Here is a 56,314-nt window from a genome sequence, read left to right as displayed (position 1 = left end):
GCGTCTCTCGTGTCCACATCGTTAATCTGAATCACGAACCAGAGACCAAGGAAACTAAATTCTCAAACGGACTCTTAGAACTTGCGTGCGTTCCATCAACTTATCCTCCTGAGCCTGTCGTAACGGGCGCAGTCGGCGACCGGCTCATTGGCGAAGCGCATCCAGGATTTGCAAGATCGCAGCGGGCAGAACCCATGCGCGGAACCGAGGACCGTTGCGCAGAGAAGTTGCCTGGCGGGTCTCTTCTCAACATAATGGAGCGATTGGCAGCCAGCCATAAACGCCTTCCAACTCGGCTTCGCGAAATAGGGAAATACACTATCCGAGAACGGAGTTGATGGCTGCTGCAATAGCAGCATCGCTAACGGGCTTGCGCACGATGGTTATGTCACAAAGCTTTTCGGGAATGAGCACCCTGTCGCTATAACCTGTGGTGAACAGAAAAGGAATCTTCAGTCTGAGAAGTAATTCGGCGATATTCTCCGAAGTACGGTCCCCCAGATTAAAATCAAGGATCACTAGATTGGGTTTCGATCTTTCAATAATCTCAAATGCCTCTGGAGCGTTAGAGGCAAGATTAATATCTTCCGCACCAAATCTCCGCAACGTGTTTTCCATATCAAGAGCGATCAGGCTCTGGTCTTCGACAACCAAAATCTTCATTCCGTTCATATGAACTTTCTCAACAACTCCTTTTTGAAGATCTGGCGTAATTAACTCATCGGTCAATTTCGTCACATATAAAGATGGAACAGAAAACTGTGCCCGAAGTCCATCCCGGTGGTATTCGATCTTGGCTTTTCCGCGGAGGTCGTACTCAAAAGAATTTCGAATTAGCTTGCTACCGAATCCGGTCTGTGAGGGCCAAGTAACGGATGGCCCTTCGGTCTCGCTCCAGAAAATTTCGCAGTCGCCGGAGGCTTGCTGTTTCCACCTGATAGTCAGGCGTCCTTGTGGAATTGAAAGCGCGCCATACTTCGCCGCATTTGTTATCATCTCGTGAAAGACCATGGCGATAACGCTGAATGCGCGTTGATCGAGATGAACCGGTGGACCTTCCAGAGTTATGCGACCAGGGGCATCACCATAAAGGTTGACCTCGGTTTTGAGCAAATCTGCTAGCGAACCGCCGTTTTTGCCATCCAAAGACAGGTCGTGTGCCGATGCGAGCGCACGTAATCGTCCTTCAAGCGTTTGAGCGTAATCAGCAACATTTGTCGCGTTAGCTCCCGTCTGAAGCGCGATTGACTTCACCAGAGAAAGAATATTTTTCACACGATGATTGAGTTCGGCGTTTAACACCTGGCGTCGCTGTTCGGTTTTCGCTCTTTCCTGTTCAGACAACTCATTTTGCCGAAGTATAACGTCACGCAAATAGGTGCCAATCGACTGAGCCACCGAAAGGTCTGTTGCTGTCCAGGGCGTTGAACGCCCGCGAACTTCTTCCCGCCAGGTATCAAAGCTGCCTCTCGGCGTTAATCTGGGGCCGAAAGGCGTTTCAACTGTGGTTTTTACCGGCTCGCCCGCCCATTCGATAGTGTGCGCCTCTTCATTGCGGAACAAAACAAGATAATCATTGAACGCCATCGAAAGTGGTATTGCCAGCACGCCTGCAACGCTTCCGGCATAATCGGCCAAGTGGGCCCTGATTTCCTGGCTTGCCCAAAGCTCGCGTGGTGATTGACGGCCTGCGATTTCGAGTACTTGGCGAGCTTGATGTTCGTTGAGTACCTCGCCACTTTGAAGCCACTGCCCATTCATCCATAATGCAGCTCCGTTGCCGCCAACCAATTCGGAAAACCGGCTGAGTTGTTCCCCCAGACTATCGCGAATTTCGTCACTGATGCTTAATTGGGATACGATCGCGTCGAGCTTTTCTCGTGCGTCCGCGGTGAGTTGCAATGTTTTGCGTCTTTCACAATCGGCAATATGTAACGAAAAATACTGCCCGAACAGTTCAGCGCCTATGCGTAGGGGAAGAGGGGTGACTTTAGGGCTGTCGTGATGACAAGATATCAGGCCCCATAATGCTCCATCAACGACAATCGAAATCGACAACGAAGCGGAGACACCCATATTCTGCAGGTACTGGCAATGGATCGGGGAAACACTACGCAACTGTGCAAAGGACATGTCGACAGGGGGTTCGTCTGCCGCCAGTGAGGGACAAAGTGCGATCGGCTGATAGGACGTGTCGGAAATCATCCTTATTGTATTGATAAGATAAAGACGCCGGGCTTGAACCGGTATATCCGACGCCGGAAAATGTTGTCCCATAAAGCTGCCAAGCATGGGAGACTTTGCCTCTGCGATGACGCGACCGGCTCCATTATGGAGAAATCGATAAACCATCACGCGGTCGTAACCCAGCATTGCTCTTACAAGGCGCACGCCCGTTGCTGCAGCTTTGTCTACCGTTTCCTCGCGACCAATGCGATGAATGACGCTGCGTGTGAGATCAAGCGCCTGACGGGCACTTTGCCCACGATCCGCGCAGGGCTCTATTTCGACGAATGTTCTTCCCTTGTGTGTATGGATCACAGCGTCAAAGAGCAGGGATTTGCCTGGAAAGCGCAGGCCAAGTACGACAGATGACAAGCCCGGCTCTCTCGCTTTTGCGGCTGCATTACGGAAATCATGGGCATTTTTCTCGCCAACAATCAAAGAAATGGCGATGCCAGGGATCAAATCCCCTCTATAGCCCGTTATGCATGGAATATTGGCAGAAGCAAAAAGGAGATTTTGGCCAGACTGATCCATAACCAGCATTGCACCGTGCGGTTGGATCGAACCTGGAATGTGGATTGGTTCGCGGTCACAATTAGTGAGATTGACAGGTTCGGACACATCCATTGCGGCAGAACTTTCCCGGACTTAACCGTTCGTGAGCGCACCTTTTCCAGGATTGCTAAATTATCTGAGAGCTGAAAACGGCAAGACGTTGTGACCGCTGACAAACGAAAACATCCATTGAGATTGTATTATTAATGATGGAGCACACAAACAAACACGTCTTTTCAATGGGTTACGTTAATTACGTCTAAAAGTAACATAGACCGAAAGGATCGTCCGTCCACTATTGGACACAACGGTCGCGAAAAGAGGAACTCGACTGTATGAATTTAACATCGACCCACGAGATGTCGGGCAATTTGCTTCTGATGATGCTCAATGAGGAGGACCGACAAAAGCTGCTGCCGCATACGGTCTTCTACGAACTTGAAGCGGAGGCTGTTTTGCAGAAGGCGGGAGATGACGTTGTTCACACATGGTTTCCGTGCGGGGCAGCGCTCGCGAGTTTTCAGCGCTGGGTCGATGAAGACAATAGCGCCGTCGAAATCGCGCTGATCGGAAGGGAAGGGGCTGTGGGGGGGATTGTGTCGAACGGAAGTCTGCCCGCCTATGCCACTGCCATCGTTCGTAACTCGGGAAGTTTTGTCAGGATCAAAACGGCCGCACTCGAACAGTTGAAGCTGGATTCCATTTCGCTTCGGCACTGGTTTTCCCGCTATTCTGATTGCCTGATGGCTCAGGTATTTCAAACGGCTGCGTGTAACGCGACCCATACCATAACCCAGCGAACTGCCAAATGGCTGCTAGCAGCAGCAGAACGAACCGGCACAGATCAATTTGAGATGACGCACGATCAGTTGTCAGAAATGCTGGGAGTTGGCAGGACTTTTGTAACGCGCATTATTGGTCAATTGCGTAACGAGGGCATTATTGCCACCAGACGCGGATTGTTCATCATAAATGATAAAAGCGCTTTGAAGCGCAAATCCTGCAGATGTACGCAGGAAATCGAGGAGCATTACGACGCCGTAATGCACGGAATTTATTCATGACGTTTTCCTCGTTCACTGCTTGAACTGCTCACCATCTAGAAAGCCTATCTGGCAATGTCGGCAAAACGATATTACGTAGTCTTTACGAGCCTAACGAACGATGGAAATTTTTTCTAATGACCCAACACACTGTCCCGCAACGCCGTTGGGATTTGAAAGCCGCTACCGCGCCCCACCACGACAGAATTGACAGACTTGGTTCGTTATATGGCATGTTCGATTCATTGAATGCCTACAGGAAATATCTAAAGGCCACCTGGCACAGCAGATTGATTCTGGAAACATTGCTGGATGAAAGTGAACTGAAAAGAATATTCTCAGACTGGGATAAACATAAAATCCAATGTGACCTTCAACAGGATTACGCGGACCTGTCCGACGGGGAAGAACTGAAGAGACCGGAATTGAAGTTCCCCGTTGGAACGCCTGTTGATTTGCCTGCCGCGATTGGCACGCTATACGTGCTCGAAGGTTCCGCATTGGGGGCGACATTTCTCATCCAAAAGGCTCGATTGCTTGGTCTTGGCGACGAGTTTGGTGCGCGTCATTTAGCAAAACAGGTCGGAAATCTAGCTGGATGGAAGAAGACCGTTTCTTTGCTGGAATCCGTACCGCTCGACAAAGAGGATGAAAAGCGGTGCATTGAGGCGGCGATTTACAGCTTTCGTACGTTTGAGATCAATTACGAGAAAGCATTTGGTGAGCCATAAGATCGCGGGTAAAATAAGAGCTTGTTCAGCTGTTATGAATTCACTTAGCTGATGCATGATTTATTGCTAAAAAATCAGAGTTCGAGAGTGCTGCTTGCGATGACGCCCTACATTTGAAATCTGGTGTGATCCAGATTAAATCTGTTTGCGTATAATGCTGATGAACACAAAAGTTTCATTCCTCTCGCAACAGTGGCACATGGAAGCTCAGCATAATTTACAGGTTCTGGCTTCGCTACTTCTGAGCGGATGGGGTTTAATACGGATGAATGGACAGACCGCACCTGAAGACCAGCCCTCAATGGAGGAATTGATGCTGGCGGTCAGTTCCCGACGCGATGTGGACGCTTTCGAGGTGATTTTCAAGCATTTCGCACCCCGGGTGAAGGCTTATATGGCCAAACTGTCTGCTGATGCGCAAACAGCGGAAGAATTAATGCAAGAGACTATGATTGCGGTCTGGAACAAGGCAGATCAGTTCGATGTTGCCAAAGGAGCCTTGTCCACCTGGATTTTCACCATTGCACGAAACCAACGCATCGATGCAGTGCGACGCGCCCGGCGCCCGGAGTTCGACCCAACCGATCCGGCCTTTGTGCCCGATGAGGAACAGCCCGCTGACCTGAGGATTGCCGAGCGGCAATCCGCCAGCCAGTTGCGCGCTGCAATGGCCGACTTGCCGAAGGAGCAATCCGCCTTGCTTGAACTCGCTTATTTCGAGGAACGCACGCATAGCGCCATCGCAAAGAAGCTGAACCTCCCGCTTGGTACGGTTAAATCCCGCCTGCGGCTGGCATTCAACAAATTGCGCGCAGCGCTCGATAATTCGGGAGCGCATTGATGGATATCAAGCATCATTTGAGCGACGAACTCCTTTCAGGCTATGCTGCGGGCACGTTGGCCGAGGGTTGGAGCATCGCAGTCGCCACTCATCTTGCGCTCTGCCCGGCCTGCCGTTCAAGGCTCAAGCAGTTTGAACAGATTGGCGGTCAGCTTCTTGACGCGGTTGAGCCGCAGAAACTCGAAGCATCCACATGGGATAGTTTCAAAGACAGGTTGCAGAAGACACCGCAATCAAGGGAACCTTCGGCACCGCGCTTCGAGATAAAGCAGCCTGCCGTGATACCGGAACCACTGCGATCCTACGTCGGTGGCGATTTGCCGGACCTGAAATGGAAATCTCTTGGCCGGGGTGCCTATCAGGTGTCAATTGAAACTCGGGACAGCGAAACGCAGGTTCGACTTTTGCGAATTCCCGCAGGAAAGCCGGTGCCAGAACATGGGCATGGCGGTCGCGAACTGACATTGGTGTTGAGCGGCAGTTTCCATGATGGAACCGGGCTCTTTGCGCGCGGTGACATTGAGGAAGCGGATGCTGATCTCGTGCATCAGCCGATTGCCTCATCGGATGGCGACTGCATCTGTCTTGCGGTGACTGACGCACCGCTCAAGTTCCAGAGTTGGCTTATGCGGCTTGTGCAGCCATTGATTGGTATCTAAAGAAAAGGCGGCATGATTGCCGCCTATTTGATTAGTTCAACACGACAATTGCCGTGTTCAAAGCTGTCGCCAGCGATAGCCATATGAGGTAAGGCACGAATAGCAGTGCCGAGATGCGATCCGGTTGCCATGCGCGAATGATAAACAAAAGCACACAAAGCCAGACGCCGATGATCACGACAAGCCCCAGCACGGTCATGTGAGCGCCGAAGAAAATAGGCGTCCAGACGAAGTTCAATACCATCTGGCCAAACCACGGTCCGCGCCGCCGCCAACCACGATCGTTTATCCATGTGCGCCAGCCTGCAGTGGCAATGAAGATATAAAGTATCGTCCAGATGGGGCCAAAGGCAGCGTTAGGCGGGGTAAACCAAGGTTTTTGAAGCGCTGCATACCATTCGCCCGGCGGAAAACCGATACCGATTGCCATTCCTACAACAATGATGACGAGGACGAAGGCGGCCAGGAGACCCCATTTTTGCATATTCTTACTCCAACCTAGCCGCTGATCCGCGACGTAACCCAATAGCCAACATAGGCTGACGTGGTAGACAGGACAGTGCCCCAGACCATGTCTGCGATTGTCAGGGTCCATGACCAGTTTTTCAAAGTGGCCTGATTGGTCAGATCATAAGTCGCATAAGCGACAAATCCGAGAAGCGCCCCGTGAACGAGTGTGACTGTACCACTACCGGCCAGAAGTCCGGGCTTGACCGCGAAGAAAACCAGTCCAAACACGAAAATCACATAGAAAACGACAGCTGGTGCGAGACGAAAACCCGGCGCAAGCATGTCACCCATGACAGGGCGGTAAAACACGTTCGCCATATTGGACAACCAAAAGGAGTCGATTGCCAGAAATGCAACCGCTGTCACCACATAGGCTATGAGATAATCTTTCATCGATAGCTCGCTCTCTTACTTGATGCGGGTCCAGCCCACATTGCGACACAGGAGACCAGCCAGAACGCAGCCATTGGTCGTCATAGTGTCGCCGTCAACTTTCACGCTAATCTTGTAGGTCAGCTTGCGTTGCGGATCGAAAGCCGTACCTGAATATTGCCCGTCCGCAGTTTCGTTGATGCTCATCACCAGCCGGTCGCCGGTTTTCTCTTTTGGTGTTCCGGGCTTGATCCAGGTGTTGGTCGCGCAGATATCCTTGCCGCATCCCGCAACTCTCACCCGCGCGTTGCCATCTCCGCGCGCCCAGTTACCGTTGATCTCATCCGGCTGCGCCGAGAAGGGAAACAATACCATCATCATGCCGACCGTCAGTATCCATTTCATCGACGCTTCCTTCGTTAGTAGGTGTGGAGTCTAAGCGTGTTCAATCGTGTAGAGTCCAACATTGATTGCACCTTCCTCGAACCCACCTTCGCAATAGCAAAGGTAGTATTCCCAAAGCCGCCGGAATTTATCGTCAAATCCAAGCTTCTCGATTTCAGGCCAGTTGGCGATAAAGCGCTGACGCCATTCGGCAAGCGTAAGCGCATAGGAACGGCCGAAATGCTCGGTTTCCTTTAAAACCAGACCGGCCTTTGCAAGGTCGCGTTCAAGCACTTTATCCGACGGCAGAAAGCCTCCCGGAAAGATGAATTTCTGGATGAAATCGGCCTTGCGACGATAGTTTTCGTAGCGTGTTTCTTCTATCGAAATGACTTGCAGGACGGCTCGACCGCCGGGCTTGAGACAACGCTTCAGGGTTGCGAAATATTCCGGCCAATAGGCTTCGCCAACGGCTTCAAACATTTCGATTGATACAATGCGATCGAACTGGCCCTGAACATCGCGGTAATCCTGCAAGCGAAGGTCAACGGCTTCGCTGAGCCCTACGTTTTCAACTGCGGCTTTTGCCCAGGTGAGCTGCGACGGCGACAGGGTTATTCCTGTCACATGGGCATTACGACAGTTTGCGAGATAGCCAGCTAAGGCACCCCAGCCACAACCGATCTCCAGAATTCTTTCGCCGCCCTCAAGCGCCAGTTTTTCAGAAATATACTGCAACTTCTGCTCCTGGGCACTTTCAAGGCTATGTGTCGTCTCAGTCCAGATCGCTGATGAATACAGCATCGAAGGGTCGAGCCACCGGGCATAGAAATCATTGCCGAGATCGTAGTGGGCTTCGATGTTGCGCCGGCTGCCGCGACGCGTGTTTGCATTGAGCAGATGGCCGATACGGTTCAGCGCTCGCGTCCAACCAGATCCGCGTAATGTGGATATAAGCGTATCGCGATTGCGCGCCGCAAAACGGATGACCGATGTGAGATGGGGCGATGTCCATTCGCCTTCGATATAGGCTTGGGCAAAGCCGATATCCCCGCCCGTCAGCAGGCGACGCAGGCTGTTCCATTTAACAATTGCAATTTTGGCTTCCGGTCCGGGCAATCGACCGTTAACGGCAATGACCTCACCGTCGGGCAGCGAAAGCACCAATCGCCCATGCTGAACCTGCTTCAGCAGGCGTTTCAACACGATAGCCGAGGGGCTGAAAGCCGGTCGTTCAGTCCGGGTTGATGCCGATAGTTGATGATATTCGTCGAGCTGGCTCATGCGGCCTTGTTCCTCTGCTGGGCGGTCTCGTTACGAACAGATGTGATGGAAATCTCAGGCGCTGCGGGTCGTTTGCGTAAACCGATGCCCTTCAACCATATTTTCAGCGCTTCCCAGTGAATGCCGCCAATCACTTTCAAGGTGAGAAACGGAATCGAAAAAAACGCACGCAACAAGGTGGCGTCGCTTAGCTCAACCCGGCGTGCCAGATGGCGGGCCGTCAAAAGCAGGCCTTCATCATCAAAACTGTTGATGCGGATGGAAAGCTGGTCTGCGGGAGGCGTGACTTCAAACTCATATCGCAGCTTCATATCCATGAAGGGCGAGACGTAAAAAGCCTTGTCGCAGCTTTGTACGATGCGTCCGTTATCGCAGTTCTGGACCGGGATCATATAGCCGTGGCGCTGGCGGAAAGTGTTATCAACCTCCCAGAGGATCGCCACAAGCTCACCGCCACAATTATAGCAGAAGAAAACACTGAGCGGGTTAAAAGCCCAGCCCGCAATACGCGGCATTGTGAGCAGGCGGATCGCACCACCATCAGGTACTATTCCGGCTGCCTCCATGGCGCGTTCCACCTGCTTGCGCAGCGGCTGGGCGGATCCGTCGCCTCTGTCTTTCCTGTAGAAAGAAAACAGATTGAAACGGTCAAGCGAAAACAGCTTCAGTTTGCAATCAAGCGCTTCCAGCTCATCAAGGTCGAGCAGGAGCGAGTAGATTTTATAGGCCAGCTTATGAACCTTCGGTCGTAAACGCGCATGGGTCACATGGCCGGGAAACAGTGCGGACTGGAAGCTCTCGGTCATGCCAGCGCCCTTTCCCATATAGGGAAACTCTGGCGAACGATGCGCCCGCTTTCGTTCTCCACCTGCCATGGGCGGCGCAGGCCACCCAGATCTTCTGCCACGGCAAGGCCTGCCTGGAGGCCGTCCTCATGAAAGCCGGAGCCGAAATGCGCGCCGCAAAACCATGTCCTGCGCTGCCCCTGCAAGGACCAGATTTCTTTCTGCGCACGATCTGTTGCCATGTCGAAAATCGGGTGTTCATAGATATCGCGACGGATCACCAGTTCCTCGCGTGGTGCACGACAAGGATTCAGCGTCACAAAAGTTTCGGGCGCTTGGCCCAGCGGTTGCAGACGGTTCATCCAGTAAGTAATGGATGGCTGCGCCTGGCCAGTGGCTGCATTGGTTAGGTAATTCCAGCTCGACCACGCCGCACGGCGTTTGGGCATCAGCGAAATATCGTTGTGCAGCACCGCTTCATTTCGCGAATATTGAAACGCGCCGAGAATGCGGCTTTCATCCGCGCCCGGATCGGCCAACATTCGCAAAGCCTGATCCGCATGCGTGGCAATCACTACATCGTCGAACACATGGGAAATGCCGTTTCCGTCGATCAACTCGACGGAATGTTCGGCGCGTTGCACGGATTTGATCGGTGTTGAGAGCCTGATCCGGTCTGCATAGGGCTTTGTGATCCGCCTTACATATTCCCGACTACCGCCAATTACCGTACGCCAGATTGGCCTGTCACGAAGAGCTAGAAGGCCGTGATTGCAACAGAAGCGGACGAAGCTTGCAGCCGGATATTGCCCCACTTCCATGGCAGGGGTGGACCAGATCGCTGCCGCCATCGGATAAAGATGATCTTCACGAAAAGCCCGGCCATAACCATTGCGTGCAAGATAATTATCAAGCGAAATATCGCCCATGATCCTCAGGTCTTTGGGCGCATCGCGATAAAATCGTAAGAGATCGCGGATCATCGACCAGAAGCGTGGACTGACCAGATTGGAGAACTGGGCAAAGAGGCCTAGGCCGGTACCGCCGGAATATTCGTAAGCGCCATTTCCGATTGAAACAGCAAACGACATGTTCGACGCGGCTGTTGGAACGTCAAGCGCGCGAAACAGGGCAGTCAGATTGGGATAGGTCACTTCATTATAGACAATGAACCCGGTATCGACGGCCACAGGACCATGACTGCTCTCAAATTCGACGGTGTTGCTATGACCGCCAATGCGGTCCGATGATTCAAACAAAGTCACATCATGCCGTTGCGACAGTAGCCATGCAGCAGATAATCCAGAAATCCCGCTGCCGATGATCGCTACGCTGAGACGTTTGGAGCTACCCGGACGGTTCGTGATATCCATAGTCCCTCTCTTCACCGCGCATTGAGCTGCGTATGTGCTACATTTTCGTCGTTTTACGTTTTGAGAAGAAGTTTGGTTCAATCCGCGACGAAACTTTTTTATTTTTTTGAGCCGCTTAAGAAACCAAGCAGACAAACAGAACGTATTGCATGAGGAAAAGCGAACTCCCAATAAAGGTCCGCCATGCAACCCGGTCTGCTCTTAGTTGTTGCCATCAGCCTGTCTGCCATCATGGCATTTGCCTGGGCGCTTGAACGAAAGACCGGCAAAAGCGGCTGGATCGATGCCATCTGGTCGTTTTCAGTGGGGGTGGGCTCAGTCATAGCCATTATTCTTGCAGATGCGACATGGCAACGGCGCTTAGCTATAATGATCCTCATTCTGGTGTGGTCGCTGCGTCTTGGCTTTCATATCGCCAAGCGTAGCATGCGCCATGGCGAAGACCCGCGTTATGCAAAGCTGCTAAAAGAATGGGGCGAAAACGCTTCCGTTCGCTTATATTGGTTTTTGCAGATACAGGCTCTCGCAGCCTTCATTTTGGTTCTGGCTGTCTATCTCGCTGTGGTTGGTCGCCCCGGTTTTCCATATGTCTGGGATATGGTCGGGGTTGCAATCATCGCCATAGCGTTGATTGGTGAAGCGCTGTCTGATGCGCAGCTTGCGCAGTTTCGCATGACTCCAGAAGCCAAAACAGAAATTTGCGAAACCGGTCTTTGGGCTTATTCCAGACATCCCAACTATTTCTTTGAATGGCTGTTCTGGTGCGCGTGGCCGTTGATGGCAATTACCGGATCGCCATGGAGTTGGCTGTCGCTGCTTGCTCCGATCCAGATGTATTGGCTGCTGGTGCATGTGTCCGGCATCCCTGCGCTTGAAGAACACATGCTGAGATCGCGGGGTGAAAAATTCCGTGCTCTGCAAGGCCGGGTCAACGCGTTTTTCCCTGGTCCCCGAAAAACCCCGGGAAGATTACAGCGTTCGTCATGAATATGGTGAGATTTTTGCGTCTGAAAACATGTCCTGCAACCGTTTAACGAAGGATCAATGAATGACTGCCAAAGCGCTTGTATGGTTGCGCAACGATCTGCGCCTTGCTGACAATCCTGCCCTTCATGCCGCATTCAAGTTGGGTGGCGCGATCACGGCCCTTTTTGTGCATGAGTCCAATCCGCAATTGCGTGTCCCGGGCGCTGCCGTCCGTTGGTGGCTGGAACAGAGCCTGGACTTGCTGGCAAGAAGTCTCAATGAACGAAATATAGAGTTGATTGTTGCCGACGGCGAAGCGCTCAATATCATCGAACAATTAATTGAGGAAAACAGCTTTGATACCGTTTTCTGGAACCGTCGTTATGCTCCTCAAGAGCGAGAAGTCGATGCAATCATCAAGTCCAGCTTAAAGGACAAAGGACTGCGCGTGGAGTCTTTTGCAGGCAATCTGCTGGTGGAACCCTGGGAGATCAAATCCGGCAACGGCGGATCTTATCAAGTTTTTACACCATATGCCAAATCACTGCGCCAGCATGGTGTGAGCAGACCACTACCCTCGCCAGACCGAAGAGTCGAGACGACGACCGTCAAACACACGCCCAACCAGAAAAACTACAAAGAGGCTGTCTGGTCCAGAAAGATGAGCGGTCTTTGGAAGATCGGCGAAGCGGCTGCCATTGACCAACTTTATCATTTCTTTGATACAACTATTCGCGATTATGCCGGAGATCGTGATCGTCCGGACGTTGAAGGTACATCAAAACTATCGCCCCATCTCCGTTTTGGCGAAATCAGTCCACGACAAGCATGGCATGCTACACTGTCACTCATGGATCATGATCAAAGCACTCACGCTGGCGGTGAAAAATTTCTTTCTGAGCTGATCTGGCGCGATTTCCATTATCATCAGCTCTATTATCGTCCTGATATTGCCGAAAACGACATGCGCGACACATTGGCTGATATCCGCTGGCTCAACAATCCGGAGGCGATTGATGCCTGGAAGACAGGCAAGACCGGTATCCCACTGATTGACGCCGGTATGCGTCAGCTTTGGGCGACAGGCTGGATGCACAACCGTGTAAGAATGCTGGTGGCATCGGTTTTAAGCAAGAATATGCAGATCGACTGGCGTGAGGGCGAGAAATGGTTCTGGGATACGTTGGTGGACGCGGATATAGCCAGCAACCCGGGGAGTTGGCAGTGGGTCGCTGGCTGTGGTATGGATGCGGCACCTTACTTCCGTGTGTTCAATCCGGTTTTGCAGGGCGACAAATTTGACATGCATGGCGTCTACGTACGCAAATGGGTTCCAGAGATCGCCGCAATCCCGGATCGCTGGATCCACAAGCCATTTGCGGCGCCAGAGCAGATTTTGCGAGAAGCTGGGGTTGTTTTGGGGCAAACCTACCCGCTTCCCGCATTTGGTCTGCCCCCTTCAAAGTGATCCTTCATAAAGTATGGCTTATGAGCCTCAGAAGGACATTGAAATGGTAGCAAAAAGACACAAGGCAGAAGAGATCGTCACGAAGCTTCGTCAGGTTGACGTGCTGAATGCGCAGGGAAAATCGATGGCGGAAGCAATCCGGTCGATAGGTGTGACGGAAGTTACATACTACCGTTGGCGGAGCAATATGGCGGTTTGAAGGGCGACCAGGTAAAGCGCCTGAAGGAGCTGGAAGCGGAGAATGCCCGGCTCCGGCGCGCTGTTTCCGATCTCACCTTGGACAAGACGATTTTAGCTGAGGCCGCCAAGGGAAACTTCTGAGCCCCGCCCGTCGCCGCGCTTGCGTGGACCATGTGATCGATGACCTGAAGGTGTCCGAGAGACGGGCGTGCCGAGTCTTGGGTCAGCATCGTTCCACGCAGCGCAAGATCGCAAAGACTCCGGATGATGAAGCAGCGTTGACTGCGGACATCACGGCGCTCGCCCTCCAGTATGGTCGCTATGGCTATCGCCGCATCACGGCGATGCTGCGCCAGGCTGGATGGATCGTGAACGTCAAGCGGGTTGAGCGCATCTGGCGACGGGAGGGGCTAAAAGTGCCTCACAAGCAACCGAAGCGCGGTCGGCTGTGGTTGAACGACAGCTCGTGCATCCGGCTTCGACCGGAATACCACAACCATGTCTGGTCCTACGACTTCGTCGAGGATCGCACGCACAACGGCAGGAAAATCCGCATGCTCAACGTGATCGACGAGTTCACGCGAGAATGTATCGCCATCAGGGTCGAGAGAAAGCTGAAGGCCGTCGATGTCATCGACGTGCTTTCCGACCTCTTCATCCTACGCGGTGTCCCCACCCATATTCGTTCCGACAATGGCCCGGAGTTCATCGCCAACGCACTCCGAGAGCGGATCGCAGCAGTCGGGGCCAAAACCGCCTACATCATGCCGGGCAGTCCGTGGGAAAACGGCTATTGCGAAAGCTTCAACTCGAAGCTCCGTGACGAACTGCTCAACGGCGAAATCTTCTATACACTCAAGGGGGCGAAGATCATCATCGAAAACTGGAGACAGCATTATAATACCGTGAGGCCTCACTCATCGCTGAGCTATAGGCCACCGGCACCCGAAGCAACGGTCTGGTCTCGCCGAAATGGACCGGCGTCAACACCAATAGTGGCCAGAACGCCAAGTATGCACTAACATTCCAAACGGATCACCCCATCGGGGCAGACCAGCAGCTACTGCGCGAGTTTATTGTCCCAATTCCTATCAGAGGTTCCACTCAGGTCTTCTGATCACCCAGGCAAGACGAGGGGTTTTATCTCATATCCGTTTGCTTCATTTCGCTTGATGTGGCTGAAGGCCGGAGCCGGAAAGTGATAGGGCGCGATGACCCAGTTGTTCAGCGCACAGGTTTCCAGAAGTTTGATCCGCGTTTGGACCGACTCCTCCGGATTTATGCAAAAATTCGATGCCGGAGCATTATTAGGCAACTGGATAGGGTGATGTATCGCATCTGCTGTGAAGACAATAGTTTCATCGCCGCTGCCCAAGATCAGACCGATCATTCCGGAAGTGTGTCCAGGCAATGCAATTGTTTGAAGACCGGCAACGATTTCGCCTGGTTGCACCGCCAAATAGCCGGGGCCGTCGATGATTGGCATAACACTATCTTGCCAGGCGCCATGGAGTAGATTCGACGAATTGGACGTTGCTTGGGCTTTAGCCAACATTGCTTCAAGCTCTCGTGCCGACGTAACATAAGTCGCCGAAGGAAACGTTGGGCTCCAGCCCCCCCTAGAGTCTGCAATGGTGTTCCAGCCGACATGGTCGGCGTGTAAATGGGTATTGATGACGAAATTAATATGATCGGCATCTAAACCAAGTCCTTCCAGAATGGCAAGAAACGGACCATTCAACCTATCCCATGCGGGTCGATCGGGGCGGTACTTACCATTTCCGATCCCAGTATCTATTAAAACATTTCCAGCACGGGATTGGACAAGATAGATATTGAAACTAAGTGATAATGTATCGGCAAGTCCGTTATCGGCGCTATTGATCGGAGATGTCGGATAGGGCTCGTTCCGGGTGAATTGCATCTCACCAATAAGCTTATCGCGCCTCCATTGAACGGGACCGAGATCCGGAATGCAAGTTACAAGCGTCTCGTCCTCAAGTGCCAGTTGTTCAAGGCTGATACCCAAACTGGCAATCCAGATGTGATTGTGCTTCATAATGCGGGCTCAAGTTTACATTCATCGGCAAACACATCTCCGGACATCTCAGCGATCTTATCTTTCGTCACCAAACTGTACCCACCCTTCCCATCATTTTCGACGCGCATAGCATACCAATCCTGAACCGGATGCTGATTTTTGCCAAACGCAAAGTTGCCTCGAACGGATGAGAAATCGGCCTTCAACATTGCAGAACGAAACTTTTGGGGGTCCTTAAAATCACCGCCGGTATGTGCCAGTGCCGCTCCGATAGCCCGCGCTGTATCATAGCCTTGCGCTGCATACATTGTTGGGGTCCGGCCGTAATCGCCCTGAAATGTGGCAACGAACTGCTTATTGGCGTCGTTGTTCAGATCGACATTCCAGGAACCCGAGACATTGAGGCCCTCTGTAATTCCTCCAAGAGAACGCAGGATGGCATGATCCATGGATGGCTCAGCAACCACCATTGGTATCTCATTTAACAGGCCTGACTGCTGGTATTGACGAAGAAACGCAATCCCCAAAGCACCGGGGTGAAACTGGAATACTACGTCAGGTTTTGCAGACCTTATGCGCGCCATTTCCGCTGCATAGTCGATCTGGTCCAGACTTGTGTAGACCTCTTCTATAATTTCTCCCTCGAAAGTACGGCGAAAGCCCTCGACCGCGTCCTTACCTGCCTGGAAATTCGGCGCAAGCACCATAGCTCGCTTAAAGCCGAGAGCCTTTGCATTGCGCCCCGCGCTGCCCTGCATACTGTCGGTGAGCCATGACATGACGAAATAGTTCGCATTGCAGTTAACACCGGCAAATTCAGTGGGCCCGGCATTAGGGCTTATCACGATCTTACCGGCGTCGATTACCTCGGGAATGATAGCCGAGGCCACATTCGAAAAAATCATACCGGTTATGATATCGGCTTGCTCGTCATATAGGAACCGGTCCGCCAACTGGCGGCCTGTCGATGGCTTCAGTCCATCGTCGGCGATAACAACATCGACCTTTTGGCCACCCAGAAGACCATTGCCCTGTTTAACCGCGAGATTGAAGCCGTCGCGCACGTCTTCGCCGAGATAGCCTGCAGCGCCGGTCAGGGTGGTAATAAAACCTATTTTCACGGCGTCGGCCGCATGCGCGTGAGTGCCCCCAAGAGTAGACGATACCAGAAAGGCGCCCGCGATATGTTGCAATTTAGAAAGTCGCATCCATTCAGTTCCTCATTTGCCCATAATCGTAAGAGCATGCGGCGAGTTAGCCGCATATCGAAGTAGCAACCGGCAAGAACACCAACATCATTCGATAGTGCTGCATTCCATCATATGTCGAACCATTATCCACTGTCATAGGAGAGATGCCGGACTGGCGGTCCCGCAATGGTCTAGAGACTATTGACCAAACGATGCGAGACGTTCTTCACGACCGTATAGTGATGCAATCCTTCTGCTCCGCCCTCGCGGCCAAGCCCACTATCCTTGATACCACCGAACGGTGTCTCAGCGACAGATGCTTCGAGCGTATTGATCGAGACGTTCCCAGCTTCCAGACCCGACATAAGACGGTCCACATTTTCCGCGGAGTTCGCAAAGCCATATGCGGCAAGACCGAAGGGCAGCGAGTTCGCCTTTTCAATAGCCACATCAAGGGACGGCACTGGATTGATCAAGGCCAGCGGACCGAAAGGCTCCTCGGACATCGCACGGGCATCGCTGGGCAATTCCGCCAGTGCCGTCGGCGGGAAGAAATAACCGTTGTTCTTCAGACGGCGACCGCCGAAAAGCAATTTTGCACCCTTGGCTTCGGCATCGCTGACCAACTCTTCCAGCGCCATAATGCGACGATCATTGGCAACAGGCCCCATCTGCACCCCTTCCTCCAGTCCGTTACCGACACGGATTGACTGCGCCGTTTCAATAAAAGCTGCAGTAAAACGCTCATAATGGGTTTCATGAACGAAGAAGCGTGTTGGGGAAGTACATACTTGGCCTGAATTGCGGTACTTTCGGCGTGCTGATGCGATGCCCGCCAGAACTGGATCGGCATCCTCGCAAACGATGACCGGGGCGTGGCCGCCGAGTTCCATAAGAGCGGGCTTCATATGACGTGCGGCGATTTCTGTCAAATGTTTGCCGACAGCTGTTGATCCGGTGAATGCGATGGCCCGAATTTCGGGGCTGGGGATGAGGAATTGCGAAATATCCGCCGGAACGCCGAAAACCAGATTCAACACACCTGCTGGCAGTCCCGCATCTTCAAATGCGCGCGCAATATGCGTAACTGCAGTCGGCGTTTCTTCGGATGCCTTCAGAATAATGGAGCAACCGGCAGCCAGAGCGCCCGCAATCTTGCGTGCAGGTTGGCTCATTGGAAAATTCCATGGTGCGAAAGCAGCGACTGGGCCGATTGGCTCATGCACAACAATATAGCGAATACCGGGCGCGCTTGGTATGACACGGCCATAGAAACGAATGCACTCCCCCGCATCCCATTCGAAAAATTCGCAGCCCCGGATGACCTCAAGCCGGGCTTCAGCTATAGGCTTTCCGTTTTCGAGCGTGATCGCGCGTGCGATCTCTTCCTGCCGCTCGCGCATAAGCGCCGACGCCTTCATGATGATCGCAGCGCGGGCCGCCGGCGCAGTGTTGCGCCAGACCTGATATCCGTCCCAGGCTGCCTGAAGTGCCGCCTCCAGGTCCCCCCGTTCCGCCACCGCAACCTGGCCGATCTCGGTCTCGTCTGCAGGGTTGATAATTGGAAGCGTATTGGCGCACTTGCGCCATTCGCCGCCTATGAAAAGCTGTACGTCGGATTTTTGCATCAGAAAGCCTCTGCAATCTACTAGTTGGGCCAAGCCCAGATTATCGTTACGGATAGAATGAGGGGGTTTAATTCATGTGACAATTCATATTGAAACTATATATCCATGAGTTCTATCACATGAGTTTGTATGAGTGTCGGCGAATTTTTCACGCACCAAACTGCCAGCCGCGCAGAGCCGCGCGACCGCAAAACTTCTTCTAGAAGCCAGTCAACCGATGTTGCGAATCCCGGCGAGCAGGGCCTGCGACATCTCGGTTTCTGGCGAGCACCAGTCCATCAGAATATTGTAATGGTTTCGGTTCGCGACCTCGATTGCCTTCACCCTTCCGCCAGCCACAGCCCAGCAATCGGCATAAGCGCGTGACTGGCGTTTGAAGCCGTCCGCTTCATGCTCTGACCATGCTACGGTTATCGGACACCCACCCACAGGAATGCTCCGGATGGGACTAAGTTGATCGACATCAATAGGACTAAGATTCAGCCACTCCTGCGGGAAAGTTGCAGCCACAGGGGCAAGCTCGAAAAGCCCGCTGACCGGCATGGCAAACTTGACTACATCCTTTGGCAAACCGAATTTGCCCTGCCATCCCTCAGAAAGGAGCGCGCCCGCAAGGTGACCGCCGGCAGAGCTTCCCCCGACCGTTATCCGGTTCGGATCAAGACCATAGTCCCGACCGTGACGCCAAACGAAGGCCAGAGCAGAGCGTACCTCCCGCGTAATTTCGGCAAGAGATACTTCGGGTGCCAGACGATAGTCGACGACGACCGTGGCAATGCCTTCGCGCGCAAGCATTCCAGCCATCATGGCGGAATCTTCCTTGGACAGCGCCCGCCAATAGCCACCGTGAATGAATATAAAAACCGGATTTAGTCCGCCGCTTGACGAAGGGCCAAAAATATCGATCCGTTGCCCGCTTTCTTCGTCGTAAACCACGTCGAAATGCTGCCCCCAATGAACTCGCGGCTCAACACTTGCCTGACGGTAGCGTTTCATTTCGGCGGCAAAGGTTTCCGGCGAAACGGTAGCTTTGGCATTATAATCGCGATCAAGGCGAGCGGGGTCTAAACCCGTTTCTTCAGCCAGATGCCGTATGTAATGTTGGTTCTTGTTCATGTCTTCATTCCAAGGCTGCTTCTCGCTTTGGGAGAGTGTGTTTCTAAATTGCCGTGGTGGCGACCCGGTTCTCGATAAGGCGGACGAGATTTAGCGCCGTCATTTCCGATGATTTCGGATTGGTCGCGAGCGGGCCGTTTTCAAAACGCAGGTGCATCCTGCCGAAATCGCCTTCGGCAATGAGTTCATGCATGTTGAGGCGTGCTGCCGGGTCTGCGACCAATGAGACACGGGTACGATCGAGACCAATCCCGGCAAGCGAGGTAATCACCGCGACATTGGCATTTTGCGGAAAGGCGTCTGCAGCCTTACGGGCCGTATCCGTAAAGAACGTGGTTGCCTCCGTGATTTCATCGAGCGGTATCAGTTGGGCGGCTTGTGTCCCCGCCCAGGCTTTTGCAGGTTTGATGATGCGATGTTCGACGCTTGCAATGGTAAGACGGCTTGCTGCCGAAAGCGCGTCGATCCCCCCAAGCGCGCCGGGTGGAATAATCAGTTTCGCACCGCGGATCGCCGCGATGTCTTTCAATCTTTGAAAGATCGCATCATCCACGAACGCCGATGTCGATGAAACCGCGAAATCCATTCCCGCGGAAAGAGCCGCTTCACCCCATGGCAGGACGCTTGGGCGCCCCGCAACTTCCACTACTAGGCTTGCACCGGTGGCTGCGAGTTCGGCGGGATCTTCGATCAGTATGGCGCCGACAGGCAGCCCGTCACGAGTGACCGACCGGTCGCGCACCGCGACTGCACTGATTTTGACGGGACTTTTTCGCTCGGCGAGGAGTTCCGCAACCCGTTTGCCGATAGCGCCCCATCCAATCAGGACGATTGACTCAGATACCGACATAAGCATGCACCTGATCTTGGTCCCGTTCGAGATCGGCGCTCGTTCCACACCAGACTGTTCGGCCTTTTTCGACAATATAATGGCGATCCGCCAGCCGTTTCAAAACGGCGATATTCTTGTCTATCAGCAGGATCGATTGGCCCATTTCGCGCAATTGCATGATGCAATGCCAGATTTCCGTGCGGATGACGGGGGCAAGTCCTTCCGTCGCTTCATCAAGGATCAGAAGATGCGGATTTGTCATCAGCGCACGCCCGATTGCCAGCATTTGCTGCTCGCCGCCCGACAGTGTGCCGGCCGTCTGGTCCGCCCGCTCCTGCATACGTGGGAAAAGCGCATATATCTTGCTGAGATCCCACGGAGACTGCCGCTTGCATCGGTTTGAAGCGGTTGCAACCAGATTTTCCCGCACCGTCAATGTCGGAAAAATCTGTCGTCCCTCCGGCACAAGGCCGACGCCAAGACGCGCCACCTTTTCTGGGCTGTAGCTGGTCGTGTCTCGCCCTGCAATCTGGACTTTCCCCCCTTTGGGGGCGAGGAGACCCATCAACGTGCGTATCGTGGTCGTCTTGCCCATGCCGTTACGGCCCATGAGGGTTACAAGTTCTCCTTCGTTTACTTCGAGCGAAACGTCGAACAATACCTGTGAGTGGCCGTAAGCGGCCTGCAATCCATCGATTTTTAGCACAGTTCCTCCTCTCCACCGAGATAGGCTTCCCGCACAGCTTCGCTCGCCCGTATGTCTTCCACCGTGCCCGTTAGGATGACGCGGCCATAGACCAGAACAGATATGCGGTCGGCCAGCGCGAACACCGCCTCCATGTCGTGCTCGACAAGCAGCATCGAAACCGTTCCCCGCAATCCCTGCAGAAGCTCGATCATTTCCTGGCTTTCGACATGGCCGAGACCGGCCATCGGTTCGTCGAGAAGCAAAAGTTTCGGCTTACCGGCGAGCGCCATGAGCAGTTCCAGCTGCTTGCGCCCGCCACTTGAAAGATCGCCTGCTAGTTTTTCCGGGTGATTGGCCAGTCGGCTTTGGGCGAGAATTACATCAACCTCATGCCAGATGGCGCTGCGGCCTTTCAGACTGTCGAGAATCCTGAAATTATGTCCCTCGCGCGCCTGCACCGCCATGGCGATGTTCTGGCGCACACTCATTTCATTCAGAAGTGTCGATATCTGGAATGTGCGTCCCAACCCGCGACCGACACGTATCGCGGCGGGCAAGGTAGTAATGTCCTCTCCCATCAGGCTGATCGTCCCTGATGTGGCCGTAAGCTCACCGCAAAGCTGGTTGATAAGTGTCGACTTTCCTGCGCCGTTCGGGCCGATCAGGGCATGGATATGCCCTTCCGTGACGTCGAGCGTGACATGATCCGTCGCGACCAGCCCTGCAAAACGCTTCACCAGATTACGGACTTGTAAGATCGCAGTCATGCGGTCACCTCCACTTTGCGGTCCTTGCGAGACAGACGGCAAAGCGCACGCCAACCACCGACAATGCCGCCTTTGGTTCCCAAGACAAGGACAAGCAGAATGATGCCCATGGCGAGCTGCCAATGCTCAGTCCAGGAGGCGAGATAATTCTGCAGGATCAGGAATGCGGCTGCACCCCAGATGGGACCGAAGAAAGTGCCGACGCCACCCAGAATGACCATCACCATCAACTCGCCCGATTTAGTCCAATGCAGTGTGTCTGGGCTTGCAAACCGCATGAAGATGGTGAGAAGCGCTCCAGCCAGACCCGCGCCCATTCCGGCAAGAACAAAGCCGTAGAGCTTGTAGCGATAGGTTTCGATACCCATGGCGGTCATGCGTCGCTCGCTCTGCCGAATACCGGACAGCACCGCGCCGTAGGACGAATGCACGACCCGCCAAAGAAAGCCGAAATATAAGATCATCGAGACGAGGATGACATAATACATCGTCGTCTTATCCCGCAGGCTGAAGCCGAAAAGATCGTTTGCCCGGCGGACAATGATCCCGTCTTCGCCACCATAGGTCTTCAGCGAAACGAAGAGGAAGAAGAGCATCTGGGCGAAGGCGAGCGTAATCATGATGAACTGCACGCCCGAAGTACGCAGCGCCAGAGCTCCAATGATCAGTGCCGCAAGTCCCGCTACCAGCATTGCTGCAGGAACAGTGATCAGAAATTGATCAGAACCCGGAATAAAACCGAAGAGCAGCGTGTCTTCTGCATGGTGAAAATAGAGAATCCCGACGACGTAGGAGCCGATCCCGAAGAAGGCGGCGTGACCAAAAGACACCATCCCGCCATAGCCGAGGATGAGATTGAGGCTGGCCGCAGCGATAGCATAGATCATGATCCGGGCGACAAGGCTTGACGCAGCCGGCTGCCCCAATGCGTCGGCGCCGAAAGGAAATAATGCAAGCGCCCCGCAGCCGAGAAGAACGAATAGAAAGCGATATGACATGTTTCAGGCTCCCACCGGAAAGAGGCCTCTCGGGCGGAACAGAAGAACGATAGCCATCAACAGATAGATACCCATGGAGGCGATGCCCACGCCGAGCGCGTCTGCCTCGGCGCCGGCCATGAACTGGCGCAGTATTGAAGGCAGAAATGCACGCAGGCATGTATCTATGATGCCGAGCGAAATACCAGCAATGAAGGCTCCCTTGATCGAGCCGACGCCGCCGATTACGACAACCACAAAAGTGGCAAGCAATATCTGCTCTCCCATGCCGACTTGAACGGCGAGGATCGGCCCGGTCATGAAGCCGGCAAGGCCCGCGAAAGCAGCCCCGAGCGCGAACACCATTGTGTAGAGAAGACGGATATCGACGCCGAGAGCACGCACCATATCGCGATTGGTCGAGCCTGCGCGGACCAGCATGCCAATGCGGGTGCGGTTTATGAGCAGGTAAAGCCCGCCAGCCACCATCAGACCCGTTGCAATGATGAGCAGTCGAAACGGGGGGTAGCTCAGGCCTGAAAACAGCTCGATCGGTTGAGAGAGCGATGCAGGCAACTGCGTGAAAATTGGCTGGCGACCAAAAATCAGCACGGTCAGTTCATTGAAAATCAGAATAAGCGAGAAAGTCGCAAGCACCTGATCCATATGATCGCGTTGATAGAGTTTTCGCATGACGCCGAGCTCGATCACGATACCGGCAAGCGTTGCCGCCAGAACTGCTGCAGGCAGGCCCAGCCAGAAGTTTCCTGTCTGCACAGCCACCCAGGTCCCGATGAAAGCGCCGATCATGTAGAGCGAGCCATGAGCGAGGTTGATAACGCCCATGATCCCAAAGATCAGTGTTAGCCCTGCTGCCAGAAGGAACAACATGACGCCATAGAGAAGGCCATTCAAAAGTTGCTCGAAGATGAGTGTCATTGGAGGAAACGACCTTCATAAAAAATAAAAAGAAGCGTTGCGCGTACTATCGCACGCGCAGGGCGGTGGCTGTCAGAGCTTGCATTCTGCAGAATAGGAATCACCGTAATTTTCGATCAGCTTCTTCTTGATCTTGGTGGTCGGCATACCATCGTCACCCTTCACGATCTCGAGGAGATACCAGTCCTGCAACGGGTGCTGGTTCGGGCCGAAGGAAAAATTGCCGCGCACCGATTGGAAATCCGCTTTCCGCAGCGCTTCACGCACTGCATCGATATCGTCAACGCCACCGGTCTTCTTCAACGCAGAAGCAATCAGGCGAGCCACATCGTAGCCTTGCGTTCCGTAATATGTCAGCGGGCGGTCAGGGTAAGCGGCTTTCCACTTAGCGACGAGTTCCTTGTTTGCGGCATTGTCCATATCCGGGCTCCAGTGGCTGGTAGCCATGAGGCCGACCGAAGCATCGCCCAATGATTTAAGGATCACAGCATCGCTGGATGGCTCGGACAGAACCATTGGAATCTTACCGAGAAGACCAGCCTGCTGATACTGGCGCAGGAATGCGATGCCCATGCCACCCGGATGAGACTGGAAGACCACATCAGGATTGGCGGCACGTATCTGCGCCATTTCGGCTGAATAATCGGTCTGATCGAGTTGGGTGTAGATTTCACCGACAATCTCCCCCTTGAACCGACGTTTGAAGCCGGCCAGCGCATCTTTGCCCGCCTGATAGTTTGGTGCGAGAATAAAAGCGCGCTTGAAGCCTTCCTGTTCCGCTGCGATCCCGGATGCCTCGTGAAGCGAGTCATTTTGCCACGAAACCACGAAATAATTCGCGTCACAGGCCTTGCCCGCCAAGTTGGACGGCGCAGCATTGGCGCTGATATAGAGGTTGTCGTTGTCGACGATATCCGGCACCGCCGCGCCGGCAACATTCGAGAAGATGATGCCGGTAAAGAGCTTGACGCCGTCTTCCGACATGAACCGTTCGGCGATCTGACGCCCGTTGCCGGGCTTGGCCGCATCATCTTCGACCTTCAGTTCAACCGGTACGCCGCCGAGCTTGCCACCTTCTGCATCGATGGCAAGCTTCATGCCATCGCGCACGTCTTGACCGAGATAGCCTCCTGGACCTGACAAGGTCGTTATCACGCCAATCTTGACTGGTTCGGCGGCAGTCGCGCCAGTTGTCAGCCCTGCCAGCAGGCCGATCATCAGGAGTTTCTTTTTCACTTCATTTCCCCTTATGTTTTATGCTTGTGCATGGGCGCCCGGCAATATCGCCGGGCGTGCTCTTGTTAGAGCGCCACCCAACCTTCCGGCGGGTTTTTTCCGGGATGAACGGTTTTGCAATGCGGGCAGGTACGCAGCTTCTCATCGTTGTAGAACGCGGCGTAAAGAGGCGGCAGATCGTCCACGATGGATTCCAGATCAACTTCAGCACGGTGAACGAGGCCGCTGCATTCGAAACAATACCATTCGACGGCATCAAGAGCGCCTTCAGGACGGGCTGGTTCGATAACCAGACCGATAGAGCCTTCTTGTGGGCGCTGCGGCGAATGGCGGATATGCGCAGGCAGAAGGAAGATATCGCCTTCGCGGATCGGCACATCGTAAAACTCACCCGTCGACGTATCATGCAGCTTCAGCAGCATGTCGCCTTTGAGCTGATAGAAGAACTCTTCGACCGGATCGTCGTGGTAATCGGTGCGCTTGTTTGGACCACCGACAACCGTAACCATCAGGTCTGCGTCCTTAAACACCAACTGATTGCCGACAGGTGGCTTCAGCAGGTGCTTGTGTTCATCGATCCATTTCTGAAAATTAAAGGCGCTCAGTTTTGTCATTCTCGTTCCCCTTTTCGGTTCGATCAGGATAGTTTGAGACCGCAGCCATCAAATGCCTGCCGGACTGCCCTTTTCTCGGCATCGGTCAACTCAAGCATCGGCGCACGAACAGGCCCGCCGACCTGGCCAAGCAGCTCTTGCCAGTATTTTTGGTGCGAGGTGGGCTTTTCAGCCGGTCGTGACGACTTGAAGGCGTGCCGGACAGGCTCCAGACTTTGCCAGACGGCGCGTGCCTCATCAGCTTTGCCAGCAAAGGCCAGATCGGTATAATCGCGCATGCGGCGATCAACACTTGTCTGCAGCGTGTAGGGCGGCGAAGAGCAGAGATATAGCTGCCAGCCCAATTCGAGAATATTGTCCAGCCACTCATCTTCCGATGCAGTCGAAACCAGAATGCGGTCGCCCGCCAGTTCGGTGAGCTTGCGATACATGTCGCGCGGGACCGAATATTTGATTGCGACGACGGTTTCGATGTCGGCCAGACGGTTGCAGAGTTCGGGGCTCATCAGATAACCACTATCGGGATGCGACCAGAGCGCAAGGCCGATATCCACCTTTGAGGCGATCGTTTCATAATAGCGCATCAGTGTGTCGTCTTGCGCGCGCAGGAAGTGCAGGACAGGCGCATGGACGACGATATAATCGGCGCCACAGGCCTGTGCATGCTTTGCCAGATCGATGACCACATCCATGTTCTGGTCTGAGCAGGACATGATCGTCTGCGCCTTGTCACCAACTGCCGAGACAGCCAGGTCGAACATGCGTTTGCGTTCGTCAACCGACATGGAGAAAAATTCGCCCTGCTTTCCCGCGACGAAAAGTCCGTCAATGCCGAGATCGTTGACCCAGTGGTCTACATTCTTGCGGAAGCCGCCTTCATCGATCGATCCATCCTCATTGAAAGGCGTGTTTGCCGCAGCCCAGATACCGCGCATCGTAGCGCGCGAGTGGGCTTTGGCGTTCTGACGGTCATACTTCATCGGAAACCTCGCTTCGGGGGCGGGTCAAATCAAAACCCGCGTCTTCCTGATCGAGCCCGACTTTCTTTCATTCGAGAAGTATTGTAAGTAGAATATATTCATAATAAAAAACTCATAAGTGAGTCAATGCGTCCCACTCTCCGCCAAATTGAATGTTTCCAGGCCGTGGTCGAACTGGGCAACTTTTCTCGCGCAGCCGAGCGTGTCAGAACGACCCAGGCTAATCTTTCACATACAATCCGGGATCTAGAGGCCGTGCTGGATGCGCGGCTTTTCGACAGGACGACACGGCGCGTCAGTCTGACGGATGCGGGCCGTGCCTTTGCCGAAGGCGCGCTCGCCGGTCTCGCAGAAATTGATCGCGCCGCCGAAACAGTGCGCGATTTGGGAAAGTTACGGCGGGGCCAGGTCAGTATCGCAGCTCCACCTTTGCTGTGCACAACAGTGCTTCCACGTCTCGTTCGCCGGGTGGCTGATGAATATCCCAATCTCGTTATCAAGATTGACGATGTGGGGCCTGAAACTGTCATAAAACAGGTGCGCAATGGGCGTTGCGATCTTGGCATAGGCACATTTTCTGGTGAAGACTCGGATGTCGAGAGCCAGACTGCGCTTCGGGATCAGTTGATGGTTTTTGTATCTCCAGAACATGATTTTGCTGGATATAAGCAGGTCGGCTGGTCCGAACTCGACAATCAGCCAATCATCACGCTCACCCAGAAGAGCAATATTCGACTTTTGACCGAACTTGGCTTTGAACAGGCAAAACTGGCACTGCGGCCCCATATAGAAGTCAACCAGATTCATACGGTTCTCTCGCTGGTCGAGGTCAATGCCGGTATCGCCGTTCTGCCCGCCTACGCTTTTACTGCTTTGCGCGGTCGTGGCATTGTAGCTCGCCCTTTGACGGATCCGGCTGTTATACGTGAAGTTCGTCTCATCGCTCCCCGAGATCGTGAACAATCTGCGGCCACTATCGCAGTTCGTGCGATCTTGCGGAACCTTCTTCGTCAGATGATTCCCGAAATTCCCGGACCTGACTCAAAGACCAAGAAGATTTGACCGAACGGCGGCGCTTTCTAAACCCATTGTGCTGCTGGTCATTCGTTGGACTGTGTCGCTGCAGCTTTGGGCTGAGTAGGGACGGCGAAACTGCCGGGGCGTCGCCGATGGGTCGCAGCGTTCCGTGCTGCTTGCGCAAAAATACCCGTCATTAGTTCCAGCGTGCGCGCCGCGCCTTCCAGGCGCTGACCCAGTTCCGGTACGTGCTGCACCGCATCTATCAGCAGGGCCGACCGCACTTCGGCATATCTGTCGGTAACGTCCTTTCCCAGCGCGGTAGCTTCATAGGTCACGCCCGCGCGACCACTTCCATTGCGCTCGACCAGTCCGCTCTTGATCAGCTTGCGCAGACTATATTGGATGTTCGGGATATCCTCGCGATTGGTCATATATGCAAGATCATGTATGCTCTTGGGCCGGTCGTTCATTCTGATCGTGTGGAGTAGAGCATTCTCCGGCCCGCTCGCTGCAAAATCTATAACCGAGGAAAGGCACTCGGTTTGCCAACGGCCAAAAGCCTCGAATGTGCGCATCAAGGCGTATTCAAATTCTACGACGTCGATTTCCAGTGGGGTATGGGCCAAGTGCCAGGTGCGGTCGAATTTGTCCATGCTCTTGTTCTTGCTTCTGCGCGCCATGTGAATCTCCCTTCCAGGAGGATGCAGCAGCGTTCCTCTTGCGTCTACATAAAATATCAAATAGATTTTCTATTATAAAATTCATCGTAAGGAGGAGAACGATGACAAATTCCCAAAACCGCATGTTTAATTCGGATACGTTCCTACTTGGGACTTTTGCCACCAACTGTTCCAGCGGGTTGACGGTTTCGAAACTACCGGAGCGTTGGAATAATTCCTGGGACAACAATCTGCGATTGGCGCGGATGCTCGATGACGCCGGTATCGACTTTATGCTGCCGATCGCCCGCTGGGTTGGTTACGGCGGTGAAACGAATTTTCATGGCGGCGTTCTTGAAACCATGACCTGGGCAGCGGGATTGCTTGCCATGACGCGCAACATCACGATTTTTGCGACGGTCCACACCACCGCCAACCACCCGATGGTGGTGGCGAAGCAACTCGCCACGATCGACCAAATTGGCAATGGTCGTGTCGGTCTCAACATCGTCGCGGGATGGAACAAGCCCGAATATGAGGCGCTGGGACTGACACTGCCCGACGACCACGCGACCCGGTACGGGTATGCGCAGGAATGGTATGATATCGTCAAGGCACTCTGGACCCGCACCGAAGCTTTCGACTGGGATGGCACCCATTTCAAATTGAAGAATATTCTGGGCGACCCTCGTCCATCGCGGCAACTGCCGATTCTGAATGCCGCGGGTTCCGGAGAAGGGCGAGCCTTTGCGGTCCGCAATGCCGATTTCCTGTTCACTCCAGCTATAGACCTGTCCCGTTCCGCGGAAGAGATTGCCGCACTGAAGCAGCAAGGCAGCGATGCTGGCCGTGACGTTAATGTGTTGACCTTCTCCCATGTCGTCTGCCGCCCGACTGAAAAGGAAGCTAGGGAGTTTTTGGAATACACCGGTAAGAACAACATTGACTGGGCGGCTGTGGACAACCTCGTGCGACTGTTGTTTAGCCATGCGCAGTCCTTCCCGCATGATCTGCTCGCACTCATTCGCGACCGCATGGCGGCCGGTCACGGAGGGTTTCCTCTCGTCGGTACGCCGGAGCAGGTTGCGGACGGCATCACCGCGCTGCATCAGGCGGGTTTTCGCGGAACCACGCTTTCCTTCTTCGATTACGCTGAAGAGTTTCCTTATTTCCGTGACAACGTCCTGCCGATCCTCGAGGCGCGCGGTATTCGCCCGGCACATCGTTCCGCCGAAGCGGCTGCGTAACGCGACGGGGAGACATATCATGTCGGATGGACTTACCTTCCACGACATGTCCGGCGAACAGAGTGTGGCTGCGTTTCGCGCTGCCATGCGGCTGGTCGTTGGCAATGTCAGTCTTATCACCGCTGGCGTGGGGACAGACCGGTCGGGCCTTGTCGTCATCTCGATGGTGTCCTTGTCGGCACAACCGCCGAAAGTCATTGCCTGTATCAACCGATCGTCCTCGACATGGCCGATCATCGAGCGCTTCGGTCATTTCGGCGTGAGCGCGCTCGGACCGGAACACCAGGCATTGGCGGAACGTTTTTCGGGCTTCGGCGGCATCAAGGGCGCCGATCGCTACGAGGGCGCGGAGTGGATGACGATGGCCACCGGCGTGTCGCTGCTCAAGGATGCGGTCGTGGTGTTCGACTGTAAGCTTGATGAAATGATCGATCGCGGTTCACATTCGATCATTATCGGCTCGGTCAAAGCTGTGGGCACCAAAGATGAGGGTGGGACTTTAGCCTATTGGCGAGGCGGTTACAGACCGTTGCATGTTGCGGCCTGACGCCGATGTACGGTGCGGCTCTGGCCGCACCGTCCGTTATGGCCGCGCCACGACTTTCACACCAGTTTAGTCTCAGCAAAAACCGGACGATCATGGAACCCGGTTCATACTTTTGTTGATGCTCTGGTCCGCTTTCTACGGGTTGCGGCTTTGCGGGGCACAGGCGAGGCGTTTCCAGGTCCCTCTTGTGGGGAACTTTCGGTAGACGGTTCTTGATCGGCAAAGGTGCGGATGTCGAGATTACTCAGGACACGGCGCAACAAACTGAAGAGCTGAGCCGTTTCGGCTTCGTCAAAATCCGCAGTGATGGCATTCGCATGGCTAGCCGCTGCCGGAGCGAGCTGGTGGTAGATATGTTGTCCACATTGGGTCAGTTCGACCTGGACCACGCGGCTGTCGTGATCAGAAATGCGACGGACAACGAGTCCATCCCTCTCCATCTGATCAATCAGCCGGCTGAGGGCCGATTGTGGAATCAAGGTCAGCTGCACAAGTTCGCCCATATTGCGAGCGCCTTTGTTCATGATGACCATCAACACTCGCCAGCGCTGAACGGTTACGCCGAAGGGGCGCAGTCGCTCCAAAAACTGTTGGTTGAGACCCGCCGTTATCAGATTAAAAAGTGAGGGAAGGAACTCTTCCAGTTCCAGCGTGCGCGATACTGGCCGGGCGGAAATCTTGGAGTCTTTCTCAACCATGGTGCCTTGCCTCACTTCCTACTTTCTATGTCTGTTCGTAGCGAAGCCGTCTTTCGTCCGCAACCGATGCATTGCTTCCACCGTCAACAATGGGGCGTCTGTTCCCACAACCAGGGTCTCATGCAAAACGGTCACAATTCCCCGGTCGGGTTTGGAACGCGACAATGTCTTATCTATAACGGTAGCGCGTATTCTCATCGTGTTGCCAGAAAGCAGAGGTTTGTGCCAGCGAATCTTGTCAAGGCCCGGTGAAGGCATGACTGCATCGTCCCAAAGGTGCAGATCGAAAAATATTTTAAAGCTTAGCGATAGGGTATGAAACCCCGATGCGATAACCGATGGAAGTCCCACCGAAAGTGCTGCAGCATCCTCAAGGTGGAACGGATTGGGATCGAAACGCTGAGCGAAGTCCACAATTTCCTCGCGGCTTACGGTATGAGGGCCTGCCTCGAAAATTTGCCCGACAGTGATGTCGTCAAAGAACAATCCCGACATATTTTCCTTTCCGCCGACGAGGCGATCCGCTGGGTAGCTGCGTCAAAATAAAGCTGACTACCGGACTCGACACATAAATATGATTTGTCATATAAATATGAAAAAGACAACTGCCTTACAACTTGAAGCTTAGCGGCACCAACAGCGGCCGTGCCGTACCGAACCGGTGCGAACTGCGCGATAAAATATGAATAATCATATATCGCATTGAGGGAGAAAAGAATAATGGCGGAACGCTCATTTGCCAAAGAAGTCGAGGACCTGCGCCTTGGTGAGGGGGAAATTTTCAGGGGTGAGGGCATTCTCGCTATCACCAAGGCTTTACTCCAATCAGGCGTTTCCTATGTCGGTGGCTATCAAGGTTCGCCGATCTCACACCTGATGGATGTGCTGGCCGATGCCAAGGACGTCTTGAACGAACTGGACGTCCATTTCGAATCGTCGGCCTCGGAAGCGGCAGCGGCGGCTATGTTGTCGGCCTCGGTGATGTATCCGCTACGCGGCGCGGTCACATGGAAATCGACAGCGGGCACCAACGTCGCCTCGGACGCGCTTACTAACCTGGCCTCCGGTGGCGTCATGGGCGGGGCGCTGATCATTCTGGGTGAAGATTTTGGCGAAGGATCATCCATCCCCCAAGAGCGCAGCCATGCCTTCGCGATGAAGTCACAGATGTGGCTTCTGGATCCACGTCCGAATCTAGAATCAATCGTCAAGTCAGTGGAAGATGGCTTCGAACTTTCCGAGGCCTCCAACACGCCGGTCATGTTGCAGGTCCGCATCCGCGCCTGCCATGTGCATGGTCAGTTCGTCACGAAAGCAAACAAGCGGCCCACGTTCACCTTGAGGCAAGCGCTTGAAAATCCGAGACGCGATGTCAGCCGTGTGGTTCTGCCACCCGTCTCTATCTACCATGACAAGGAGAAGCTCGAGCAGCGTTGGCCGAATGCGGTGGACTTCATCCGAACGCGCAAGCTCAACGAGTTCCTGGGACCTGCCGACGGTGACGTCGGCATCATCCTGCAGGGAGGCATGTACAACAGTGTTATGCGCGCGCTGCAATTCCTCGGGCTCGCAGACGTTTATGGCGGATCGCTCATTCCGCTCTACGTTATGAATGTCACCTATCCGATGATCGATGACGAAGTGGCCAAATTCTGCGTCGATAAGAAGGCAGTCATCATGATCGAAGAAGGCCATCCCGCTTTCATCGAGCAGGCACTCATCACCGCGCTCCATCGCAAGGACATCAACACCAAGGTCCACGGTAAGGATATACTGCCACTCGGCGGCGACTACACTGCGTCAGTGATTGAAAAAGGGCTGCGCAGATTCCTCAATACCCACGCGCATAAGCTTTTGGGTAACCGTTCTGAAGCGCCGGACGCAACTCTGATACTCGAAAACGAGAAGGTAAAGGCTCTCCAAGAGATCGTTCCGCCTCGCCCGGCTGGTTTCTGCACCGGTTGCCCCGAACGCCCAATCTTTGCCGCCATGAAGCTGACTGAGCGAGAGCTCGGCCAGCATCATGTGTCAGGCGACATAGGGTGCCATATCTTCTCCGTCCTGCCTCCGTTCAATATAGGCGGCAATACGATGGGTTACGGCCTATCCGGCGCGGGTGCTTCCGCCTTCAATGTTGAGGCGGACAAGCGTTCGATCGCTGTTATGGGTGACGGCGGCTTCTGGCACAACGGTCTCTCGACCAGTATCGGCAACGCCGTCTTCAATAAGCATGATGGCGTAATCCTGATAGTCGACAACCACTATTCAGCGGCCACCGGCGGCCAGGACATCCTGTCGTCACGCGCTCAAAATCCCGATCGCTCTACCAACAACGCCATCACCGATGCCGTGAAGGGTGTGGGCGTGAAATGGGTGCGCCAGATTGATCGCACTTACGATGTTGCCAAGATGCGCGACACGTTGAAGGAAGCTCTGACGACTGACGAAAAGGGTCCGAAAGTTATTATCGCTTCTTCCGAATGCATGCTGAACAAGCAGCGCCGCGTGAAGCCGCAGTTCAATAAGGCGGTGAAAGACGGCAAGCGCATGGTCAAGGAGCGCTTCGGCGTCGACGAAGATGTGTGCACCGGCGATCACGCCTGTATCCGCCTTTCCGGCTGTCCCTCGCTCTCCGTCAAGCACACTGACGATCCATTGAAGGACGATCCGGTGGCAGCGATCGACCACAGCTGCGTCGGCTGTGGCAATTGCGGCGAGGTTTCCGAAGCCGCTGTGCTTTGCCCCTCCTTCTACCGCGCCGATGTCATTCACAACCCGACCCGTCGCGACCGGTTTATGGCTAAGATTCGGACTGCAGTGATCAGCTTCTTTCAACGTCGCGCCGACCGTCGGCGTGTAACCTTTGCATGAGATCATCATGATTGACGTAACCTCTCCGAAACTTACTGAAGTTCCATTCAAGCGGCCGATCTCGATCGCGATCCTTGCCATGGGCGGTCAAGGCGGGGGCGTACTCGCCGACTGGATCGTCAACATGGCAGAGACCCAAGGCTGGGCGGCGCAATCCACTTCGGTGCCAGGCGTAGCACAGCGCACTGGTGCGACGATCTACTACATCGAAATGCTTCCTGATTTTGAGGGAAAGCGGCCAATCTTCTCGCTGATGCCGACCCCCGGTGACGTCGACGTAGTGCTGGCGTCCGAGTTCATGGAGGCCGGGCGTGCCATGCTCCGTGGCATTGTCACGCCGGATCGCACGACGCTGATAGCTTCGAGCCATCGCTCTTACGCGGTTGTCGAGAAGCAAACTCCTGGCGATGGAACTGGCGATCCGGTCGCCGTCGTCGAAGCAGCCGGTATCGCGGCCAAGAAAATCATTGCGTTCGATATGCAAACACTTGCCGAAAAGAGCGGCAGCGTCGTTTCCTCGGCTATGCTCGGAGCGCTCGCAGCGGCCGAGGTTCTACCGTTTCCGCGCTCGGCTTTCGAAGATACAGTCCGCGCTGGTGGCAAAGGGGTTGAGTCGAGCCTTAAGGCGTTTTCAGCCGCCTACAATCGCGCGCGCGAAGATCGTCGTGATCCGATTACCCGTTCGCCCGAAAAGAATTTCTTGCCGCTACCGGTAACAACCGCAAACACCGAGCTAGACGCTATCGTGGCGCGCATTCGCTGTAGATTCCCAGAGCATGCGCAGGGGATACTGTTTGCGGGCGTATGTCGGCTGGTAGACTATCAGGATCCTGCCTACGCGATGCAATATCTTGATCGGATGGAACAGATTCTTGGCGAGGATATCGCCAATAGCGGATCAGTACAGAATTTTGGCTTCACCTGTGAAGTGGCAAAATATCTCGCGGTCGCGATGACCTATGATGACGTCGTGCGCGTTGCCGATCTTAAGACACGCAGCAGTCGTTTCGAGCGTGTGCGCAAGGAGATCGGTGCCAAGGATGACCAAATCCTTTATATGACGGAATACATGCATCCGCGCATGGAGGAAGTCGCGGGCACCCTGCCAGCCTGGCTCGGCGGGATGATTGAACGCCGACCACGGCTTTATCAGGCGCTGGACCGCATAATCAACAAAGGCCGTCGCGTGCAGACCGGCACCGTCTGGTGGTTCCTGACGCTTTACGCGGTGGCCGCGACGAAGCGCTTTCGTCGCGGCAGCCTGCGATATAAGCGGGAAATGGCGCACATTGATACCTGGTTGGGTGTCGCTCTGCCGCTTCTGTCGATCAACTATCAACTTGCCTGTGAGGCTGTGACATGCCGCCGTCTGGTAAAGGGCTATTCCGACACGCATGCGCGCGGGAACTCCAAATTCGACCGGATTATGGCCTTGGTTCCGCAGCTTGTGCAGAAGCCCGACGGTGCCATTTGGCTTAGCCGCATTAGGCAGGCTGCGATGCTCGACGAAAATGGTGAGGCGCTTGAAGGCGCGATCAAGACTTTCGAGAGCGCCTACGCACCTTGAGAAACGGCGCTGGGCTCGCTTCGGCCCATTCCCAACGAATGGACCCGCACAGCAGACAGCTGGGGCGGGTCTTCCGTTGTGTTCGCGCTTTTCGCCGCGATCCCAATATTTGAGGCATATGCGAAGGAAAAGGGGCGCGGTTTCCACGCCCCTTTCAGGTCGGTCATCCAATTGTTCCCGGAGGAGCACTCGCTTACATGTTGACCCCATATCGCTTCAGCGTTTTTGCCGCCACCGCGCGCAAGATACGATCGAAGAGAAACCCGAGGCAGCCAAGGACGATGATGCCCACGAAAACCCAGTCCGTCCGTCCATAGTTTCGTGCGTTCCAGATTAGGGCGCCGAGCCCTTCCTGGGCCGCGACGATTTCCGCAGAGACGATGGTGAGGAACGAGTTGCCCATCGCGATCCGCGCACCGGTGATCATAAAGGGCACCGTGGAGGGAACGACGACGGTCAGGAGCGTCTGAACCCTGGTCGCGCCGAGGCTGGCAGCCGCCTTGATGCGCAGATCGGAAACCGCCATAGAGCCCGCGAGCGCATTGAGTGTCACGGTGAAGACGGTCGTGTAGAAGATCAGCGCAATCTTTGGAGCTTCGCCCGGTCCGAGCCAGATCACGCTTAGAGTGACGAATGCAATCGGTGGAATGAAGCGGAAAAATTCGATGTAGGGATCGAATATTTGCCGAACAAGGCGAAAATAACCCATAGTCATACCGAGGGGGATGCCTACCGCAACGCCTGCCGCCCAGCCGCAGAAAATCCGGAAGCTGGAGGCGGTGATAGAGGTCCACAACGTTCCATCTTCAACCAGCTCCCAGAATGCGATTGCTGTGAGGGCCGGTGAGGGAAAGAAAAGCGGCGACATCCTGAGACTCAGGATTTGCCACACAAGCAGGCCGCCGAGGATCGAAAGAGCGACGATTACTCCATGTGAAAGGCGCGCGCGCGCCGATTGCGCCCCGAGGACCTTGGGGGCCCTGTCGGCCACAGAACGTGAGACTTCGTTCAAACTCATGCCGCCGCCTCCGTCAAAAGTCCTTGCGCGATCAATGTACGGTTGACCTCCGCTGCAATGTCCTGTCTCAAGCTCTCGATAAGTTCAGCCGCGCGGGGATGCGACAGGTCGCGAGGATGCGGGAGATCGATATTCAAGATCGTTTTCACCTTAGCCGCTGGTCCTGCCGTCATTGTCACTACCCGGTCGGCGAGAAGAATGGCCTCGCGAATGTCATGCGTGACAAAGATGATTGTCGCGCCTGTCTCACGCCAGATTTTATCCACTTCCCGTTGCAGCACCTCGCGTGTTTGGGCGTCGAGGGCGCCAAATGGTTCATCCATCAGGATCACCGACGGTTCGTTTGCAAGTACGCGCGCAATCTGGGCGCGTTGTCGCATTCCCCCTGAAAGTTCACTTGGGAATTTTTGTGCAGCATGCGAGAGCCCGACCATGCGGATATAAGCTTCGGCCTTGGCGGCTCGTTCGGTCTTTGATACGCCGCGCAGGCGCGCGCCATATTCGACGTTTTCCTGGACCGTGAGCCAGGGAAAGAGCGCTTCCGAACTCTGAAAGACGACACCCCGATCAATGCCGGGGCCGTGTACAGGTTGACTATCGACGAGCAGCCGACCGGTGACAGGAGCAAAGCCGGCGATAGCGTTCAGAAGGGTCGACTTGCCGCAGCCGGAGGGGCCAAGCAGACAGACGAATTCGCCGGGCTTGATCATGAGGTCGACACCGCTAGTAACGACATGATCACCGATTTGAATACCAACGCCCTCGATAGTGACTGAATTTCCTCTCGACATCGCGGTCATTCCTTAAAAAATCCCTTTTGAACGTAGTTTTCGATGTTGACGCGCTGCGGTGTGCGCTTCTGCTCATAAAGGAAATCGGCGATGCCAGCGAAGCTGACGAGGTCGGCTTCGGAGAAGTCTCGCGTCTGGAAGGACAGGCGTTCAATCAGAGGCACCGTGTCAGCTGCGCGCATTCTGGTTGCTTTCTGGAAGTCGATGGCAGCGGCGTTCCGATCAGTGGTGATATCGCGATTGACTTCGGCCACGACAGCCAGGAACTTCTTGGCTTCTTCTTGATGCGTCTTTAACCACTCGCCCTGAGCACTAAGCCACATAGTATAGACGTATCCTACGTCGCCACTTGTCAGAAGTGTCTTGCCGCCTTGCTGCCTTCCCTGCTCGTTGAAGGGCGGCCAGCCGAAGAATGCGTCCACATCCCCGCGCTGGAGCAGGGCCGGAAGATCGGGAGCGCCGGCGGGCACAAGTGTTACAGCGGAGGGATCGAGTTGATACTTTTTGAGTAACATGACGGCAGCATATTCGCTCACCGTTCCCTTGATCACGCCGAGCTTCTTAATCTGGCTGGGATCGCCAATGTCAGGACGGCTGATGAGTTCCAGATGGGTCCCTGACTCGCTGACGACAGCGAGCGGCTTGATGTCGGCACGGGCCAGCCGTATCATCACAGTCTGGTCGGCTGCGATCCCAAAGGTCGCCTGACCCGCGACGACGGCGTCCATTGCGTCGCCTCCTTGCGCCATGCGTAAGAGCTTGACGTCTAGACCGGCCTTTTCAAAGAGCCCCCGTTGTTCGGCGACGTAAACCGAGATGAAAGCAGGATCCGTACCAAGCGCGACGGTCAGCGTTTCCGCCTTCGCCGCTGTTGCAGTCAAGGCAAGGCCGCAAAAGGCGGCGTTGATTAGATTTCGAATGATTGACATGCTGCTCCCTCAATTTTTTTTAATAGCGCACCGTGGCGGGCGCGTTTTTACGGCGGCGGCTCCAGTTAGAGATCCACAACACCAACAATCAAACAGTAACGGTGGCCCGAAACAACGGAACGAAAAGGTATTAATTCATTAGAAAAATACATGATTGCCGACCCGAGCGGGAACAACCAAATTTGGGATAGGAATTTGTAACGTCTTAGCGCTGTGCAAATGGCGATAGACCGGACTATCAGGTGTAAGGCTGTCTTTGTAACGGAGCTGGGTGTTTGGTTCCGTCATGTGATGGTGTGGTTTGACGATAAAGGCCTCTGGCTTTAAGTTGTTTGGTAAAGTTTATGGGGTCAGCCAATCACGCACAGGCCGCCCGGAACGATTAAAACTTCGCCGGGACAGGAGCTTCAAAGCGATGTTGAATTTCCAGCTATTCAGATGGACTTTGCGATACTGCGGATGGCCATTGGTTTTCTTCTCCGGGCTGATTGGCGCGAAGTTCGCCTTCGACAGCGAACACCCTATGGCATTGTTCACCATAGTGTACGCTGTCGCTGTCGCTATGCTGTTTATTATGGAACGCATTATTCCATATGAAGGTAGCTGGCTTGAGGCGGATGGTGAGACCTGGAATGATATCGCTCATACTTTGTTGACTAAGGGACTTGTTCAACTCGCCGCACTTGCTGCGGCGCTGTTCCCTATGATAGCTGCCAGCTTCTTGCAGCCGCTGGCTACGCTTCAGTTCAGCTTTTGGCCGACCACATTGCCTTTTGTGCTACAGGTGGCATTAGCCGTGATAATTGCAGAGTTCGGCCTGTATTGGTCGCATCGCATCGCGCACGAGCGGCTGTTCTTCTGGCGCTTCCACGCACTGCACCACTCCGTGACCCGGCTTTGGGTCGTCAATACCGGTAGGTTTCATGTAATCGACTCGCTGTTCAAGGTCGGGCTAAGCCAAGCTCCGCTTTATTTCCTGGGTGCGCCACTACAGATATTTTGGTGGTTAGGTGCCGTCACCGCCTTTGCAGGCATTCTCACCCATTGCAATGTCGACATGAGGACGGGGATATTTGACTATGTCTTTAGTACGCCTCGCCTCCATCGTTGGCATCACTCGAAGGACATTCGCGAAGGAAACACCAATTACGGCGAGAACATTGTCTTGTTCGACCAGATTTTCAGGACCTATCACAATCCTGATCGCCCCTCATCCGCAGACATCGGCATCAAAGGACAGGTCGCAAAGGGATTCCTTGCTCAATTGGCACAACCTTTTTCGAAGGATGGTGTTCGTCAAATCCTTGGTTTGCCTTCAAAAAATTGATGGCGTGGCATTATTAATGCCGTTCAGGATGGAATATATGTCAGCGTTGCTTGCGGCACGCCAAACTGGCGGCAAATATTGCTTGAATCAACCCCGCCAAGTCAGGAAGCGCTTCTCGATCTGTCCGATGATGAAGTTGACGATAAGTCCCATCACAGAAAGGATTGTGACGCCGGCAAACAGCTTTTCAAGATCATAGAGCGATCCGGCTTCAAGAATATATGAACCGACGCCGAACTGGGCACCGAGCATTTCGGCTGCGACCAGCAGAATGATGGCGATGGAGATCGATACTCGCAATCCGGACAGGATTGCCGGAAAGGCAGCGGGCAGGATGATCTTGCGCACGATAGACCACCATCCAAGTCCGAAGCTTTGCCCCATACGCACAAGCGAACGATCCACATTATCGACTGCGCCGTACGTGGCAACCACGGTTGGCGTAAAGGTGCCAAATGCGATGAGCATATATTTCGACATTTCGTCAATGCCGAACCAGATTACGAAGAGCGGCAAAAGCGCGATCTTCGGGATCGGGAAAAGAGCGGCGACGAGCGGCACCAGACCTGCGCGGACATAGCTGAATAAGCCGATCATTACGCCCAGACTGACACCGATTGCGATGCCAAGGCTCGCACCGATGACAAGCCGCCGCAGCGATGGCAGCAGATGCTGCCATAGAAGGCCGGTCTGCCAGAGCTGGAAGAAGGTTTCCAGCACAGCAGATGGGCGCGGCAGTGTCAGATTGGATATGAAGCCGCTGCGAGTTCCGATTTCTGCCAGTGCGAGCAGCGTTATGAAGAGGATCAATGCCATATGGCGCACCGGCTGGGGTGCGAAGCCGCCACCCCGGAAGGGAACCGGGCGTACACTTTGGTCGGGCTGCTTTATCTTTGCGACTTCAACCATTGATCAACTCCTGATCCGCTGCCTGCGCTTCAGCCCGCATCAACTCCCAGAGCTGTTTCTGCTTTTCCTCAAGGACGGGATCACCAAGATGGCGCTCCGAAAGGGGGATATCGATATCGACAATCTCTCTGATCCGTCCTGGCCTTCGTGAAAGTACCACGACCCGATGGCCGAGCCGCACCGCCTCGTTAAGATTGTGCGTGACATAAACGGAGGTGAAAGGCTGGCGTGTCCAAAGCGCAACCAAGTCGTCCATCAACAGTTCCCGTGTCTGGCTGTCGAGCGCGGACAAAGGTTCATCCATCAACATGACGGCGGGGCGCACCGATAAGGCGCGTGCAATTGCCACGCGCTGACGCATACCACCCGACAATTGCTTCGGCAAAGCCTGCCGGAAATCTGAAAGCCGGGTGCGTTCCAGTACATTGGTTATGATCCGGTCCATCTCTGCTCGGCCAAGTCCATGGTCCTCCAGCACGAGTTTGATGTTTCCTTCCACGGTGCGCCATGGCAGAAGCGCAAAATGCTGGAAAACATAGGTGAGGGGATTGAGTGAATTCTTCGGCGGCGAACCGATCTGCAGCACCTCACCCGAAGATGGTCGTTCAAGACCGCCCAGAAAACGCAGAAGAGTGGACTTTCCGCAACCTGACGGGCCGATCAGGCAGACGATCTGTCCCTGCGGGATGGTGAGCGAGACATCTTTTAGAACTTCGACCGGACCATAAGAATGGCTGATGTTCTTAAGCTGTAAATCCATTTCAACTCCAGTCGGAAAGTCCGCCCTCCGACAATAGCATCCCGGTTTGAGATAAAGGTCTTCGGGCTTGGTGTCCGACCAACCGCCGGGCACTGAATGTTCGGTCTCGCTCGATCTCAGATCGTCTTGACGTAGGATGTGTCGAACAGCTTTTCCTGCGTGACCGCTTCCTTCACCATGCCTTCAGACCGGAACCAGTCCAACTGCTCCACGCAGCTGTTGAGCGACAGGGCCAAACCCTTGTTGATGCGCATCGCGCCATCGATCAGGTTCTGTTTTGCGGTCTCGAACGGACTGTCGCTTTCGACATATTTGTGCACGATCTTCGCAATATCGTCGCGTGCCGCATCGTCTGCCGTATTGTCTACAAAGGCGGCATTATAATCATCGATTGCCTTGGAATAGGCTTTGACGAAGGCTTCCGTCATGGCGCGCTCGTCACTCGCATTCTTTGTGGATGTGAATGCCGTTGTGACCTGATAATCCGGTGCATAATCGGAGACGAGGCCGATCTGCTTTGCCGCGCCTTCGCGGATGAGCTTTTTGGCGATATTGGGCTGGATTGCCCAGGAATCGATCTGCCCGGTCGACAGAGCACCAACAACAGCGCCGAGCTTCTGCAAGGGGCGGAGCTGGATTTCAGAAAGCGGAATATTGTTGGCCTTGGCGATCTTGTGTGCCATGAAATGGAATGACGATCCCGCCGTGGTGATCCCGAAACTGTGTCCTGCCAGCTTGGACGGTTCAGTCAGTCCGCCTTCGTAGGCCTTGTTGGAGGCCAGAATGACGTTTCCGGTGATGCCTTTTTCTTCTGCAAGCGCGCCGCCGATCACCTTGATCGCGCCTTTGTCGGCGAGACTGATCAGACCGCCACTCATCGCCGTCACACCGAAATCGGCATCGCCAGATGCGATGGCGACGGCCATCGGCTGCGCGGCTTCGAAGAACTTCAATTCGATATCGAGACCGGCATCTTTAAAATAGCCTCGCTCATACGCGATATAGCTTGGCGCGTGGCTCGCCAGATGGAGCACCGCCAGATTACGTGTCGCGGCGCGGGCAGGCGACCCGAAAGCCGTGCTGACGCCCAATGCACCAAGTCCCATCAATGTCTGACGGCGTGTCAGGGTGAAATCCATTGTGGCTCTCCTCCAATGCGAATGTTAGCCCGGCACAATAGATTTCCCGCTAAGCCCGGCAAACAAAATTTCATTACGTCACTACCATGAAAAATATGGAAGATTGCCTCGCATAAAGCCAGGTGGGGGGATTTTCAATAAGATTAACGACTAACTTCCTTCGCGATAATCGATGCACCGGCATCGATTTTAAGCAGAAATGGAGCTAATCGTGCCAATATGGAAGCCGATGCGGTCTCGGGCAGCAAATGACCGCCCGCCAGAGCTTCGCCGTCAACATCGCTGGCCCAATCCGCCCAGATATCGAGCGGTTCGCGCCCGCCGCCATAGCGTCGGCCCTCTTCCCAGAAGACCAGAACCGGCACGTGAATGCGCCGACCCGCTGCCCGATCCGCAAGATCGTCAGCTTCATCCACGCCAGCGCCGGCACGGTAGTCCTCGCATATCCAATGCCGGACGTCAGCGCTGTCAAAGGCTTTCCGGTAATCTTCAAGTGCAAGTGGATGCAGCTTATCGAGACCGTGCGCCATTTTCTGCAGGGTCGTATCGATCATAAAGCGCGGATTGCCAGACAATAGCATTTCAGGCAGCGGTTCGGGCTGGGCCAACATGAACCAATGCCAGGCACCCATACCGAATGCTTTGCTCGCACCTTCCCACATTTCGGGTGTCGGTACGACCGTGACAGATACGAGCCCAAGCACCTTGCCCGGATGGTCCAGTGCCATACGATAGGCGACCCGACCGCCGCGATCATGCCCGACCACAACAAACCGGTCGTGACCGAGCGTCTGCATCAACTCGACCAGACTTGCGGCCATGCGTCGCTTGGATCCTGCACCAGTTGGATTGGAAGTGATGCGACTGCGCCCATAGCCCGGCAAATCCGGGACAACGACAGTGTAGGATTGCGCCAATACCGGTGCGATCCGGTGCCATGCGGCCATGGTTTCCGGATAACCGTGCAGCAGCAGGATCGGCATACCTTGTCCGCCTGTCGTGACAGCAAAACAGACCCCGTCCGTTTCAACATATTGCATTTCGAAACCGGGGAAGAGTTGCTCGATTGCTGGTTTCATTACTCACCATCTTAAGCTTGCCTGAAGCGAATTCAGCCAATCTTATAGACGCCTTGCCTGGCTCCGGACAATCAGGATCAAAATGAGGTACGTAAATCAAAAAATGCTTGCTATTCGTTTTTCTTCACGTATCAATTGTTCCTGAGGATAGGGCGGTATGTTTTTTGCATGCTGTCCGATGGGGTGATCTGGGCGCAAATGCCTTTGGGAGGATCAGCCATTCAAAGAATAAACAGCTCCGAAGTGGGCTGTTTTGTTGTGCCGAACTCCGGGGGGCAATGTGTTCGGGGGCGCGGTTTGGTATCAGCCGGTCGTAAGCCGGCGTTGTTTGGAGGAGGTTTGCATGAAACGTCGTAATTTTCTGACCGGCGCGCTGGTTGCCGCAGCTTTGGGCATAGGCGCGATGACATCCACGCCGGTTTATGCTTCGCCGGAAAATCCGGTCATCGGCTTTTCCATTGATGATCTTCGCGTCGAGCGCTGGGCGCGTGACCGCGACTATTTCATTGAGGCGGCAGAAAAGCTAGGCGCCAAGGTCAATGTGCAATCTGCTGACGGTAACGAAGAAAAGCAGGTCAAGCAGGTTGAAAACCTGATTGCGCAGGGCGTTGACGCCATCGTCATCGTGCCGATGAATTCGAAGGTTTTCGATGCGGTCGTCGCCGACGCCAAGGCGTCCGGTATCAAGGTTCTTTCCTATGATCGCCTGATCCTCAATGCCGATATTGATGCCTATATCTCGTTTGACAATGAGCGCGTCGGCTTCATGCAGGCGGAAGCCGTCCTGAAGGCGAAGCCCGAAGGCAATTATTATCTCCTCGGCGGCTCGCCGACGGATAACAACGCCAAGCTCCTCCGCGCCGGTCAGGAAAAGGCTCTCAAGGAAGCCATCGATTCCGGCAAGGTGAAGGTGATTGGTTCGCAGTGGGTGAAGGAATGGAGCCCGACGGAAGCACTCTCCATCATGGAAAACGCTCTGACGGCCGCGCAGAACAAGATCGATGCGGTTGTAGCTTCAAACGACGGCACCGCAGGTGGCGCCATCCAGGCACTTGCCGCGCAGGGACTGGCCGGGAAGACTGCTGTTTCGGGACAGGATAGCGACCTTGCCGCGGTCAAGCGCCTGATCGATGGTACGCAGACCGTAACGGTCTACAAACCGCTGAAACTCATTGCTTCCGAAGCAGCCAAGCTAACTGTCCAGATGGTCAAGGGCGAAAACCCTGAGTTCAATTCCAAACTCGATAATGGCGGCAAGCAGGTCGACACGCTTCTGCTGACGCCGACTGCCGTGACTAAAGACAATATCGACATTTACGTCCAGGATGGCTTCTACACCAAGGAGCAGATATCCGGGAAATAAGTCTTTGTACTGATCGCTGGAGCCTACTCCGGCGATCAGCACAACAGAATAGTGCGATCAGAAGTTTTGAAACAATGTTCAGCTTCCGGTCCCGCCAATGTATCGATGCTGTCTGTGACAGCGTTGTCTGGAGTAATTCCGCCGTGGAAGATGGTGTCGGCGGTCTTCGGATGGCTTATTCTGCTGCAACACTGCAAGGTCGTATGCGATGTCCGAATATCTTCTAGAGATGCGCAATATAGGTAAGGACTTTAACGGCGTGAAAGCGCTTGACGGTATTTACCTGAAGGTACGTCCGGGCGAGTGCGTCGGCCTTTGCGGCGAGAATGGCGCGGGTAAATCCACGTTGATGAAAGTGCTTTCCGGCGTTTATCCCTATGGCGCCTGGACCGGCGAGATTTTGTGGGAAGGCGAGGAGCTGAAGGCCACAGGTATTCGCGATACAGAAGCGGCTGGCATCGTAATCATCCATCAGGAACTGATGATGGTGCCGCATCTGTCGGTTGCGGAGAACATCTTTCTGGGATCGGAGCCGACGAGCGGGGGCTTCATCGATTATGACCAGATGAATGCGCGTGCGACGGAACTTCTGGCGCGCCTCAAGATCCACGACATCAATGTAGCACTTCCAGTCTATCATTATTCGGGTGGCAAGCAGCAGCTGATCGAGATCGCAAAGGCGATCAACAAGAATGCGAAGCTTCTCATTCTGGATGAGCCGACATCGGCGCTGACTGCAGCCGAAACGCGGGTTCTTCTCGATCTCATCAAGGACTTCAAGGCGCAGGGAATGGCCTGTGTCTACATTTCCCACAAGCTGGATGAAGTGGCTGAAATTTCCGACACGGTGACGGTCATCCGCGACGGCACGCATATCGCCACCAAACCCATGGCGGAACTCACGACGCCAGCCATCATCACCATGATGGTGGGACGCGAGATGAAAAACCTGTTCCCGCGCGAGCCTCACGATATTGGCGAAGTCATTTTCGAGGCCCGCAACATAAATTGCTGGGAGGTGACTAATCCCGATCGCAAGGTGGTCGACAATGTTTCGTTTGCGCTTAGGCGCGGGGAAATCCTCGGTATTGCCGGGCTCGTGGGCGCGGGGCGGACCGAACTGGTGTCAAGCCTCTTCGGTGTCTGGCCCGGAGCGCATGAGGGGCAGGTCTTTCTGGAAGGCAGGGAACTGAAGATCCGTACGCCGCGCGATGCTGTTCGACAGGGCATCTGCATGGTGCCGGAAGACCGCAAGAAGGACGGCATTCTGCCCATCATGCCGGTGGGCTATAATATGACTGTCTCGGTGCTGGATCGTTTTTCCCTGCGCGGATTGCTCGACAAGGAAGCGGAACTAGCGACGATCCAGCGTGAGATTTTGCGTCTCAAGGTGAAGACTGCCGATCCAATGTTGGAAATCGCGTCACTGTCCGGTGGTAACCAGCAAAAGGCGGTGCTGTCGAAGATGATGCTGCCGGACCCCAAGGTGCTCATTCTGGATGAGCCGACACGGGGCGTCGATGTTGGCGCGAAATATGAAATCTACAAACTGATCTTCGCGCTCGCGAAACAGGGGGTTGCGGTGCTGATGGTCTCTTCAGAAATGCCGGAGGTACTCGGCATTAGCGATCGCGTATTGGTGATCGGCGAGGGCAGGTTGCGCGGCGACTTCGCCAATGAAAATCTCACGCAGGAGCAGGTGCTTGCAGCCGCAATAGGCAACCCTATGAGCAATGTCGCCTGACCCTCGAATAACGATTGGTTATCCGCATTCTTCGGGCGCCAGTTGTTCAACTCCTTTCTGGAATACTCAAATTTGACCGGTGCATGATATGACATTGACGGGCAAAGGCCTCCGAAAGTTTCTCGCGGAATATAAGATCGTAGCTCTCCTGATCGTGGTCGCGCTCATCTGGGCCTTGTTTGCAGTACTCACCTATGATCCGGAGATGGGGCGTTCGCAGTTTCTGACAGCGCGCAATTTTTCTAATCTCCTGCGCCAAATGGCAATCACGGGAATGCTGGCGTCCGCGATGGTTTTCGTCATCGTCGCCGGTGAAATTGATCTTTCGGTCGGGGCGCTTCTGGGGCTTCTAGGCGGCATCGCCGCCGTTCTCGATGTCGTTTACGGATGGCCGCTATGGGCGACGATCAGCACCGTTCTGGTTCTGGGTGTGGCACTTGGCGCTTTCAACGGCTGGCTGACCGCCTATCTTGGCATACCCTCCTTCATTGTTACACTTGGCGGACAGCTCGTCTTTCGCGGTATAGTGCTGGGTATCATGGGCGGCGTCACAATCGCGCCGATCTCGCCAGAATTCAAATATATCGGGCAGGGTTACCTGCCGGGTTGGCTTGGCAATCTCAGCGCAATTGCGCTGTTCGGCGTTCTTATCCTCATGACGCTACGTACGCGGGCCAGCAAGAGCAAGCATAACCTCCAGACACTTTCGCCCGCTATGGAAGTCGCGAGGCTTCTCGGTATCGGTATCCTGATATTGGGCTTCATCCTGATCCTCAACAGCTATCAGGGCGTACCGGTCCCGGTGCTGATCCTGCTGGTGATCCTCGGCGTTTTCACTGTTATCGCAAAACAGACGGTGTTCGGTCGTCACATCTATGCGGTTGGCTCCAATACCGAAGCAACCCGCTTTTCAGGCGTGAACGTAAACTTCGTCAAGATGGCAGTCTTCGCCCTGATGGGACTGATGGCGGCGGTGGCTGGCCTGACGACAACCTCCCGCCTCGCGGCAGGCACGCCATCGGCAGGTATGGGGGGAGAGCTGGATGCCATTGCCTCCTGTTTCATCGGCGGTACTTCCATGCGCGGGGGCGTCGGTTCTGTGCTCGGTGCATTGGTGGGCGCGCTCATCATGTCGAGCCTCGACAACGGTATGTCCATGCTCGGCGTCGATACATTCTGGCAGCAGATCATCAAGGGCAGCATTCTTGTTTTGGCTGTATATCTCGACATCGTATCTTCCGGCACACGGCGCGGATGAGTGTAGTCCGATATACAGAGCGACCAAACATAGCGGGCCTTGCCGCTTGCTATAGTCCAGATTCAATGCGGTAGTTTTGACGACTAAAGGACTATGAATTGTTGTCTCTTTGCGAAAGAATGTGATCCAGCATCTGATTTCGTTGAGTGCGCAATGGGCTTCCATTGGACTCTGCTAATAACTTTTGCGCGCGGCAAACCGTCGGGTGCCAAGCGGCATCGTCCATACCTGATGGACTGCATCAATCTTGCCCTTCTTCGAGCAGTGAAAAGTTGTTTCAGGCAAGCGGAATTCTGAATTCCAATCTGAACACGGGGGGTGCCGTTGCCCTCAAGATGTCCGTAACCTTGGATCAGAAGAAACCGCTCAAAACGCAGCCCCGTCCAGAATCTTTAAAATATTCGTATTGACCGTCTTGATACACCAGTTCCCTGAGCTACTCTCACTGTGCAAGCGGTACAGAGAATGAGTTCTAGCCACCGCTTATAGCGCTGTAATCGCTAACTTGATCTGATCGAAGCTTTCGGTATCGACCGTTCTTGCGGTCAATGAGTTCGGCATGGCTGCCCTGTTCGGCAATCTTACCGTCTTCGATCACTATGATGCGATCAGCATTGACGATGGTTGCAAGCCTGTGCGCTATCACCAGCGTCGTGCGGCCCTGCGACAGTTCGGCAAGTGATTGCTGGATGGCGCGTTCAGTCTCGGTGTAGAGCGCGGAGGTCGCTTCATCAAGGATCAGAATCGGCGGGTTTTTCAGGAAAATGCGTGCGATGGCGAGACGCTGCTTCTGTCCGCCCGATAGTTTCACGCCACGCTCGCCAATGACTGTGTCCAGACCATTCGGAAGTGAGGCGATCATCGTGTCGAGCCTTGCACGGCTAGCCGCGTCCAGGATGTCGGCTTCGGTGGCGTCGAGGCGTCCATAGGCGATGTTCTCACGGATCGTGCCGGCGAACAGGTAGACATCCTGTTGCACGACGCCAATGTTAGAGCGCAGGGACCTCAAGCTCATGTCGCGAATATCTGTGCCATCGATGCTGATCGCGCCACCTGTCACCTCTTAGAAGCGAGGTAAAAGCGAGCATATCGTTGTCTTGCCCGCGCCCGACGAGCCGACGAAAGCGACAGTTTCTCCGGCGCGGATGGAAAGGTTTAAACCATCGAATAAAGGTGTGTCCGAATTGTAGCCGAAGCGAACATTTTGATAGTCAATGTCACCAGTCAGCCTCTGGATGGAGCGCGCCTTTGGCCGGTCTGCAATATCGGGTAACGTATCCAGGAACCGTGTATATCGCTGAAAGCCCGCAATGCCCTTCGGGTATGTTTCAATGATCGCATTGATCTTGTCGATCGGTCGGAAGAATACACCCACCAGAAGCAGGAAGCCGACGAAGCTGCCCGCCGACAGTTCGCCGCGTACCACGAACCATGCGCCTGCCAGCATCACAACGACCTGCACGAAGCGCGTTGACAGGTAGGAAGTTGACATGGATGCCGCCAGAGCCTTGTAGGTTTCCAGCTTGGTCATCAGATAGTTTTGGTTGTTCTCAGCAAACAGTTTCCGTTCATGATCCTCGTTGGTGAAGGCCTGCACCACCCGGATACCGCCGACGTTTTCCTCAATGCGGGCATTGAACTCTGCCACACGTTCGTAAAGCGCGCGCCAGGTTTTGGTCATACGCTTGCTGTAACGAGTGGAAAAGATCGCAGTCACGGGCACAATGGTTGCGGTGATCAGCGCCAGCGGCACATGCACCGACATCATCAGAATAAAGGCGCCGATCAGCGTCATGAGCGCGATGAACAGATCTTCCGGCCCGTGATGGGCGACCTCGCCAATCTCCTCGAGATCCTTGGTCAGTCTTGCGACAAGGTGGCCGGTTTTCTGGTTGTCGAAGAACCCGAAGGAAAGCTTTTGCAGATGGTCGAAGGCTTTCCTTCGCATTTCGGTTTCGATCTTGAGGCCAAGCATATGCCCCCAATAGGTGACGATGACCTGAAGACCGGCATTGACCAGATAGATCAGGAACAGGCCGAGAGACGCCAGCGCAATCATGCCCAGTTGGTTGGTGGGAAGCAGGCGGTCGATGAACAGCGTCACCGCGACCGGAAAGGCCAGTTCCAGTAGTCCGGCTACGACGGCGCTGGAAAAGTCCAGCACGAACAGCCCACGGTGTGGCCGATAATAGGATGCGAAGCGTTTTAACAGGCCAGTCAAACTGGGTCCCTTTCGTTTGGGTCTCTCGACAATTCTGGCGAACAACGGAGCGGGCGGGCGAATTTTTCTGGATGAAGCTGATTATGAAGTCGGGTTTGGTTCGGCCGGAAGCCGTGATGCTCTGGTCTTCATATTCCCTCTCGGCACGATGAGCGGAGTACCCGTGACAGGATCGGGGATGATCATGGCCGGCAGCCCGAAGACGCGTTCGACGAGTTCGGCATCGACGATGTCTGCCGGGAGGCCTTCCGCGACGATGGCACCATCCTTTATGGCAATCAGGTGTGTAGCGTAGCGGCAAGCATGATTGAGATCGTGCAGTACTGCGATGATGGTTCTGCCCTTCGCATTGAGATCGGCCAGAAGATCAAGCAATTCGATCTGATGGGCAATGTCCAGGAAGGTGGTCGGCTCGTCGAGCAGCAGGATCGGCGTTTCCTGCGCCAGAACCATCGCGACCCATACGCGCTGACGCTGACCGCCGGAGAGTTCATCCACCAGCCGGTCGGACAGTTCCGCGACACGGGTTGCCGCCATCGCCGCGATGACGGCATCTTCGTCGGCTGTTGACCATTGGCGCAGAAAGGACTGGTGCGGATAACGACCGCGCGCCACCAGATCGGCGACCGTAATCCCTTCCGGCGCGATCGAGCTTTGCGGAAGCAGGCCGAGCCGCCGGGCGGTTTCCTTGGCCGGTATATCGGCAATGCTTTTGCCGTCGAGGATCACGCGGCCGGCAGAGGGTGTCAGCAGCCGCGACAGGGCTCTGAGCAGCGTGGACTTTCCACAGGCATTCGGCCCGATGATCGCAGTGAAGGAACCATCCGGAATTGAGACCGACAGATCCTTTGAAATTGTCCGCTCGTCATAGCGCAGCGTCACTGCGTCCGCATGCAGCCTGTCGCAAGAGGGGAGGGTGTTTGCACCATTCATTTGCGACCCTCGCGAATAAGAAGCCAGATGAAGTAAAGACCACCAACACTAACCGTCATGACGCCAACAGGAAGCTGAACGCAGAATGCGTGCTGTGCAGTCCAGTCAGCGGCCAACAGCAGACGCCCGCCCATCAGGGCTGACGGAATGAGCGCGATACCAGCCGAACGGGTAAGCATGCGGGCGATCTGGGGCGCCGCAAGTGCAACGAATGAAATTGGTCCGGCTGCGGCTGTGGCGATTGCGGTCAGCGCTACGCCGACGATCATTAGTGAAGCTCGTGTACCGTTGGTGTTGACGCCGGACGCTTTCGCCACATCGTCACCCATTTCGAGTTGCCGCGTGGGGCGGGAGAGGAAGCAGGTCAGCGGCGCGACGAGGCCCAGCACGACCACGACCGGCAGAAGTTGTTCGAACCCCAGGCCGTTCAGCGAACCGGCTCCCCAGATGGCAGCCGACATCGCCATTTGAAGATCGGCCTCCCGTATCATCCACGTGTTAAAAGCCGACAGCATGGCGGCAACACCAATACCGACAATGATCAGCCGAAAACCCTGCACGCCACGCCGGTAAGCAAGAAGATAAACCGCCACCGCCGTCAAGACACCGCCAATCAGGGCCCCGGCGGCGGTCTCGTAATAGCCCCCAGACAGAAGCAGGATAACGACAAGCGCTCCGGTATGGGAACCAGCCGAAAAGCCAATAATGTCGGGGCTACCGAGCGGATTGCGTGTCAAGCTTTGGAAGATGGCTCCGCTCATGCCGAGAGCACCACCAAGCAGGAAGGCGAGCGCGACGCGCGGTAGCCGCCATTCCACCACGATCATCCGGACCATGTCGTCGCCTCCACCGGCGAGCGCGCTCAGTACATCAGACACGGCGATCGGGTATTTGCCGCTCGCCAGCGATGCCGCCGCAATCACAGCGGCAAGGATCAGCAGCAGAAAGACTGCAAATATCGTTCTCAAGTCCAAACGGGAAGAAAATCGGTCGCCGAACAGACGTATCGCACAAGTTCGAGGGGCAAAGTTGGGTAGAAAAGAAGCGGTATCCATCATAAACCACTCGCCTTTGGTCGTCGTGCGAGCAGGATCAGGATGGGTGCTCCGATAAATGCGGTGACAATTCCAGCTTCCAGTTCACCGGGAAAGACCACAAGTCGCCCGAGAATATCGGCGGCGAGCAGCAAGGCTGGTCCGAATATGATCGCCATGCCGATAATCCAGCGTTGGTCGGGACCTGTGAACCAGCGTACGACATGCGGGACCATCAGACCGACAAAGCTGATCGGGCCAACTGCCGCTGTTGCCGCTCCGGCAAGCAGCGTTACCGCGAGAACGACAAGGACCCGTGCGCGCTGGATGTCGGCGCCAAGTGATTGAGCCAGCTCATTTCCGAGCGCGACAGCGTTGAGTGGTCGGGAGGCAACAAGGCCAAGGACCATCCCGATTACCATGAACGGTGCGACCGTTGTCACGACATTCATATCGCGACCGGCGAGTGATCCGATTGCCCAGAAGCGCATCGTGTCGAAAGCACGCGGATTGAGCAGCGTGATCGATGAAGTAATGCCAGCGAGCACCGCTGATAGCGCCACGCCTGCGAGCACCAGACGAACAGGCGTTGCCCCCTCCCGACCTGTTCCGCCTAGAATATATACGAACAACGTCGCGCTGATCGCGCCCGCAAGCGCCGCCAATACGTAAGCATTGAGCGAATGAAACCCGAACATGCCTATCGCCACTGTGACGAAAAAGGCTGCTCCGGCGTTGACGCCCAAGAGCCCCGGATCGGCTAGGGGATTGCGCGTCGCCGCCTGGATGAGCGCACCGGACATGGCAAACGCCGCGCCGCATAGAAGCCCAAGCAGGGTTCGCGGCAGACGATAATCATGAATGATGATGTGATCCGGCAAGTTGGGATCGTAGGCGATAAGGGCGTTGAGGACGGACGCCGGAGCAATTGGTCTCGTGCCGACCAAAAGGCTGAGGGTTGCCATGAAACACAGCAGCAGCACGCTTGCCGATAGGACCCATCCTTTGGACGTAACGCGGATCGAGGAAGCTGGTGCGGTAAGGCTGGATAAGTTCTTGCTCATCCGCGCGACTGTCCTTCGATCCAGTAACCGACCGAAGTTATTCTGTCCTTGCTGATTCCGACAACATCCCGGAAATGTTTACGCACTTCCGAAGCGGCTGTCGCTTCGCCTGCGATATAGAGGTAGCCATCTCCTTGCGGTAACTTGATAGTCTGCGCGATGTCCAGCAGCCGTGTTGGTTTGGAGGCCTTCCCGAAACTGTCATACCAATAAAGCGAGACACCTTGCCCAGCTTGTAGCTCCTGCCTGTCGTCTTGATGCGGCAGCTCGATATGCGCCGAGATCACATTCGACGTTCCCTGTTCTTCGATGATGCGCGCCACGGCGGGCAAGCCCGTAATATCGGCCAGTAGCAGAGTCCATCCGCTTTCGCCCGGCGGAACGAAGCGTCCGAAAGGCGCACTGACCACAATGCGGTCACCACGACAGGCGCCCTTGGCCCAGCTAGCGGCTACCCCGCCGTCATGGATGACAAAGTCAATCGTTAAGACGCCCGACACTGGCACCCATTTACGCACCGTATACGGGCGGGCCGGGGAGAGTTCGCAGGCTGGGGGCGACTTCCATTTGCCATCCAGCAAGATAGGGAGTTCGACCCTGCCACCCGGCTCTACGGGGAACATAAGCAGGGTCCATTCATCTGGCCTTCCACTTGATTGGAACTCCGCCAGACCCTGACCTCCGAATTCGATGCGGATCATGTGTGGAGAGACGCGCACAACCGATATGACCTCGGCGATAAAATACTCATTCATGAAAAGATTCCTTGGCTTTTTCAGCACGGAACGCGGCTTGCGCCAGACGTGGAACAAGCCTTGGGATTTCATAAGGGATTGACAGAACGCTAAGCGCCGACATGGCCCAGACTGACGACGGGTCAACAAGGGCGATGTAGCTGCCGCGCTGCACGACGCGCAGCGTTCGAAATAATGGCTGTTGTTCGGCTATGTTCTGGTTGCCGCTCGTGTACCACATGATGAGAATGTCGGCATCCAGGCGGGCCATCTGCTCCGCGCTCAAAGCCAGCAAGGTCCTGTTGGGGTAATGCGTCGATAATGATGCAATCCCCGGAGCCAGTTTCAGACCAAGTTTTTTGAAAGCGGCAACGCGTGGATCGGTGGAGAGATAGACGGAAAATCCGTTGAAGTAGGTTCCAACAGCAAAGGTTTTGCCAGTAAGAACAGGATTTTCAGCGCGCGCGGATGCGAGAACGCGCTCGACATTTGTCACGAGGTTGCTTGCTTCTGCGGGACGGCCAAGGGCGGCACCCACCAGTTCGGTCTGCTCTTCGAGTGTGGCTTGCCATGGTCTCGATCTATACACCACGGTGGGCGCGATCCGGGAAAGCATCCGATACTCGTTGGCATTTATCCCCGAGGAAACAGCGAGGATCAGGTCGGGCCCAAGACGAGCGACTTCCTCGAAATCCAGGTAAATGCCGGAAAAAAGTGTCGGCCTTTTTCCACTTAGTCGCTCTTCGTTCCACGGTGCAATGCCGCTCTCGAATATAGAACGGCGCGGCATCCAGAGCGGGGGCTTGGCCAAGGCTATGGCGATATCGTCAGGACCCCAGCCGAAAGTCAAAATACGCTGTGGTTCGGATGGCACCGTCGTGGAGCCAAACGCATGTTCGACAGTCACCGGCAACGATCCGGACCGCGAAGTATCGACCGTCGCGGCGCTCACTGTCACAGTTGAGAGGATGAGCGCCAGCAGAGCAATTTGAATGAATAAGCTTCTCAGCCCATATCTGCGCCAAGTCGCCGAATTCGGCCATATGATCCCTGTGATTGCCACCACCATCGGTCGATCAGAACTTATGCGTGAGGCTCAGCGTGACGTTCCTTGGCGCTCCGATGAAATTGCCATAGGCCGTCGAGGTGCTGAGCTTCGAATAATAAGTTTTGTCGAAGACATTGTTCACATTGAGCTGCATCGCGGTGCTGTCATTGAAGTCGTATTTCGCCATAAGGTCAACCACGGCATAGGCGGGCTGTTCCTTATAAGACGTCGTTGCGGTGTAGTAGGTTTTGCTGAAAGCTCGGACGCCGCCGCCAACGGTCAGGCCCTCCAATTTCTGGTCGAAATCATAGGATGCGTAGAGCTTGAACATGTTCTCGGGCGCGACGGCAGAATTATAGATCTGACCTTCCTTGGTCCCTTCCACATATTCTGCTTTTGCAAATGTGTAACTCGCCGACACGTTCAACTGGTTGGTGATCTTGCCATTCAGCTCGAATTCGACGCCCCGTGTTCGCACTTCGTCGGCAGCGGTATAGCAAGATGAGCTGCCAGCGCATGCTGTCCCATAATAGATCGGCAGGTTATTTTGATTGGATTGGAAGATCGCGACCGACGCATTGAACCGATCATCAAAGAAGCTGCCCTTTACGCCAGCTTCAACGTTGCGACCCTCAATCGGCGCAAGAATGCTGCCACTCGGATCGTAATAGGCTTGCGGCTGGAAGATCGAGGTGTAGCTTGCATAAACTGAAACCGTATCGGTCAAGTCGTAGACAGCACCGACATAGGGTACGAACTTCGCATCTTCCGTGAGCGAGACTTTTTCGACCGGGGAGCTGTAATCGTACCAGCTGACACGAGCACCAAGAATGAACTTCAGGTCGTCGGATATCGTAAAGCGACCTGCGCCATAAAGGCCGGTCTCCGTTATCGTCGGGTTCGTGTTGTAATAATTGGTCGTCATACTTGGCTTACTGATCGAAGAGGGATCCCAGTTAAAGATATCGACCGTATAAGCCGGTGCGCTGAAAGCCGAGTAGGAGAAATCGTCCCTATGGGTGCTTGCCCCAAAAATCAGATCATGTGTTCGACCAAACAGTTCAACGGGGCCGGAAAACCGTCCATCAATGGCGTAGGACTTACTGTCGCCATCGTAAATGCGGTCGTTCTTCAGGTAGGTTCCGTTGCTGTAGGTAAGATAGGATGATTCAATCGTGCCACTGCTCCACGAATACTGGGCCGTAACATTTGCTTTCCAGTCGTTGTCGAAACGGTGCTCAAGATCGAAATAGGCGGTCGTCTTGCGCTTGTCGGAATACTCCCAGTCACTGCCGAGGTAGTCCTTTGCCGTCCAATCGTAAAAGGATCCATCGGGCCTGGTCGGATAACCCCCGTTCCCGTATCCATCGACGTGTTCTTTCTGGTGGCTGATGCCGAGGCTGGCGGTCGTGTTCTCGGTAAGGTCGGCCTCGATAACCCCATAAAGGACAAAGTTGCGTTGGTCATTGTAGTCCCGGTATCCCTCGCCACCAAGGAATGAACCGGCAAACCGTCCCCGGACAGTTCCTTCTTCGTTAAGGGGGCGAGAGGCGTCAACTTCAATGCGCCCGTTTCCCCATGACGAACCAGTCGTCGTGACAGATGTTTGAGCGACGTCGGTGGGCTTTTTCCGCACCAGATTGATCGACGCGGACGGGTTGCCAGTACCCTGTAGCAGGCCAGTTGCTCCACGCACAACCTCAATCCGGTCATAAAGGATGAGATCGTCCTGGGTGGTTCCGTCTCGCGAAAACGTCGTCACAGAATTCGTCAGTCCATCATACTGAATGCTGTTGACCAAAGAACCGCGAGCATAATACTGCCATCGGCTATCACCAAAATCGGGCGTGGCTATCAGACCAGGCACGTCGTTGATGGCCTGATCCAGCGACGTATAGGCCTTGTCCTTGATCTTCTGATTGGTGACCACGCTGACCGATTGCGGCGTTTCTTTAATCGATAAAGGCAG

At 54.8% G+C, this 56,314-nt stretch carries 50 protein-coding genes and 2 pseudogenes (1 of these 52 cut by a window edge); 16 read left to right on the top strand and 36 right to left on the bottom strand.

Features of this window, described 5'->3' with window-relative positions; translation table 11 throughout:
* Positions 1 to 318 precede the first annotated feature (318 nt).
* Positions 319 to 2,853 carry an HWE histidine kinase domain-containing protein gene (locus tag FIC94_RS17865; protein WP_140025861.1) on the bottom strand — a complete coding sequence of 845 codons (2,535 nt, stop codon included), beginning with the start codon at positions 2,851 to 2,853 and terminating at the stop codon, positions 319 to 321.
* A gap of 263 nt (positions 2,854 to 3,116) precedes the next feature.
* Here FIC94_RS17865 and FIC94_RS17860 point away from each other — a divergent pair, with 263 nt between their 5' ends.
* From FIC94_RS17860 to FIC94_RS17845, 4 genes are all read left to right on the top strand, one after another.
* Positions 3,117 to 3,845, top strand: a complete 729-nt coding sequence (locus tag FIC94_RS17860; protein ID WP_109365780.1) for a Crp/Fnr family transcriptional regulator — start codon at positions 3,117 to 3,119, stop codon at positions 3,843 to 3,845.
* A 116-nt stretch (positions 3,846 to 3,961) separates the two neighbouring features.
* The gene (locus FIC94_RS17855; RefSeq protein WP_140025860.1) at positions 3,962 to 4,555 is read left to right on the top strand and encodes a biliverdin-producing heme oxygenase; all 594 of its coding nucleotides are present in this window, start codon (positions 3,962 to 3,964) and stop codon (positions 4,553 to 4,555) included.
* Positions 4,556 to 4,856: 301 nt separating this feature from the next.
* The gene (locus FIC94_RS17850; protein ID WP_114217186.1) at positions 4,857 to 5,396 is read left to right on the top strand and encodes a sigma-70 family RNA polymerase sigma factor; all 540 of its coding nucleotides are present in this window, start codon (positions 4,857 to 4,859) and stop codon (positions 5,394 to 5,396) included.
* Positions 5,396 to 6,055, top strand: a complete 660-nt coding sequence (locus FIC94_RS17845; RefSeq protein ID WP_140025859.1) for a ChrR family anti-sigma-E factor — start codon at positions 5,396 to 5,398, stop codon at positions 6,053 to 6,055. Before FIC94_RS17850 ends, FIC94_RS17845 begins: the two co-directional genes overlap by 1 nt.
* Before the next feature lie 31 nt (positions 6,056 to 6,086).
* Here the strand turns inward: FIC94_RS17845 and FIC94_RS17840 are convergent, their stop codons facing one another.
* Genes FIC94_RS17840 through FIC94_RS17815 form a run of 6 tightly spaced genes read right to left on the bottom strand, consistent with a single transcriptional unit; the run spans position 6,087 to position 10,763 of the window.
* Positions 6,087 to 6,539 (bottom strand): TspO/MBR family protein, encoded by a 453-nt coding sequence (locus FIC94_RS17840; protein ID WP_140025858.1) that lies wholly within the window; start codon positions 6,537 to 6,539, stop codon positions 6,087 to 6,089.
* Positions 6,540 to 6,553: 14 nt separating this feature from the next.
* A complete protein-coding gene (locus FIC94_RS17835) occupies positions 6,554 to 6,958 on the bottom strand; it encodes a DUF2177 family protein (protein ID WP_140025857.1) in 405 nt (134 codons plus the stop codon).
* A 15-nt stretch (positions 6,959 to 6,973) separates the two neighbouring features.
* Positions 6,974 to 7,342: a DUF2147 domain-containing protein gene (locus FIC94_RS17830; protein ID WP_140025856.1), complete on the bottom strand. Its 369-nt coding sequence runs from the start codon at positions 7,340 to 7,342 to the stop codon at positions 6,974 to 6,976.
* Between the two features lie 30 nt (positions 7,343 to 7,372).
* Positions 7,373 to 8,605: an SAM-dependent methyltransferase gene (locus tag FIC94_RS17825; RefSeq protein ID WP_140025855.1), complete on the bottom strand. Its 1,233-nt coding sequence runs from the start codon at positions 8,603 to 8,605 to the stop codon at positions 7,373 to 7,375.
* Positions 8,602 to 9,411, bottom strand: a complete 810-nt coding sequence (locus tag FIC94_RS17820; protein ID WP_140025853.1) for a DUF1365 domain-containing protein — start codon at positions 9,409 to 9,411, stop codon at positions 8,602 to 8,604. Before FIC94_RS17820 ends, FIC94_RS17825 begins: the two co-directional genes overlap by 4 nt.
* Positions 9,408 to 10,763, bottom strand: coding sequence for an NAD(P)/FAD-dependent oxidoreductase (locus FIC94_RS17815; RefSeq protein WP_140025851.1), 1,356 nt, complete (start codon positions 10,761 to 10,763; stop codon positions 9,408 to 9,410). The genes FIC94_RS17820 and FIC94_RS17815 overlap by 4 nt, the downstream gene beginning before the upstream one ends.
* A gap of 183 nt (positions 10,764 to 10,946) precedes the next feature.
* Here FIC94_RS17815 and FIC94_RS17810 point away from each other — a divergent pair, with 183 nt between their 5' ends.
* The 3 genes and pseudogenes from FIC94_RS17810 to FIC94_RS17800 all read left to right on the top strand — a co-directional run bounded on the left by FIC94_RS17810 (position 10,947) and on the right by FIC94_RS17800 (position 14,399).
* Complete coding sequence (locus FIC94_RS17810; protein WP_140025849.1) at positions 10,947 to 11,750, top strand: DUF1295 domain-containing protein; 804 nt, start codon at positions 10,947 to 10,949, stop codon at positions 11,748 to 11,750.
* A 61-nt stretch (positions 11,751 to 11,811) separates the two neighbouring features.
* A complete protein-coding gene (locus FIC94_RS17805) occupies positions 11,812 to 13,197 on the top strand; it encodes a cryptochrome/photolyase family protein (RefSeq protein ID WP_140025847.1) in 1,386 nt (461 codons plus the stop codon).
* A 43-nt stretch (positions 13,198 to 13,240) separates the two neighbouring features.
* Positions 13,241 to 14,399, top strand: a pseudogene (locus FIC94_RS17800) (IS3 family transposase).
* A 95-nt stretch (positions 14,400 to 14,494) separates the two neighbouring features.
* On the opposite strand, the gene FIC94_RS17795 reads toward FIC94_RS17800, so the two are convergent.
* From FIC94_RS17795 to FIC94_RS17740, 12 genes are all read right to left on the bottom strand, one after another.
* A complete protein-coding gene (locus FIC94_RS17795) occupies positions 14,495 to 15,436 on the bottom strand; it encodes an MBL fold metallo-hydrolase (protein WP_140025845.1) in 942 nt (313 codons plus the stop codon).
* Complete coding sequence (locus FIC94_RS17790; protein ID WP_140025844.1) at positions 15,433 to 16,626, bottom strand: ABC transporter substrate-binding protein; 1,194 nt, start codon at positions 16,624 to 16,626, stop codon at positions 15,433 to 15,435. The genes FIC94_RS17795 and FIC94_RS17790 overlap by 4 nt, the downstream gene beginning before the upstream one ends.
* 173 nt (positions 16,627 to 16,799) lie before the next feature.
* Positions 16,800 to 18,236 (bottom strand): NAD-dependent succinate-semialdehyde dehydrogenase, encoded by a 1,437-nt coding sequence (locus FIC94_RS17785; protein ID WP_140025842.1) that lies wholly within the window; start codon positions 18,234 to 18,236, stop codon positions 16,800 to 16,802.
* A 210-nt stretch (positions 18,237 to 18,446) separates the two neighbouring features.
* Entirely contained in the window at positions 18,447 to 19,352 is a 906-nt protein-coding gene (locus FIC94_RS17780) for an alpha/beta hydrolase (protein ID WP_235892055.1), read from the bottom strand.
* Positions 19,353 to 19,395: 43 nt separating this feature from the next.
* The gene (locus FIC94_RS17775) at positions 19,396 to 20,202 is read right to left on the bottom strand and encodes an aspartate dehydrogenase (RefSeq protein ID WP_140025840.1); all 807 of its coding nucleotides are present in this window, start codon (positions 20,200 to 20,202) and stop codon (positions 19,396 to 19,398) included.
* Entirely contained in the window at positions 20,189 to 20,890 is a 702-nt protein-coding gene (locus tag FIC94_RS17770) for an ABC transporter ATP-binding protein (RefSeq protein WP_140025839.1), read from the bottom strand. Before FIC94_RS17770 ends, FIC94_RS17775 begins: the two co-directional genes overlap by 14 nt.
* The gene (locus FIC94_RS17765) at positions 20,884 to 21,639 is read right to left on the bottom strand and encodes an ABC transporter ATP-binding protein (RefSeq protein ID WP_140025837.1); all 756 of its coding nucleotides are present in this window, start codon (positions 21,637 to 21,639) and stop codon (positions 20,884 to 20,886) included. The genes FIC94_RS17770 and FIC94_RS17765 overlap by 7 nt, the downstream gene beginning before the upstream one ends.
* Complete coding sequence (locus tag FIC94_RS17760; protein ID WP_109365797.1) at positions 21,636 to 22,637, bottom strand: branched-chain amino acid ABC transporter permease; 1,002 nt, start codon at positions 22,635 to 22,637, stop codon at positions 21,636 to 21,638. Before FIC94_RS17760 ends, FIC94_RS17765 begins: the two co-directional genes overlap by 4 nt.
* A gap of 3 nt (positions 22,638 to 22,640) precedes the next feature.
* Entirely contained in the window at positions 22,641 to 23,555 is a 915-nt protein-coding gene (locus FIC94_RS17755; protein WP_140025835.1) for a branched-chain amino acid ABC transporter permease, read from the bottom strand.
* Positions 23,556 to 23,627: 72 nt separating this feature from the next.
* Positions 23,628 to 24,791 (bottom strand): ABC transporter substrate-binding protein, encoded by a 1,164-nt coding sequence (locus tag FIC94_RS17750; protein WP_121539614.1) that lies wholly within the window; start codon positions 24,789 to 24,791, stop codon positions 23,628 to 23,630.
* A 65-nt stretch (positions 24,792 to 24,856) separates the two neighbouring features.
* Positions 24,857 to 25,405 (bottom strand): 3-hydroxyanthranilate 3,4-dioxygenase, encoded by a 549-nt coding sequence (locus tag FIC94_RS17745; RefSeq protein ID WP_109365800.1) that lies wholly within the window; start codon positions 25,403 to 25,405, stop codon positions 24,857 to 24,859.
* Positions 25,406 to 25,428: 23 nt separating this feature from the next.
* Positions 25,429 to 26,385 (bottom strand): dihydrodipicolinate synthase family protein, encoded by a 957-nt coding sequence (locus FIC94_RS17740; protein WP_109365801.1) that lies wholly within the window; start codon positions 26,383 to 26,385, stop codon positions 25,429 to 25,431.
* Between the two features lie 126 nt (positions 26,386 to 26,511).
* On the opposite strand from FIC94_RS17740, the gene FIC94_RS17735 reads away from it, so the two are divergent.
* The gene (locus tag FIC94_RS17735) at positions 26,512 to 27,447 is read left to right on the top strand and encodes a LysR family transcriptional regulator (RefSeq protein ID WP_140025833.1); all 936 of its coding nucleotides are present in this window, start codon (positions 26,512 to 26,514) and stop codon (positions 27,445 to 27,447) included.
* A 38-nt stretch (positions 27,448 to 27,485) separates the two neighbouring features.
* Here the strand turns inward: FIC94_RS17735 and FIC94_RS17730 are convergent, their stop codons facing one another.
* Positions 27,486 to 28,085, bottom strand: a complete 600-nt coding sequence (locus tag FIC94_RS17730; RefSeq protein ID WP_121539616.1) for a winged helix DNA-binding protein — start codon at positions 28,083 to 28,085, stop codon at positions 27,486 to 27,488.
* A 101-nt stretch (positions 28,086 to 28,186) separates the two neighbouring features.
* Here FIC94_RS17730 and FIC94_RS17725 point away from each other — a divergent pair, with 101 nt between their 5' ends.
* Complete coding sequence (locus FIC94_RS17725; protein ID WP_140025831.1) at positions 28,187 to 29,311, top strand: LLM class flavin-dependent oxidoreductase; 1,125 nt, start codon at positions 28,187 to 28,189, stop codon at positions 29,309 to 29,311.
* Positions 29,312 to 29,330: 19 nt separating this feature from the next.
* On the top strand, positions 29,331 to 29,858 hold the full coding sequence (locus FIC94_RS17720) for a flavin reductase family protein (protein WP_235892054.1): 528 nt from the start codon (positions 29,331 to 29,333) through the stop codon (positions 29,856 to 29,858).
* 104 nt (positions 29,859 to 29,962) lie between these two features.
* On the opposite strand, the gene FIC94_RS17715 is transcribed toward FIC94_RS17720, so the two are convergent.
* Positions 29,963 to 30,556 (bottom strand): MarR family winged helix-turn-helix transcriptional regulator, encoded by a 594-nt coding sequence (locus FIC94_RS17715; protein ID WP_140025829.1) that lies wholly within the window; start codon positions 30,554 to 30,556, stop codon positions 29,963 to 29,965.
* Positions 30,557 to 30,574: 18 nt separating this feature from the next.
* A complete protein-coding gene (locus FIC94_RS17710; protein ID WP_121538985.1) occupies positions 30,575 to 31,051 on the bottom strand; it encodes a MaoC/PaaZ C-terminal domain-containing protein in 477 nt (158 codons plus the stop codon).
* Positions 31,052 to 31,276: 225 nt separating this feature from the next.
* Here FIC94_RS17710 and FIC94_RS17705 point away from each other — a divergent pair, with 225 nt between their 5' ends.
* The gene (locus tag FIC94_RS17705; RefSeq protein WP_140025827.1) at positions 31,277 to 33,427 is read left to right on the top strand and encodes a ferredoxin family protein; all 2,151 of its coding nucleotides are present in this window, start codon (positions 31,277 to 31,279) and stop codon (positions 33,425 to 33,427) included.
* 7 nt (positions 33,428 to 33,434) lie between these two features.
* Positions 33,435 to 34,994, top strand: a complete 1,560-nt coding sequence (locus FIC94_RS17700; protein WP_140025871.1) for an indolepyruvate oxidoreductase subunit beta family protein — start codon at positions 33,435 to 33,437, stop codon at positions 34,992 to 34,994.
* Between the two features lie 193 nt (positions 34,995 to 35,187).
* Here the strand turns inward: FIC94_RS17700 and FIC94_RS17695 are convergent, their stop codons facing one another.
* From FIC94_RS17695 to FIC94_RS17685, 3 genes are read right to left on the bottom strand one after another with little or no spacing between them, the layout of a single operon-like run.
* A complete protein-coding gene (locus tag FIC94_RS17695; RefSeq protein ID WP_140025825.1) occupies positions 35,188 to 36,012 on the bottom strand; it encodes an ABC transporter permease in 825 nt (274 codons plus the stop codon).
* A complete protein-coding gene (locus tag FIC94_RS17690) occupies positions 36,009 to 36,812 on the bottom strand; it encodes an ABC transporter ATP-binding protein (RefSeq protein WP_140025823.1) in 804 nt (267 codons plus the stop codon). Before FIC94_RS17690 ends, FIC94_RS17695 begins: the two co-directional genes overlap by 4 nt.
* Positions 36,809 to 37,732, bottom strand: a complete 924-nt coding sequence (locus tag FIC94_RS17685) for an ABC transporter substrate-binding protein (protein ID WP_140025821.1) — start codon at positions 37,730 to 37,732, stop codon at positions 36,809 to 36,811. The genes FIC94_RS17690 and FIC94_RS17685 overlap by 4 nt, the downstream gene beginning before the upstream one ends.
* A 415-nt stretch (positions 37,733 to 38,147) precedes the next feature.
* On the opposite strand from FIC94_RS17685, the gene olsE reads away from it, so the two are divergent.
* Entirely contained in the window at positions 38,148 to 39,059 is a 912-nt protein-coding gene (gene olsE / locus FIC94_RS17680; RefSeq protein ID WP_140025819.1) for an ornithine lipid hydroxylase OlsE, read from the top strand.
* An 87-nt stretch (positions 39,060 to 39,146) separates the two neighbouring features.
* On the opposite strand, the gene FIC94_RS17675 is transcribed toward olsE, so the two are convergent.
* The 4 genes from FIC94_RS17675 to FIC94_RS17660 form a co-directional block, all read right to left on the bottom strand.
* Positions 39,147 to 39,968: an ABC transporter permease gene (locus FIC94_RS17675; RefSeq protein ID WP_140025817.1), complete on the bottom strand. Its 822-nt coding sequence runs from the start codon at positions 39,966 to 39,968 to the stop codon at positions 39,147 to 39,149.
* Positions 39,961 to 40,728 carry an ABC transporter ATP-binding protein gene (locus tag FIC94_RS17670; RefSeq protein ID WP_140025815.1) on the bottom strand — a complete coding sequence of 256 codons (768 nt, stop codon included), beginning with the start codon at positions 40,726 to 40,728 and terminating at the stop codon, positions 39,961 to 39,963. The genes FIC94_RS17675 and FIC94_RS17670 overlap by 8 nt, the downstream gene beginning before the upstream one ends.
* Before the next feature lie 116 nt (positions 40,729 to 40,844).
* Positions 40,845 to 41,867, bottom strand: coding sequence for an ABC transporter substrate-binding protein (locus FIC94_RS17665; RefSeq protein WP_140025813.1), 1,023 nt, complete (start codon positions 41,865 to 41,867; stop codon positions 40,845 to 40,847).
* A 143-nt stretch (positions 41,868 to 42,010) separates the two neighbouring features.
* Complete coding sequence (locus FIC94_RS17660) at positions 42,011 to 42,946, bottom strand: alpha/beta hydrolase (RefSeq protein WP_140025811.1); 936 nt, start codon at positions 42,944 to 42,946, stop codon at positions 42,011 to 42,013.
* 343 nt (positions 42,947 to 43,289) lie between these two features.
* On the opposite strand from FIC94_RS17660, the gene xylF reads away from it, so the two are divergent.
* From xylF to FIC94_RS17645, 3 genes are all read left to right on the top strand, one after another.
* A complete protein-coding gene (gene xylF / locus FIC94_RS17655) occupies positions 43,290 to 44,309 on the top strand; it encodes a D-xylose ABC transporter substrate-binding protein (protein ID WP_140025809.1) in 1,020 nt (339 codons plus the stop codon).
* A gap of 208 nt (positions 44,310 to 44,517) precedes the next feature.
* Positions 44,518 to 46,053: a xylose ABC transporter ATP-binding protein gene (locus FIC94_RS17650; protein ID WP_140025807.1), complete on the top strand. Its 1,536-nt coding sequence runs from the start codon at positions 44,518 to 44,520 to the stop codon at positions 46,051 to 46,053.
* Positions 46,054 to 46,141: 88 nt separating this feature from the next.
* Positions 46,142 to 47,311, top strand: a complete 1,170-nt coding sequence (locus FIC94_RS17645; RefSeq protein ID WP_109365820.1) for a sugar ABC transporter permease — start codon at positions 46,142 to 46,144, stop codon at positions 47,309 to 47,311.
* A 472-nt stretch (positions 47,312 to 47,783) separates the two neighbouring features.
* Here the strand turns inward: FIC94_RS17645 and FIC94_RS17640 are convergent.
* The 7 genes and pseudogenes from FIC94_RS17640 to FIC94_RS17610 all read right to left on the bottom strand — a co-directional run.
* Positions 47,784 to 49,532: pseudogene (locus tag FIC94_RS17640) on the bottom strand (ABC transporter ATP-binding protein).
* 81 nt (positions 49,533 to 49,613) lie between these two features.
* Entirely contained in the window at positions 49,614 to 50,465 is an 852-nt protein-coding gene (locus FIC94_RS17635; protein ID WP_140025805.1) for an ABC transporter ATP-binding protein, read from the bottom strand.
* Positions 50,462 to 51,433, bottom strand: a complete 972-nt coding sequence (locus FIC94_RS17630) for a FecCD family ABC transporter permease (RefSeq protein WP_235892053.1) — start codon at positions 51,431 to 51,433, stop codon at positions 50,462 to 50,464. The genes FIC94_RS17635 and FIC94_RS17630 overlap by 4 nt, the downstream gene beginning before the upstream one ends.
* An 86-nt stretch (positions 51,434 to 51,519) precedes the next feature.
* Positions 51,520 to 52,563, bottom strand: coding sequence for a FecCD family ABC transporter permease (locus FIC94_RS17625; protein WP_140025803.1), 1,044 nt, complete (start codon positions 52,561 to 52,563; stop codon positions 51,520 to 51,522).
* Complete coding sequence (locus FIC94_RS17620) at positions 52,560 to 53,318, bottom strand: siderophore-interacting protein (RefSeq protein ID WP_180918041.1); 759 nt, start codon at positions 53,316 to 53,318, stop codon at positions 52,560 to 52,562. Before FIC94_RS17620 ends, FIC94_RS17625 begins: the two co-directional genes overlap by 4 nt.
* The gene (locus FIC94_RS17615) at positions 53,311 to 54,366 is read right to left on the bottom strand and encodes an ABC transporter substrate-binding protein (protein ID WP_140025799.1); all 1,056 of its coding nucleotides are present in this window, start codon (positions 54,364 to 54,366) and stop codon (positions 53,311 to 53,313) included. Before FIC94_RS17615 ends, FIC94_RS17620 begins: the two co-directional genes overlap by 8 nt.
* A gap of 7 nt (positions 54,367 to 54,373) precedes the next feature.
* A protein-coding gene (locus tag FIC94_RS17610; protein WP_140025797.1) for a TonB-dependent siderophore receptor crosses the window boundary here: on the bottom strand, positions 54,374 to 56,314 show its 3' portion. It continues 93 nt past the right edge of the window; the window shows 1,941 of its 2,034 coding nt (coding positions 94-2,034); its start codon lies off the right edge, out of view; the stop codon is at positions 54,374 to 54,376.

This window comes from Ochrobactrum teleogrylli (genome assembly GCF_006376685.1).
GTDB classification, from domain to species: domain Bacteria; phylum Pseudomonadota; class Alphaproteobacteria; order Rhizobiales; family Rhizobiaceae; genus Brucella; species Brucella teleogrylli.
This window is presented reverse-complemented; position numbering and strand designations above follow the sequence as displayed.

Excerpts from the sequence above, each read along its gene's own strand:
- FIC94_RS17820 (WP_140025853.1), bottom strand. The coding sequence starts at position 9,411 with ATGACCGAGAGCTTCCAGTCCGCACTGTTTCCCGGCCATGTGACCCAT.
- FIC94_RS17790 (WP_140025844.1), bottom strand. The coding sequence starts at position 16,626 with ATGCGACTTTCTAAATTGCAACATATCGCGGGCGCCTTTCTGGTATCG.
- FIC94_RS17850 (WP_114217186.1), top strand. The coding sequence starts at position 4,857 with ATGGAGGAATTGATGCTGGCGGTCAGTTCCCGACGCGATGTGGACGCT.
- FIC94_RS17840 (WP_140025858.1), bottom strand. The coding sequence starts at position 6,539 with ATGCAAAAATGGGGTCTCCTGGCCGCCTTCGTCCTCGTCATCATTGTT.
- FIC94_RS17760 (WP_109365797.1), bottom strand. The coding sequence starts at position 22,637 with ATGTCATATCGCTTTCTATTCGTTCTTCTCGGCTGCGGGGCGCTTGCA.
- FIC94_RS17665 (WP_140025813.1), bottom strand. The coding sequence starts at position 41,867 with ATGGATTTCACCCTGACACGCCGTCAGACATTGATGGGACTTGGTGCA.
- FIC94_RS17705 (WP_140025827.1), top strand. The coding sequence starts at position 31,277 with ATGGCGGAACGCTCATTTGCCAAAGAAGTCGAGGACCTGCGCCTTGGT.
- FIC94_RS17645 (WP_109365820.1), top strand. The coding sequence starts at position 46,142 with ATGACATTGACGGGCAAAGGCCTCCGAAAGTTTCTCGCGGAATATAAG.
- FIC94_RS17795 (WP_140025845.1), bottom strand. The coding sequence starts at position 15,436 with ATGAAGCACAATCACATCTGGATTGCCAGTTTGGGTATCAGCCTTGAA.
- FIC94_RS17710 (WP_121538985.1), bottom strand. The coding sequence starts at position 31,051 with ATGTCGGGATTGTTCTTTGACGACATCACTGTCGGGCAAATTTTCGAG.
- FIC94_RS17855 (WP_140025860.1), top strand. The coding sequence starts at position 3,962 with ATGACCCAACACACTGTCCCGCAACGCCGTTGGGATTTGAAAGCCGCT.
- FIC94_RS17805 (WP_140025847.1), top strand. The coding sequence starts at position 11,812 with ATGACTGCCAAAGCGCTTGTATGGTTGCGCAACGATCTGCGCCTTGCT.
- FIC94_RS17860 (WP_109365780.1), top strand. The coding sequence starts at position 3,117 with ATGAATTTAACATCGACCCACGAGATGTCGGGCAATTTGCTTCTGATG.
- FIC94_RS17715 (WP_140025829.1), bottom strand. The coding sequence starts at position 30,556 with ATGGTTGAGAAAGACTCCAAGATTTCCGCCCGGCCAGTATCGCGCACG.
- FIC94_RS17785 (WP_140025842.1), bottom strand. The coding sequence starts at position 18,236 with ATGCAAAAATCCGACGTACAGCTTTTCATAGGCGGCGAATGGCGCAAG.
- FIC94_RS17835 (WP_140025857.1), bottom strand. The coding sequence starts at position 6,958 with ATGAAAGATTATCTCATAGCCTATGTGGTGACAGCGGTTGCATTTCTG.
- FIC94_RS17745 (WP_109365800.1), bottom strand. The coding sequence starts at position 25,405 with ATGACAAAACTGAGCGCCTTTAATTTTCAGAAATGGATCGATGAACAC.
- FIC94_RS17815 (WP_140025851.1), bottom strand. The coding sequence starts at position 10,763 with ATGGATATCACGAACCGTCCGGGTAGCTCCAAACGTCTCAGCGTAGCG.
- FIC94_RS17670 (WP_140025815.1), bottom strand. The coding sequence starts at position 40,728 with ATGGATTTACAGCTTAAGAACATCAGCCATTCTTATGGTCCGGTCGAA.
- FIC94_RS17735 (WP_140025833.1), top strand. The coding sequence starts at position 26,512 with ATGCGTCCCACTCTCCGCCAAATTGAATGTTTCCAGGCCGTGGTCGAA.
- olsE (WP_140025819.1), top strand. The coding sequence starts at position 38,148 with ATGTTGAATTTCCAGCTATTCAGATGGACTTTGCGATACTGCGGATGG.
- FIC94_RS17765 (WP_140025837.1), bottom strand. The coding sequence starts at position 21,639 with ATGACTGCGATCTTACAAGTCCGTAATCTGGTGAAGCGTTTTGCAGGG.
- FIC94_RS17620 (WP_180918041.1), bottom strand. The coding sequence starts at position 53,318 with ATGAATGAGTATTTTATCGCCGAGGTCATATCGGTTGTGCGCGTCTCT.
- FIC94_RS17780 (WP_235892055.1), bottom strand. The coding sequence starts at position 19,352 with ATGAACAAGAACCAACATTACATACGGCATCTGGCTGAAGAAACGGGT.
- FIC94_RS17845 (WP_140025859.1), top strand. The coding sequence starts at position 5,396 with ATGGATATCAAGCATCATTTGAGCGACGAACTCCTTTCAGGCTATGCT.
- FIC94_RS17695 (WP_140025825.1), bottom strand. The coding sequence starts at position 36,012 with ATGAGTTTGAACGAAGTCTCACGTTCTGTGGCCGACAGGGCCCCCAAG.
- FIC94_RS17755 (WP_140025835.1), bottom strand. The coding sequence starts at position 23,555 with ATGACACTCATCTTCGAGCAACTTTTGAATGGCCTTCTCTATGGCGTC.
- FIC94_RS17775 (WP_140025840.1), bottom strand. The coding sequence starts at position 20,202 with ATGTCGGTATCTGAGTCAATCGTCCTGATTGGATGGGGCGCTATCGGC.
- FIC94_RS17660 (WP_140025811.1), bottom strand. The coding sequence starts at position 42,946 with ATGAAACCAGCAATCGAGCAACTCTTCCCCGGTTTCGAAATGCAATAT.
- FIC94_RS17675 (WP_140025817.1), bottom strand. The coding sequence starts at position 39,968 with ATGGTTGAAGTCGCAAAGATAAAGCAGCCCGACCAAAGTGTACGCCCG.
- FIC94_RS17615 (WP_140025799.1), bottom strand. The coding sequence starts at position 54,366 with ATGGTGGTGGCAATCACAGGGATCATATGGCCGAATTCGGCGACTTGG.
- FIC94_RS17730 (WP_121539616.1), bottom strand. The coding sequence starts at position 28,085 with ATGGCGCGCAGAAGCAAGAACAAGAGCATGGACAAATTCGACCGCACC.
- FIC94_RS17650 (WP_140025807.1), top strand. The coding sequence starts at position 44,518 with ATGTCCGAATATCTTCTAGAGATGCGCAATATAGGTAAGGACTTTAAC.
- FIC94_RS17690 (WP_140025823.1), bottom strand. The coding sequence starts at position 36,812 with ATGACCGCGATGTCGAGAGGAAATTCAGTCACTATCGAGGGCGTTGGT.
- FIC94_RS17740 (WP_109365801.1), bottom strand. The coding sequence starts at position 26,385 with ATGAAGTATGACCGTCAGAACGCCAAAGCCCACTCGCGCGCTACGATG.
- FIC94_RS17825 (WP_140025855.1), bottom strand. The coding sequence starts at position 8,605 with ATGAGCCAGCTCGACGAATATCATCAACTATCGGCATCAACCCGGACT.
- FIC94_RS17830 (WP_140025856.1), bottom strand. The coding sequence starts at position 7,342 with ATGAAATGGATACTGACGGTCGGCATGATGATGGTATTGTTTCCCTTC.
- FIC94_RS17625 (WP_140025803.1), bottom strand. The coding sequence starts at position 52,563 with ATGAGCAAGAACTTATCCAGCCTTACCGCACCAGCTTCCTCGATCCGC.
- FIC94_RS17685 (WP_140025821.1), bottom strand. The coding sequence starts at position 37,732 with ATGTCAATCATTCGAAATCTAATCAACGCCGCCTTTTGCGGCCTTGCC.
- FIC94_RS17635 (WP_140025805.1), bottom strand. The coding sequence starts at position 50,465 with ATGAATGGTGCAAACACCCTCCCCTCTTGCGACAGGCTGCATGCGGAC.
- FIC94_RS17720 (WP_235892054.1), top strand. The coding sequence starts at position 29,331 with ATGTCGGATGGACTTACCTTCCACGACATGTCCGGCGAACAGAGTGTG.
- FIC94_RS17865 (WP_140025861.1), bottom strand. The coding sequence starts at position 2,853 with ATGGATGTGTCCGAACCTGTCAATCTCACTAATTGTGACCGCGAACCA.
- FIC94_RS17700 (WP_140025871.1), top strand. The coding sequence starts at position 33,435 with ATGATTGACGTAACCTCTCCGAAACTTACTGAAGTTCCATTCAAGCGG.
- FIC94_RS17725 (WP_140025831.1), top strand. The coding sequence starts at position 28,187 with ATGACAAATTCCCAAAACCGCATGTTTAATTCGGATACGTTCCTACTT.
- FIC94_RS17810 (WP_140025849.1), top strand. The coding sequence starts at position 10,947 with ATGCAACCCGGTCTGCTCTTAGTTGTTGCCATCAGCCTGTCTGCCATC.
- xylF (WP_140025809.1), top strand. The coding sequence starts at position 43,290 with ATGAAACGTCGTAATTTTCTGACCGGCGCGCTGGTTGCCGCAGCTTTG.